Here is a 57,671-nt window from a genome sequence, read left to right on the forward strand (position 1 = left end):
CCATCCACCAGTACGTCGACGAGGCCGACGGCAGCTACAGCGACGCTAACTATACGAGCAACAACAGCACCATCAGCATCGAGCACGAGGGCGGCATGGCCCAGGGCGCCGTGTGCACCAGCGCATGCGTGGAGGCCAGCGCCCGCCTGTGCGCGGACATCGCCCGCCGATACGGGTGGGACCACCTGTGGCACGACGGCACCAACGGCAACGTATGGCTCCACCGGGAGATACCCGGCACCGACCACGCCGGATGCCCGGACCTCACGCCCAACGGCCTGCCCTACCAGCAGGTCATCGACAAAGCAAACGCCATCCTGGAAGGAGACGACATGGCAATCAGCGACGACGACATCATGCGCATCTGGACCCACGTGCTGCCCAACGGGCGGCACGCCCGGGACATCATCAGCGACGCGACCAGCGACATCATCCGCATGCACGACTCGGGCATCACCGAGGGCCAGTGGGTCCACACCCTGCCCAACGGGCGCAAGGCGCGAGACATCATCAGCGACGCCACCAGCGACGTGATCCGCATACACGACACCATGATCCCGCAGCTGTCCGCGCAGGTCACCGCGCTCACCGCCGCCGTCGAGGCCCTCAGCAAGGCCATGGGAGCCGACCCCGACCAGATCGCCCAGACAGTCCAGCAGGCCGTCAAGGACAAGCTGGACAGCCTCCAGATCACCATCACCGCCACCGACGAGGACGATTAGACCGCCAGTCTGACCGCATCCATGCCCGCCCGCAGCCGCGAGTCGGGCATGGCCACGTAGATCTGCGTGGTCTCGACAGACGCATGGCCCAGCAGCCTGGACACCAGCAGCAGGTCATGCGTCGCCTCGTACACCGTCGTCGCGTACCTGTGCCGCAACGTATGCGGCCCCCACCCGTCTGGCAATACCCGGCGCAGGTGGCGGGACACGTAGGATTTTTCGACATGTCCCGACCACCTGCCGGGGAACAGCCAGCCGCCGGCGGCGATTATCGTGTCGGCCAGGTCTCCGTCGATTGGCACGATACGTTGTTTGTCGCCTTTGCCACGCACGACCAGCATGGCACCGTCCGGCATGGCCAGCACGTCGTCTGATCTGACCGACGCTATCTCGGACAACCGCAGCCCCGCCTCCGCTCCCAGCCGCAGCATGAGCCGTTCGACTGGCGTCGCGTCATGCAGCGCCTGCCGGATGTGTCTGTCAGGGCACGGGCGCGGATGCGGTTTGGGCCGGCGTACCCTGGGCAGTATCGACGCGGGATTGTCGTCGCGCCTACCTGCTTGCTGCATCCAGGAGAAAAAGCTGTTGGCCGTGTTGCGATACCCCTTGCGTGTCTCGGGCCGCCAGTCCTGCGCGGCCATCCACCGCACCAGTTGCTCGCCGGTCACCTCGCCTGGCGGCGTATCCAGGCCGCGGGCGATATGCGTCATCTTGCACCGCCGGCATCGTATCGTCTCAACGCTTAGGCCCGCCGCCTTCAATGAGCCGAGCCAATCGGTGATGTCTTCCCTCCACTGCGCAGGAGGCTGCGTTTGCTTCATAGCCATGGCCGGCATCCTTGACGGCCGCCGCAGCCTTTACGCCGCTAGAATAAACTTCAATAATGAGGCTTCATGGATTTGAACCGTGGACCTCTGGCCAACTATGTTGCCAGAGGTCCACGGTTCAAATCCATGCCCCGCTACCACATATATAAAGGCCGGGAACCACAGGTTCCCGGCCTTTGTCGTTTCATGCCCGCCGACGGGCCGGTTCCGCCGGCGGGCACGGGCCTCACCTGCCGCTGCGGCGGGCTATCGACACGACCATCGCCGCCGCGGTCGCCAGGGCCGCCAGCGCCACCAGGGCGACCACGCCGACCGACACGCCGGTCCGCGGCAGCGTCACCGGCTCCGGCGCCTCCGGGCGGACGGTCACGACCTCGCTCTCCACGCCCAGCTCATGGGTGGCCAGCACGTCGCCCGACGGCGAGAACAGCGTGGCCCGCCAGTGCACCAGACCCGGCTCCGGCGAGCGCGTCTGCGGACTCGACACCGTCTGGTCCCGCAGCGTGTGGTCCACCGCCACCCGCTCGGGCCCCATGAGCAGTCCCCGCGCGTCCGGGGCCTGATCCTCGCCGACCGCGCGATAGGCCTCGAACTCCATGTACGCCCCTTCCGGCACCGTGCCGCGGATCCGCGCGGCGTCATGGAACGGCTCGCCGACCGCCACCTCCGCCGGATCGACCTGCGTGACGATCGTCGGCCCGTCCGGACGCGCGAACTCCTCGACGCGGGTGCGCTCCCAGGCGTCGTCGTAGGCGCTGGCGGCGGGCATCACCCTGTCGTCGCCCTTGAAGCTCCATATGAACACGTACCAGCCGTGGCGCTCCGCCGTGATGTGCACCGGGTCGCCGTGGGCGTCCGGCGCGCCGGCGCCGACGCGCAGCGTGCCGTCGACCGCCGGGTAGTCCCAGGTGCCGACGAGCCTGTGGTGCTCGTCCTGCGCGGGCGGCCGCGCGCCGTCCGGCCGGTACGCCCCGTCGTTCGCCGGGTCGTCCGGATCGCCGGCCCACCACACGCTGACCTGCGCGTACGGCTCGTCCGGCCCGATGCCGTAGGTCTCGTCGCCGGCGAACGCGCCGTGGTCCTCCGGGAACCCGCGGACCGTGATCGTGTCGCTCAGCTCGGCCCCGACCGCGGCCGAATGGTCGGTCACGACGGAGGACACGGCCACCCTCGCGCGGTTGGCGTTGGTCTCGGGCGCCTCCAGGAACGGGCTGACGACGTCGCGCAGCACGTAGGCGCGGGCCCGGTCGCTCTGCCGCGCCGTCTCGAACGCCCACACCCAGGTGCCGAACCCGCCGGATCGAGGCGCCTGATACGGGCGGTCGCCGCCGGGCTCGGTCACGGCGCGGACGGCCCGCGTCTGCCCCGGGGCGTCGAACGTCGCCTCGCCGTAGGCGGCGGGCTCGTACCCCATACCGGCCAGCCGCTCCAGGAACCGCTCCGCCGCGCCGGGCTCCCCCGCCGCGCCGCCGTCCGCGGAGGCCTGCGCGTCGGGGGTCACCATCCCCTGTTCGAGGTCCCCGGCGTCCAGGCCGTCGAAGTACCAGCCGCTGGCGGTCAGCTCCAGCCCCTCGGGCCAATGGCTGTCCTCGCCCCGCACGCCCGAGGTCACATGGTCGACGACCGGCCGCCCGGCGTCGACGACCCGCCGCTCCGCCCGTGTGGCGATCGACGGGGTGAAGTCCTTGCGCACCGCGAACCGCACGCCGTCGCCACGGCTGCGCTCGGCGCCCGCGAACCTCACGTAGTCCTGGTTGCTGACCAGCTGCTGCAGCGCGGGACGGTCGTACTCGACGTCCGCCCGCACCTCGCCGGCCCCGTCGGCCCGCCAGGCGTGGCGGATGGGCCGGGTCCCGGACACCCCTTCGATCCAGGACCCGCCGTCCTCGAAGCGCGCCGGGCCGCTCAGCGTCACGCGGTACGGCACCCCGGCGACCAGGCCGCCGGATCCGTCGACCACCGCCACGTCCACCGCGCCGGAGCGCAGCCCCTCCTCGTAGGCGTAGGTCGCCCGGGCGCCCGCGGGCATGCCGGCGCCGGCCTCGTCCCACAGCCGGCCGGCCACGCCCTCCAGGTCGGGGTGCTGCGCGCGGATGCTGCCCCAGTGCAGCTCCCACTGCGCCGGATCCAGGTCGAAGTGGCGGTGCGCGAGCACGCCGATGCCGGCGTGGATCATCGGGTCGCGCGAACCGGCGTACCGGTCGGCCAGCCAGGCAACCCGGCGCGCCGCGTCGCCGTCCGGGATCGGACGCTCCTCGCCGTAGGTCATGTCCGCCGGCTTGCCCGCCTCGATGCAGTAGACGTGGCCGCGGTCCGACGTGCCGATCGCCCCGATATACAAGGTCTGCCCGTCGTGCCGGTAGGTCAGGAACGTGCCCGGGTGGGGCGGGGCGAGCCCGGCGGCCCGCGCGACCCCCAGCGGCGCGGCCGCCGCCACGGCGAGCGCCACGAGCGCCGCCACCGCCAGCAGGCACAGGCGCAATGCTCTGTTCATCTGTGGTCCTTTCGATCAGGTCCCGCATCCCCTCGATACGGGCCGTGCTCCGAGCCTGCCGCACACGGGGGCTCCCTGTACAGCGCCCCCGGGCGTTGTGGTCGAAGGCCTGCCGGTTCCGGCGTGTTGTGGACAACCCGGCGGCGGCCTCCATCCACATTCCGGGCGTCGCCGGGCGCCGGGCAAAAAGTTGTCCACATCCCCACGCCCCTGCCTCGTTTGCGCGGCGCCGCCTCTACAATGGGCACTATGACAGCAAACAACAGCGCGAGCACGCGCACCACCGAAAAGAAACCCACCACCGCGGGCAGGACCCGTCGCTCCGCCAAGGCCTCGTCGGCCGCCGCGTCGAGGGCGACCGCCAAGAAGGCCATGCCCGGCGAGGCTCCCGCGCCGTCCATCCCCGTGACCTCCCCCGAGCAGTTCGGGCGCATCGTGGTCATGGACATCACCCCGAGCGCCGAGCAGGGGGTCTTCCCCGCGCGCGTCGAGCTCGGCGAGCCCTTCGAGGTCACCGCCCAGGTGTTCATCGAGGGCCGCACCAAGGTCGGCGCCACCGCCGTGCTGCGCAACCCGCGCGGCCGCGAGATGCAGCGCGTCGCGATGACCTGCGTGAACCCGGGCCTCGACCGCTGGACCGCCACGCTCAAGGCCGGCGAGCACAGCGACCTCAAGCCGTGGGACGAGGACTACCCGGCCGTCCGCCGCCAGCTCGGCGAGTGGACCGTCACCATCGAGGGCTGGGAGGACACCTACGCCTCCTGGCTGCACGACGCGCGGATCAAGGTCCAGGTCGGCGACGACGTCGAGAACGCGCTGACCAGCGGCGCCGAGCTGCTCAGCCGTTGGGCGCACACCGAGGACGCCCATCTGAGCGCGCGCGACCGCAAGCACCTCGAGCAGGCCGCCGAGCGCATGTCGGACCGCGAGCGCCCGGCCGAGGCGCGCCTGGCCGAGGCCGACAACCCGCGCATCGAGGCGCTGCACGGGACGCACCCGCTGCGCGACGGCATCGCCCCCAGCCGCCCGCGGACCTTCAAGGTCGAACGCCCGAAGTCGAGCTTCGCCGCGTGGTACCAGTTCTTCCCGCGCTCCGAGGGCGCCTACTACGACGAGGAGCACGGCCGCATCGTCCAGGGCAACTTCCGCACCGCGATGACCGGCCTCGAGCGCGCCGCCGAGGAGGGCTTCGACATCGTCTACCTGCCGCCGATCTTCCCGATCGGCGTGACCAACCGCAAGGGCCGCAACAACTCGCTGGTCGCCGGCCCGAACGACCCGGGCTCGCCGTTCGGCATCGGCTCCGAGCTGGGCGGCCACGACACGGTCGACCCGCTGCTGGGCACGATGGACGACTTCAAGGCGTTCGTCGCCCGCGCCCACGAGCTGGGCCTGGAGATCGCCCTCGACTTCGCGCTGCAGTGCTCGCCCGACCACCCGTGGGTCAGGCAGCATCCGAACTGGTTCCGCACCAAGCCGGACGGCACGATCGCGTTCGCCGAGAACCCGCCGAAGAAGTACCAGGACATCTACCCGATCGACTTCAACGCCGACATGCCCGGCATTGAGCGCGAGGTCGAGCGCGTCATGAACCTGTGGATCGACGCGGGCGTGACGATCTTCCGCGTCGACAACCCGCACACCAAGCCGGTCCGCTTCTGGCAGGACGTGATCGCCGCGGTGACCAGGAAGCACCCCGAGGTCCTGTTCCTGGCCGAGGCGTTCACCCGCCCGGGCATGATGCGCGCGCTGAGCTACGTCGGCTTCACGCAGTCGCACTGCTACTTCCCGTGGCGCAACACCAAGGAGGAGCTGGCCGAGTACCTCGGCGAGACCAACGGCGACGGCGCCTACTACCAGCACAACACCTTCTGGCCGACCACGCCGGACATCCTCACCGCCTACGTGCGCGACAACGGCATCGCCGGCCATGCGGTGCGCGCCGTGCTCGCCGCGATGGGCTCGCCGTCGTGGGGCATCTACAACGGCTACGAGCTGATCGAGAACCGCCAGCGCCCCGGCTTCGAGGAGCAGATCGACAACGAGAAGTACGAGATCAAGGTGCGCGACTGGAAGGAGGCCGACAAGTACGGCATCGCCGAGCTGCTCGGCGCGCTCAACGAGATCCGCCGCAGGCACCCGGCCACCCGCAGCTACCACAACCTCACGGTGCTGCCGACCTCGGATCCGAGCATCCTCGCGTTCGCCCGCCACACCCCGGCCGAGCTGACCGGCACCGGCCAGGCGGACACGCTGATCGTGGTCGTCAACCTCGACGGCCACAACGCCCACCAGTCGACCGTGCACATCGAGCTGCCCGAGCTCGGCCTGCCGACCGACCGGCCCGTCACCGTGCGCGACGAGCTGACCGGCCGCGAGTTCCAGTGGGGCTGGGACAACTTCGTCTCGCTGGCCCCGTGGGCCGACGTGGCGCACATCCTCAGCGTGCAGGGCTGAGCGCGTCGACGCCGCCGGCTAGACTGACCGCTTGACGCGCATGGCAACATGCATCGGGGGCCGCATCCGCGGCCCCCTTTTTCGTGCCCGCCGGGCCGGCGCCCCGCCGCGGCGCGACGCGGCGCACGCGGTCCGGCCGGGCGCGCGGCGGGTGGGGTATCGTTGGTAGGTGGAATATCCATACGTCTTTTAAGGAGAAGACAATGGCAGAAACCTTCAACGTCGTGGTCGAGATCCCGCGCGGCTCCAAGAACAAGTACGAGGTCGACCACGAGACCGGCCGCGTGTTCCTGGACCGCACCCTGTTCACCTCGATGGGCTACCCGGACGACTACGGCTACATCGACGGCACCCTCGGCGAGGACGGCGACCCGCTCGACGCGCTGGTCATGATCCCGAACTCGGTGTTCCCGGGCTGCGTGGTCGAGTGCCGCGCCGTGGGCCTGTACCACATGGTCGACGAGGCCGGCGGCGACGACAAGGTGCTGTGCGTGCCCGCCGACGTGCGCTTCGACGACATCAAGGACATCGACGACGTCTCGGAGTACCACAAGGCCGAGATCAAGCACTTCTTCGAGCAGTACAAGGCCCTGGAGCCCGGCAAGGAGGTCATGCCCGGCGACTACTGGGCCGGCGTCGCCGAGGCCGAGAGGCAGATCGTCGCCGCCAAGGAGCGCCTCGCAGCCTCCGAGGCCGAGTGAGTCGCCCTTTCCCCCGACATACGCGAAACGGCCGTGCGTCCCCCGATCCGGGGCGCACGGCCGTTTTTGCGTAGGACGTCGCGCTCACGGCGCGGACGCGGCGACCGGACGCAATAGCGTAAACGCGACAGCCCGAGCGCCACAGCCCAGGCGTCACAGCCAGGACGCGACAGCCCGAGCGCCGCCGCCCGGACATCACCGCCAGGACGCGGCCAGCCCGCTCGTCACCGCCCGGGCATCACAGCAGGGCGACGACGAGCGACGAGATCGCGACCACCGGACCGAGCAGCATCACCGGGATCAGCCCGATGCCGATACCCGGACGCCGCGCGCCCTCCGGCGGGTTCGCGTCCCCGGCCCACAGCCGCGAGCACGCGGCCAGCGCCGCCGCCACGACGACGATCACCGCGACGGCCGCCCACACCGCGACGGAGCCGGTGGAGCGTCCGGCCTCGATCAGATCGGGCAGGAAGCACCATCCGGACACCGCGATGCAGGCCACGCCGCCCGTCACCCCGTGCGACAGCGAGCGGATCAGATGCGAGCGCTCCTCGCGCGCCATCTGCCGGGCGAACGAGACGATGACCAGCGCCACCAGCAGGCCGCAGGCGCCGGCGGCCCAGACCTCCTGCGGATGGCCGGCTTCGGCGACGCCCTCGGCGCCGGTCGCCACGGCGGGGAAGATCACGGAGCGGATCGAGGGCACCAGCGCGAACGCCAGCGACGCGACGGCGGCGACGGCGGCGATCACGCGTCCGGCCAGGCCGTCGCGCAGCGGCGAGCAGACCAGGAACGCCGCCAGCGCCAGCAGCACGCCGGCCGCCGTGACCGGCACGCTGACCGCGGCGCCGGGGTCGCGGGCCGGGGTGAGCAGGGAGCACGCCGCCAGCACCGCGTACGCGATGATCTGCGCGGCCGCCGCATCCACCTTGACCGGGGTGCCGGCGCCGCGTTCCGTCAGGGATTGCGCTGCGACCATGATCGCCTCTTTTCTCGACGTTCGACCGACTCGATACTGGTACCAATGTAGTCGCAAGTGCCCACAATGCGTCCCCGCCGCGGCGTTTGTGGGGCGCGGCAAGTACAATCCTTGCAGTACCGTTCTTCACCAACGGTTCACACGGCGTATCCATGGGCGGCGATGGGGTACGGCCGGCGAAGGGAGGCTTATGACGGATCTTACGTTGATGACGCCGGCGGACGACCCCGCCTCCGTCCTGCCCTCGCTGGCGCTGCTGTCCCACCGCGTCCGCGTGCTGCCGCTCGACGCCGCCAGCCTGGTGCGCATGCCCGAGGACACGATCCTGTTCGTCGACGCGCGCGACGACCTGGCCAGCGCCAAGACGATCTGCCGCATGGTCCACGCCACGGGGCTGAGCACGCCCATCATCCTGGTGCTCACGGACGGCGGGTTCCCGGTGGTCAACGCGCAGTGGGGCATCGCCGACATGGTGCTCTCCTCCGCCTCGCCGGCCGAGGTCGAGGGCCGGCTGCGGCTGGTCTCCGAGCGCGGGGCGATGGCGCCGGCCGCGGCCTCGCCGGACGCGCTGGACGCCGACGCCCAGGCGAGCAGCGGCCAGCTGCGCTGCGGCGACCTGGTCGTCGACACGAACGGCTACACCGCCAGCCTGCGCGGCCATCCGATCGACCTGGCGTACAAGGAGTTCGAGCTGCTCAAATACCTGGTGCAGCACCCGGGCCGCGTGTTCACCCGCGCGCAGCTGCTGCAGGAGGTGTGGGGCTACGACTACTACGGCGGCACCCGCACGGTCGACGTGCACATCCGCCGCCTGCGCGCCAAGCTGGGCGGCGAGTACGAGCATCTCATCGGCACGGTGCGCAACGTCGGCTACCGCTTCGACCCGCCCGAGGCCGACGCGTCGGCGGCCGACGCGCGGCGCGACGCCTGAGGGGCGTGCCGGCCATGCCGAGGGAATCGAAGCGGGCGCGCCTGGCGCGCATGCACGACGAGTACGCCATCCTGTGCGAGGTCTTCCCCGAGCCGCGCTGCGCGCTGGACTTCGAGACGCCGCTGCAGCTGCTGGTGGCCACCGTGCTCAGCGCGCAGACCACGGACCGGCGGGTCAACACCGTCACCCCCACGCTGTTCGCCGAGTACCCCGACGTCGAGGCGCTGGCCGCGGCCGACCCCGAGCGGGTCGAGGACATCATCCACCCGATCGGCTTCCACCACGCCAAGGCGCGCAACGTCATCGGGCTCGCGCGGCGGATCGTCGAGCGCTTCGGCGGCGAGGTGCCCTCCACGATGCAGGAGCTGGTCACGCTGCCGGGCGTGGGGCGCAAAACCGCCAACGTGGTGCTCGGCAACGCGTTCGGCGTCCCGGGATTCCCGGTGGACACGCACGTCATGCGCGTGACCGGGCGCCTGCGCTGGCGCGAGGACTGGGCCGCGGACCCGCCCGACCCGGTGCGCATCGAGCGCGAGATCACGGCGTGCTTCCCGCCCGGGGAGTGGACCGACCTGTCGCACCGGCTGATCCTGCACGGGCGCGCCACCTGCCATGCGCGCAGGCCGGCGTGCGGCGGCTGCCCGCTGAGAGCGACCTGTCCAAGCGCCGAAAGCGGCATGGGCGTCTCCTAAGAATTCATCGGTTTCTCCCCGGCGGCTCCCCGAACGCGTCCCCAGGACCCGGCATCTGCGGCTAGACTCGGAACCATGCACGGAAACAGGAACGGTTCGCTGCGCAGGTGGGCGGTGTTCGTGGCGATCACGGCGGCGCTGGGGCTGCTGGTATGGCTCGGCTGGTCGGTGCTGCGGCACCGCGACCTGCTGCCAGACGTCACCTCGGTGACCTCCGACTCGTCGGTCACCGTCGGTCTGGTCGGCGCGCCGTCGTCGCTCGACATCCGCACCGACGCGGACACGGCCGTCGAGCAGGCGCTGCTGGGCAACGTCTACGAGACGCTGGTCGCGCGCCAGCAGGACAACACGCTCTCCCCCGGGCTCGCCGAGCGCTGGGAGGTCTCCGAGGACGGGCTGACCTACACGTTCACGATCCGCGACGGCGTGCGCTTCTCGAACGGGGACGCGCTGGACGCCTCGGACGTGGTCTGGTCGCTGCAGCAGATCGTGCAGCACGCCTACCAGGGCGCCGACGACCTGACGCGGCTCAGCGAGGTGAGCAACCCGGACGGCTCGACCGTCGTCGTCACGCTCAGCCGGCCCGATCCCAGGCTGCTGCGGTCGCTGGCCGGGCGGGCCGGCATCGTGTACGACGCCGAGGCCGACATCGACTACGGGCGGCAGGCCGTGGGCTCCGGCCCGTTCACCGTCGGGGACTTCCGCACCGGCGTGAGCATCGGGCTGCGGCGCAACGACGCGTACTGGGGCGACCAGGCGGCGACCGCGACGATCACGCTGCGCTACTACGCCGACGAGGACGACATGGTGACGGCGCTGCACGACGGCGACGCGACGATGGCGGTGGCGCTGAGCGCGTCCACCGCGCAGACGCTGAGCGAGGACCCGACGCTGAACGTCGCGGCCGGGCAGAGCCTGTCCAAGACGGTGCTCGCGTTCAACAACGACGCCGACTCCATCCTCTCCGACTCGCGCATGCGCCAGGCGCTGCGCTATCTGGTCGACAACGAGACGCTGGCCAACACCCAGCCCGGCGCCGCCGAGGCGCTGGGAGGCCCGATCGGCCCGCTCGACCCGGGCTACGAGGACCTGACCGGCCTGTTCCCGCACGACGTGGACCAGGGCGCGGCGCTCGCCTCGTACTTCGGCACCGGCTACTACAACAACGGCCTGCGCCTGGTCGTGCAGGAGCGCCACCAGGACCTCGCCGAGGCGATCGAGACGCAGATCGAGCAGGGCGGCGTGCCGGTCACGGTGCAGGTGCTCGACGAGGCCGACTACCGGACGACCATCGACGCGCGGCAGTTCGACATGACGATCATGACGGTGACCGGCGACGACACCGCCGACGCGTACGCCGACCCCTCGTCGTTCTCCCACTACACCGACGCCGTCGCCCAGGAGCAGTACGACGCGGCGACCTCCGCCGCCAACGAGGCGGACTACATCAGCGGCATGGCGGCGTTCGCGCGGACCGTCAGCCAGGACGCGGCCAGCGACTGGCTGTACTCCTGCAACTCGTACGTGGCGGCCAAGCCCCGGCTGACCGGATACCCGACCAACATGGTCGAGTCCTGGCTGCCGCTGTCCGGCGTGACGCTCGGCTAGCCCGCCGGGGCCGTTGTCACAACGGATTTCTAGACTAGCCCTTATGACTGAGAGCCAAGACAACATCATCAACGCGCATCTGACGCCCCTGCCCGACAAGGTGGGCGTCGACGGCCTCGAGGACAAGTGGCGCGGCGTCTGGGACGGCACCGGCGTCTACAGGTTCCGGGGCACCCGCGACCGCAAGGCCGTGTACTCCATCGACACCCCGCCGCCCACGGTGTCCGGGTCGCTGCATGTGGGCCATGTGTTCTCCTACACGCACACCGACGTGGTGGCCCGCTACAAGCGCATGCGCGGCTACGACGTGTTCTACCCGATGGGCTGGGACGACAACGGCCTGCCCACCGAGCGCCGCGTGCAGAACTACTACGGCGTGCGCGTGGACACGTCGCTGAAGTACGATCCCGACTTCAAGCCCCCGTTCGAGGGCACCGACGGCAAGAAGATCGACGCCAAGGACCAGGTGCCGATCAGCCGCAAGAACTTCATCGAGCTGTGCGAGCGGCTGACCGCCCAGGACGAGCGGCAGTTCGAGGCGCTGTGGCGCAAGCTCGGCCTGTCGATCGACTGGTCGCAGACCTACCACACCATCGGCGAGCACCCGCAGCGCGTCGCGCAGAAGGCGTTCCTGCGCAACCTGGCGCGCGGCGAGGCCTACCAGCAGGAGGCCCCGGGTCTGTGGGACGTGACGTTCCAGACCGCGGTGGCCCAGGCCGAGCTCGAGTCGCGCGAGTACCCCGGCTTCTACCACAAGGTGGCGTTCCACTTCGAGGACGGCACCCCGATCTACATCGAGACGACCCGCCCCGAGCTGCTCGCGGCCTGCACCTCGCTGATCGCGAACCCGGACGACGAGCGCTACCGGCCGTACTTCGGCCAGTACGTCTACTCCCCGCTGTTCAAGGTCAGGGTGCCGATCCTCGCGCACCCGGCCGCCGAGATGGACAAGGGCGCCGGCATCGCCATGTGCTGCACCTTCGGCGACGTGACCGACGTGCAGTGGTGGCGCGACCTGAACCTGCCGCTGCGTTCGATCATCCAGCGCAACGGCCGCATCGTCATGGACGTCCCGGACTGGATCGAGGACGAGGCCGGCCGCGAGCTGTTCGCGCGGACCGCCGGCAAGACCACGTTCTCGGCGCGCAAGATCGTCGTCGACGCGCTGCGCGAGTCCGGCGACCTGGACGGCGAGCCGACCCCGACCACGCGTATGACGAACTTCTACGAGAAGGGCGACAAGCCGCTCGAGATCGTCACCTCGCGCCAGTGGTACCTGAAGAACGGCGGCACCGACGCCAAGCTGAACGCCGAGCTCATCGAGCGCGGCCGCGAGCTCGAGTTCCACCCCGACTTCATGCGCGTGCGCTACGAGAACTGGGTGAACGGCCTGAACGGCGACTGGCTGATCTCCCGCCAGCGCTTCTTCGGCGTGCCGTTCCCGCTGTGGTACCCGGTCAAGGCCGACGGCACCCCGGACTACGACCACCCGATCACGCCGGGCGAGGACCGCCTGCCGATCGACCCGACGACCGACGTGCCGGAGGGCTACGACGAGTCGCAGCGCGACGTGCCCGGCGGCTTCACCGCCGAGCCGGACATCATGGACACCTGGGCGACCTCCTCGCTCACCCCGCAGATCGTGACCCGCTGGGAGGAGCCCGGCGAGGAGAACCAGGCGCTGTTCCGCGCCACGTTCCCGATGGACCTGCGCCCGCAGGGCCAGGACATCATCCGCACCTGGCTGTTCTCGACCGTCGACCGCGCGCATCTGGAGAACGGCTGCCTGCCGTGGGCGCACGCGACGCTGTCGGGCTGGATCCTCGACCCCGACCACAAGAAGATGTCGAAGTCGAAGGGCAACGTGGTCGTGCCGAACGAGCCGATCGACAAGTTCGGCGCCGACGCGGTGCGCTACTGGGCCGCCTCCGCCAAGCTCGGCCTCGACGCCACCTACGACGAGGGGCAGATGAAGATCGGCCGCCGCCTGGCCATCAAGCTGCTCAACGCCACCAAGTTCGCGCTGGCGATCGGCCGCGAGGACGAGAGCCACCACGTCGGCGAGGCCGCCTCGGCCGCGTGGGACCCGGCCGACGTGACCAACCCGCTCGACCGCGCGATGATGGCCAAGATGACCCTGGTGGTGCGCCAGGCCACCAAGGCGCTCGACGAGTACGAGCACGCCAAGGCGCTGGAGACCATCGAGAGCTTCTTCTGGCAGTTCTGCGACGACTACATCGAGCTGGTGAAGAACCGCGCCTACGGCACCCCGGACGCCTCCGGAGCCGCGCCGGCCGAGGCCGACGTGCGTTCGGCCCGCACCACGCTGGGCCTGGCGCTCGACGCGTTCGCCCGCCTGTTCGCGCCGTACCTGCCCTACGCCGCCGAGGAGGTGTGGAGCTGGATGCACGAGGGCGAGGGCTCGGTGCACCGCGCCGCATGGCCCGACGCGGCCGTCTACGCGCAGGCCGCCGGCGACGCCGCTCCGGACACGCTCGATTGGGCCGGCAAGGCTCTGGCCGAGCTGCGCCGCATCAAGTCGGAGGCGAAGGTCTCGATGAAGACCCCGATCCTCGGCGCGACGCTGGCCGCCGGCGCCGACGGCGTGCGGGCGATCCGCTCCGTGATCGACGACGTCGCGCAGGCCGGCCGCGTGACGGGCCGCATCGACCTGGTGGAGAGGGAGGTCGCCGACGACGCCTCCGCCGAGGAGGCCGGGCGCGTGACCGTCGAGAGCAGCGAGCTCGGCGAGCCGCCCGCCAGGAAGCCGAAGCGCTGACGCCGGCGCAGGCCGTATAACGAGCAAGGCCGTACGCCCCGGGACGCCCGGGCGTACGGCCTTGCTCGCATATACGGGGGATCAGGTCATGCGGGAATCAGGCGAAGACGTCGAGGACGCCGGGGTCGCCGCCGGCGTCGGCGATGCGCTGGTGGCGCTTCTTCGCCTCGGTCACCACGAACTCCCGGTAGATCTCGGCGATCTCCGGGTCGAGGCCGGCCTCGACGGCGAGGCGGCGCAGACGCTCGATCTGGTACGCCTCGCGCTGGTGGTCGGCCGGCGCGAACCCGGCGCGCGCCTTGAGCACCCCCACCTGCGACGTGTACTTGAACCGCTCGGCCAGCAGCGCCACGACCGCCATGTCGACGTTGTCGATGGACTGGCGTAGCTGCCTGATCCTCGCGACCTCCGAGGCCACCTCGGGGTGGGCCGCGGCCTCGGCCGCGTCGATGGTCGTGTCCTTCCAGTCACCGCTGTCGTTATCGCTCATGCCACCAGACTACCGCACCACCCCCGCGGCCCGCGGCAGCGGCCGGTCAGCGCGTGAAGTACGTCTGCAGGATCATCGTGGTCTCGGTGCTCACCGGGACCGTGCGGTGGATCAGGTTGAGCAGCTCCTCGAGCTTGGTCGGCGAGGCCACGCGGACCACCAGCATGAAGCTCGGCGCCCCGGCGATCGAATAGCATGACAGGATGCCGGGGATGCCCTCGAGCTTCTCCGGGATCGAGGCCTCCTCGCTGTAGTCGAGCGGCGTGACCGCCACGAACGCGCCGATCGGCAGGCCGCGCATCTCCTGGTCCACCACGGCCCGGTACCCCTTGATCGCCCCGCGTCGCTCCAGCTTCTGCACGCGCGACTGCACGGCGGACACGGACAGCCCGGCCGCCTCGGACAGCTCCGAGAGCGTGGCCCGCCCGTCGGCCTCCAGCAGGTCGAGGATCAGGACGTCGGTGGCGTCGATGGACGCGCCCCCGCGACCGCCGCCCTCGCCGCCGGCGCCGTTGTTCGATGCGCTCATTGGTTCCTCCCCTTCCGATGTTCGGCGCAATCATACGCCGCACCGCATATGTCGTTCCCATCCATCAGCTTACCCGATTGCCGCGGACCGTCGTGGACGTCGCGGCGCCGCCGCGCGCGGCACATGGGGCCGATGGGGCGCGGAGTGTCCCCCATTGACGCACTATGCAATATTTTTTATGATAATTTTTGGTTTAATCGAATATTTTACTTTTCGGAGGTGGATTGTGCAGAAATTATCAACAAGCGCGCTGAACATTCCCCGGTCCGGCATCCGCGACGTCTTCGACCGCGTGGACGCGGTGCCCGACGTCATCTCGCTGTGCGTCGGCGAGCCGAGCGTCACCGCGGCACCGCACATCGTCGAGGCGGCCTGCCGGTCCATCCGCGAGGGCATGACCACCTACACCAACGTGCTCGGCATCCCGGAGTTCCGCGCCGCGGCCGCCGACTACACCCGGCGCGTCAAGGGGCTGCGCTACGACCCGGACGCCGAGGTCCAGGCCGTCGACGGCGCGACCATCGGGCTGTACCTGGCGCTCAAGGCCGTCGTCGACCCCGGCGACGAGGTCGTCATCCCCGCGCCGTACTTCACCTCGTACGCGGCGGAGGTCATGCTGTGCGGCGGCGTGCCGGTGCCCGTGGCGCTGCGCCCCGAGCACGGCATGCGCGTGAACGCCGACGACATTGCAAGCGCGGTCACGCCGCGCACGCGCGCCGTCATCATCAACTCGCCGGGCAACCCGACCGGCGCGGTCACCACGGCGGCCGAACTGGCCCGGATCGGCGAGGTCTGCCGCCGGCACGGCCTGTGGGCCGTCTCGGACGAGGTGTACCACCCGTTCGTGTTCGACGAGGACGCCGCGGCCCCGGCCGCCGGCGGCACGGACGGCGCGGACGGCGCGTGGCGCCCGGCAATCCCGGCGGCGCCGTCGATCGCGGCCGTCCCCGGCATGCGCGAGCGCACGATCATCGTCGAAAGCCTGTCGAAGACCTTCGCGATGACCGGCTGGCGCATCGGCTACCTGCTCGCCCCCGCCGCGGTCATCGAGCAGACCAGCAAGATCGCCGAGCTCATGCACTCCTCGGTGAACTCGACCGCCCAGTACGGCGGCGCGGCCGCGCTCGCCGGGCCGCTCGACCCGATCGTCGCGATGCGCGAGGACTACCGCGCCAAACGCGGCATCGTCCTGGACGGGCTGGAGGGCTGCGAGGCGCTGCGCCCGACCGCGCCGCAGGGCGCGTTCTACGTGTTCGCGGACGTGCGCCCGACCGGGCTGGACGACGAGACGTTCGCCGAGCGCCTGCTGCGCGAGGAGCGCGTCGCCGTGGTGCCGGGCCGCGCGTTCGGCGACGAGGGCGCGGGGTTCGTGCGGCTGTCGTACGCGGGCGACGCCGCCGAGCTGCGCGAGGGCGTGCGCCGCATGCGCGCGTTCGCCGAGCGCGCCGCGGCCCGCCGCACCACACGCCGCGACCTGGCGCCGGTCGCCTGAGCCGACCAAGCCTCTCGGTATCCGTCTGCGACCCGTCCGAGCCCGGCTGAGCTCGTCCGAGCCAGCCTGAGCCTACCGGTATCCATCCGAACCCGCTTGAGCCCGTCCGAGCCCGTCTGTGACCCGCGACGGGGCCGAGAGACGGGACGCCCCGCCGCGGCCGTCCCGTCTCGGTCGCACCGGCTGGGCTGCTTCGTCTCGACCGCGGCATATCCGGCCACGTCGCCCCGGCCGCACCATCTCGACTACACCACATCCGGCCACATCACCTCCGGCCACGTCGCCCCGGCGCGCCGTCCCCGGCCATCCCGAAAAACGGAACGACCCGTGCCCCACAATCGTGGGGCACGGGTCGTTCCGTCGCCGGCCGGCGCTTCCGCCGGCGGACGGGTCAGTTGCCGTTGATGGCGCTGGAGTTGCTCTGCTGGACGATCGCGGCCAGGAAGTCGCGGTTCGTCGGCGTCTTCTTCAGGCGCGGCACCAGCGTCTGGTAGGCCTGCTCGGGCTCCAGGCCGCCGAGCAGACGGCGCAGCCGGTAGACCACCGACAGCTCGTCGGGCGGCGTGATGAGCTCCTCGCGGCGGGTGCCGGACGAGTTGACGTCGATGGCCGGGAACAGGCGCTTGTCGGCCAGCTCGCGGCTGAGCTTGAGCTCCATGTTGCCGGTGCCCTTGAACTCCTCGAAGATGACCTCGTCCATCTTCGAGCCGGTCTCGACCAGCGCGGACGAGATGATCGTCAGCGAGCCGCCGTTCTCGATGTTGCGGGCGGCGCCGAAGAACTTCTTCGGCGGGTACAGCGCCTGCGCGTCCACGCCGCCGGACAGGATGCGCCCGGAGGCCGGCGCGGCGATGTTGTAGGCGCGGGCGAGGCGGGTCATCGAGTCGAGCAGCACGACCACGTCCTGGCCCAGCTCGACCAGGCGCTTGGCGCGCTCGATCGCCAGCTCGGCGACGGTCGTGTGGTCGGAGGCCGGGCGGTCGAAGGTCGAGGAGATGACCTCGCCCTGCACGGTGCGCTCCATGTCGGTGACCTCTTCGGGGCGCTCGTCCACCAGCACCACCATGAGGTGGACCTCGGGGTTGTTCGTGGCGATGGCGTTGGCGATGTTCTGCAGCGTGATCGTCTTGCCGGCCTTCGGCGGGGAGACGATCAGGCCGCGCTGGCCCTTGCCGATCGGCGCGACGATGTCGATGAGACGGCCGGTGAGCTTGTTCGGCGTCGTCTCCTGCTTGAGGCGCTCCTGCGGGTACAGCGGGGTGAGCTTGGCGAACTGCGGGCGGTTCGCCGCCTCCTCCACGCTCATGCCGTTGATCGAGTCGATGGCCTGCAGCGGCACGAACTTCTGGCGCTGGTTGCGGCGCTCGCCCTCGCGCGGCGGGCGGATCGTGCCGTGCACGGCGTCGCCCTTGCGCAGGCCGTACTTCTTGACCTGGCCCATCGAGACGTACACGTCGTTCGGTCCGGGCAGGTAGCCGGAGGTGCGGATGAACGCGTAGGAATCCAGCACGTCGACGATGCCGGCGACCGGCACCAGGTCCTCCTGCGGCTCCTCGCGCTCCTCGAGATCGCGGTCGCGGCCGCGGCGGCGCTGCTGGCGGCGGTCGTTGCCGCGGTCGCGGCCGCGGCTGCGGCGCGAGAACTCATGCTCCTCGCCCGCGCCGGACTCGGCGGGCTCGTCGCCCTTCTGGCCGGGCAGCGAGGCGAGGATGTCGTCGAGATCGTGCACGTTGCCGTTGCCCTCGCCGGCTGACTTGCCGCCCTCGCGGCGCTCGCCGCGGGACTGCTCGCCGCCGCGGCGGCGACGACGCATCGGCTGCCCCTCGTCCTGCCGGTCGTCGTCCTGGCGGCGGCGCTCCTGGGCCTCGTCGCGCTTCGATTCGGCGGGCTTGAGGTCCAGCTCGTCCAGCAGCGTGGCGGCGATGTCGTCGGAGCGGCGGCCGTGCGAGGCGCGGCGGGAGCCACGCTCCTCGCCCTTGCGGTCGCGCTCGCGGCGCTGGCCGCGGGCGGACTCGCCGTCACGCCCGGCCTCCTGGACGGCGCGCATCGCCGCCTCGTCGACGGCGTCGGCGGCCGGAGCGGCCTGCTCGGCCGGGGCCGGCTCGGGGCGTCCGGCCGGGGCCTGGACCTGCGGGGTCTCCTGCGACGGCGCGGCCTCGGACGGCGCGGTCTTCACCGGCGCGTCCGGCACGCGGACGGTCACGCCCTCGGGCGCCTCGCCGCCGCTCCGGGCGGCCTGCAGGGTGGCCAGCAATTCCGGCTTACGCATCGTCGACGTGCCGCGAAGCCCCATCTGCTTGGCGAGCTCCTTGAGCTCTGGCAGTCTCATATCTTCAAGATTCTGGCTATTTGCCACTGCTAATACCTTTCCTTCGCCGTACCGGGCATGCCGAGGACGGCTGGTAAAAGATTGCGGAAGAACCGCTGTCGAATGTTCTGCATCTCAACACGACGCGAAAGAACTCTGAATACCATACAACGCCGCCGCGACCAACGCAACACCGCGCACCCGTTCGCCCAACGGGAAACGGGCGTGCGGCGCCCCGGTATGCGAACGCCCGCCGACGGGCCGGGCGGACCGGCGGATCGGCGGGCGGGCGCGGGGCGGCGTGCGGGACGCCGCTACTTCTCCTCGTGGTAGGACTTCTCGGTGTTCACGCTCCACACGTTCCTCTTCGAGGTCCTGCCGGACTTGATGTTGCCGACGGCCTCGATCGCGGTCGCCATCGAGTGGTCCATGTTGTTGTAGCGATGCTGGCCGTTGCGGCCCACGCAGTACAGGTTGCCGAACGAGTCGAGGTACTCGACCAGCTCGTCCATGCGGTCGTAGGTGTCGAAGTAGGCCGGGTAGGCCTTCCTGACGCGCTCGCGGTGCGAGTCGATCACGTCCTGCGGGCCGTTGATCACGCGCATGCGGGTCAGCTCCTGGATCGCGAAGCGCGTCGTCTCCTCGTCGCTCATGCTCCAGAAGGAGTCGCCCTCCTCGCAGAAGTACTCCAGGCCGATCCACACGGTGTCGTCCACGTCCTTGACCAGGTACGGGCTCCAGTTGTTGAACACCTGGATGCGGCCGACCTTGTAGCCCGGATCCTGCACGTAGATCCAGCAGTCCGGCACGATCGGCGGGTTGCCGAGCGTGGGGATGTCGGTGGTGTTCTTCAGCCGCAGGTGCTTGACCAGCAGGCCGACCGTCACGAAGTCGCGGTACGGCAGGCCGTTGGCGATCTCGGTCATGTCGCCGGGGACGGGCCTGTCGCCGTCCTTCGCGCCCTCGCCGAGCGCGTTCACCAGGTCCTTGACCGGCATCGACGAGATGAACTCGTCGGCGGGCAGCTCGACGCGGTTGCCCTCGGAGTCCTCGTACACGACGGCGACGATGTGGCCGCCCTCCTGGCGCACCTCGACGACGTTCGCGTCGGTGACCACCCTGACGCCCGCCTTCTCGCAGCGCTCCTCGACGGTCTCCCACAGCTGGCCGGGGCCGAGCTTGGGGTACCAGAACTCCTCGATCAGGCTGGTCTCGACCTTCGAGGCGTCCTGCTTCTTCGGCAGCAGCTTGGCGAAGGCGTTCTTGAGCACCTCGACCACGCTCAGGCCCTTGACGCGCTGCGCGCCCCAGTCGGCGGAGATCTGCGAGGGATGGCGGCCCCACAGCTTCTCGGTGTAGCCCTCGAAGAACATCGAGTACAGCTTGCGGCCGAAGCGGTTGATGTAGAAGTTCTCCAGATTGTCCTCGGGCAGCTTGTGCACCATCGACTTGAGGTACGAGAAGCCGGCCTGCAGCGTCAGCTTCGGGCCCATGGCCTTGAGCGTGTTCGGCGACAGGCTGATCGGGTAGTCGAAGAAATGGCGGTTCCAGTAGATGCGGGAGACGCGGTGGCGCTTGAGCATCACCGCATCGGTCGTCTCCGGGTCGGGGCCGCCGGGCTCGAGGTCGTGGTGGCGGCCGAGCTTCCTGTCGTCGTAGCTGGGAGCGCCCTGCAGCGGCAGGACGTCGCGCCACCAGTCCATGATGCGCTCGTCCTTGGAGAAGAAGCGGTGGCCGCCGATGTCCATGCGGTTGCCGTTATGTTTGACGGTGCGCGAGATGCCGCCGAATTCGCGGGTCGCCTCGAGCACGGTCACGTCGTATCGCTCCGCGCCGCCGTCCTTGATGAGTTCCCAAGCGGCGGTCAGACCGGCGGGGCCGCCGCCGATGATCACCACGGTCTGCTTGTTCGTCACGGTTCTTCTCCTTGTAGTACTCCGAAATCACGCATAGTTTACCCAAAACGCAGGCTCCCCACACCTGCGGTCGGGGAATCATCACCATGTGGCCACGCATCGCGCGGACGCGGCCGGTTCCGGCCGCGCCGATCGCGGGTCGACGGCCGTCGATGCGGGATGCGGATCCCGGCGGCCCCGCCGCCGTGCGGGACCGCCGTCAGTGGATGTCGTCGGGGATGTCGATGTCGGTCTTCTGGACCTCCTCGACGTTGACGTCCTTGAAGGTCACGATGCGCACGTTCTTCACGAACCGCGAGGAGCGGTACACGTCCCACACCCAGGCGTCGGTCAGCTGCACGTCGAAGTAGACGTCCTGGCCGGCAGAACGCACGTTAAAGTCCACCTTGTTGGCCAGGTAGAACCGGCGTTCGGTCTCCACCACGTAGGTGAACAGCTTGATGACGTCGCGGTATTCGCGGTACAGCGCGAGTTCGGCATCGGTTTCGTAGTTGTCGAGGTCCTCGGCACTCATCACATACCTTCCGTATTGCGTTTGCGTCCGCGTCCAAGGATACGCCACCAGGCGTTCTTCGACGGCTTGCGCTCGGACGCGCCATACGGCCAGTTGCTCTCCTCGTCCGCGTCCGCGGACGCCTCGGGGCCCGCATCGATGCGCTCCGGCTCGCGGTAGCCGGCCGACGCGGCCGGTGCGCCGCCGGTCTCGCCGGTCGCATCGGCCGTGGCGACGGCCTCGGGGGCCGCGGCGTCATCCGCGTCCACGCCACGCCGCGCCGGGGCCGGGGCCGGGGACGCCTCGGGCGCCGCCTCCTGAGGACGGCCCGCGTCGGCCTGCGCCTTGTCCACGACGACCGAATGCTTGCGGATCGACACCGAGTGCTCGCGCATGCTCAGCGCCTCCTTGACGCCCGGGTTGTCCTCCAGCACGTGCATGCCGAAGGCGTCGAGCGAGCGGATCGGATCGTACTCGTCGGCGAGCGTGTCCATGACGATGAGGTCCTGGTACTTGCCGTTCTCCGCGTCCCACAGGGCGTCCCGGGAGGTGCCGGACGGCACGAAGCCGAGCGACTGGTAGACGGAGATCGAGCGCGTGTTCTTCTCCGGCACGCCCACCCAGATGCGGTGCAGGCCCAGGCCGGCGGGCTCGGGGGCGAATCCGAAGGTCATGACGCGCGGCATCGCGTCGCGCGAGTAGCCGCGGCCGCGGTAGTCCTTGCCCAGCACCACCTGGATGCGGGCGGAGCGCGACCAGCCGTCGATGTCGATCAGGAAGATCATGCCGATGACGTTGTCGGTCGAACCGGCGTCGACCACGCCGTCGTCGTCATGGCCGGCGTCGGTGAGCAGCGCCCAGGCGATGGTGCGCCGCTCCTCGGGGTCGCCCACGCCGAGCTCGCTCGAGGGGCGCCCCTCCGACCACGCCACCGAGCGCCTGACCCAGGCGTGCACGACGGCGCGCTCGGCCTGGCCGTCCTTGCCGGTGATGCGCGAAGCGCCGCAGTATGCCCCCAGTTCATCCATACGCGGCAGGTCCTCCACGGCCGCCGGACGCAGATGCACCATCTCGCCCCTGATCGGGGGGATCGTGATCCGCTCCGGCAGCTCGCGTGAGACCGGTTCGTCCAATGGAGGTTCAGCATTCTGGCACATTGCTTACATTCCTTGTCCGTGTGCTGTCAACAGTGCTTTCGACGGTATTCTACCTATCTCAAGACTTGCTGAAAGCATTGTGTGCTAGGCGTGAAGCTTCTCCATGACGATCTTGTTGACCGCCTTGGCGTCGGCCTGCCCCTTGGTGGCACGCATCACCGCGCCGATGATCGCGCCCATCGGCTTCATGTTGCCGGCCTTGAGCTTCTCGACCACGTCGGGGTTGGCCGCCATGGCCTCCTCCACGGCGGCGACCAGCGCGCCGTCGTCGGAGACGACCTGGTAGCCGTGCTTGGCGACGACCTCGGATGGGGTGCCCTCGCCGGCCAGCACGCCGGCCACGGTCTGCTTGGCCAGCTTGTCGTTGAGCTTGCCGTCGGCGATCAGCTTCTCGACCTCGGCCACGTCGGCCGCGGTGATCGGCAGCTCCTCCAGCGAGACGCCCTTGGCGTTCGCCTCGCGCGACAGCTCGCCCAGCCACCACTTCTTGGCGCCCGAGGCGCTCGCGCCGGCGGCGACGGTCGCCTCGATGAGGTCGAGCGCGTCGGCGTTCACCACGTCGCGCATCTCCAGGTCGGAGAAGCCCCACTCGCCCTGCAGGCGGTTGCGGCGCTCGCGCGGCATCTCCGGCATCTCGGCGGCCAGACGCTCGATATGCTCCTTGGTGATGTGCAGCATCACCAGGTCCGGATCGGGGAAGTAGCGGTAGTCGTCGGCGTCCGACTTGACGCGGCCGCCGGCGGTGGTCTGCGAGGCCTCGTCCCAGTGGCGGGTCTCCTGCAGGATCTCGCCGCCCTCGCTCAGGATCGCGGCCTGGCGGCGGATCTCGTACTGGATCGTCTTCTCGATGCCGCGGAACGAGTTCACGTTCTTGGTCTCGGAGCGGGTGCCGTACGGGTCGGTGGGCTTGCGGCGCAGCGACACGTTGACGTCGGCGCGCATGTTGCCCTGCTCCATGCGGGCGTGCGAGATGTTCAGCGCGCGCACGATGTCGCGCAGCGTGCGCATGTAGGCGCCGGCGATCTCCGGGCCGCGCTCGCCCACGCCCTCGATCGGCTTGGTGACGATCTCGATCAGCGGCACGCCGGCGCGGTTGTAGTCGACCAGCGAGTGGTCGGCGCCCTCGATGCGGCCGTCGGCGCCGCCGACGTGCGTGTTCTTGCCGGCGTCGTCCTCGATGTGGGCGCGCTCGATCGGCACGCGGAAGATCGTGCCGTCGTCCAGCTCGACGTCGAGGTAGCCGTTGCCGTTGGTCGGCTTGTCGTACTGGGAGATCTGGTAGTTGCGCGGCATGTCCGGGTAGAAGTAGTTCTTGCGGGCGAACTGGCTCCACTCGGCGATCTCGCAGTGCAGGGCCAGGCCCAGCTTGATCGCGTAGTCCACGGCGGCCTCGTTGAGCACCGGCAGCGAGCCGGGCAGGCCCAGCGAGACCGGGGTCAGCTGCGTGTTCGGCTCGCCGCCGAACTCCACGTGCGCCGGGCAGAACAGCTTGGTGTTCGTGCTCAGCTCGACGTGCGTCTCCAGGCCGATGACCGGGTCGAACTGCTTGACGGCATCGGCGTACTTCATGAGTTTCTCAGCCATAATGTCTTGCTCCTCCGATGCTTACTTGTCCAGGCCCTCGAGCCACGGCGTGCCCAGCGACCGCCAGATCGGGCCGCCCCACTGCTCGTTCAGCGCGGCCTCGAGCGCCGCGGCGGGCTTGTACATCACCTCGTCGCGCTGCTGCGGCGCGATGAACTGGATGCCGGCGGGCAGGCCGTCGTCGGACAGGCCGGACGGGATGCTCATGGCCGGGGTGCCGGCCAGGTTCGCCGGGATCGTGGCGATGTCGTTCATGTACATGGCCAGCGGGTCGTCCATCTTCTCGCCGAACCTGAACGCGGTGGACGGGCTCGTCGGGGAGACCAGCACGTCGGCCTGCTCGAAGGCGCGCTCGAAGTCGCGGATGATCAGCGTGCGGACCTTCTGCGCGGAGCCGTACCAGGCGTCGTAGTAGCCGGCGGACAGCGCGTAGGTGCCCAGGATGATGCGGCGCTTGACCTCGTCGCCGAAGCCGGCCTCGCGGGTGTAGGCCATCATGTTGGCGGCGGTCTGCGGCACGCCCTCCGGGGGCATGACGCGCAGGCCGTAGCGCATGCCGTCGTAGCGGGCCAGGTTCGAGCTGACCTCGGAGGGCATGATGATGTAGTACGCGCCGAGCGAATACGGGAAGTGCGGGCAGGAGACCTCGACGATCTCGGCGCCCATCTCCTCGAGCTTCTTGACGGACTCCTCGAAGCGGGCCTGCACGCCGGGCTGGAAGCCCTCGCCGCCCAGCTCCTTGACCAGGCCGATGCGCATGCCGGTCAGGTCGCGCCTCATGCCCTCGCGGGCCGCGGCGGCCATCGGGCGCACCGGGGCCGGGATGGAGGTCGAGTCGCGGCGGTCATGGCCGCCGATGATCTCCTGCAGCAGCGCGGAGTCGAGCACGGTGCGGCTCACCGGACCGATCTGGTCGAGCGAGCTGGCCATCGCGATCGCGCCGAAACGGCTCACGCCGCCGTAGGTCGGCTTGACGCCGACCGTGCCGGTCAGCGCGCCCGGCTGGCGGATCGAGCCGCCGGTGTCGGTGCCCAGGGCCAGCGGGGCCTCGAACGCGGCCACCGCGGAGGCCGAGCCGCCGCCCGAGCCGCCCGGCACGCGGTCGGTGTCCCACGGGTTGCGGGTCGGGCCGAACGCGGAGTGCTCGGTCGAGGAGCCCTGCGCGAACTCGTCGAGGTTCGTCTTGCCCAGCAGCGGCATGCCCGCGGCCTTGAGCTTCTCGATCACCGTGGCGTCGTACGGCGGCACCCAGCCCTCGAGGATCTTCGAGGCGGCGGTGGTCACGATGCCCTTGGTGACGATCATGTCCTTGATGGCGATCGGCACGCCGGCGAGCTCCGGCAGCCCCTCCGCGTCGCCCTTGGCGTTGCGCTCGTCGAAGGCGTCGGCCTGGGCGCGCGCCTCGTCGGCGGACACCGCCAGGAACGCGTTGATGCTCGGCTCGGCGGCCTCGATCACCTGCAGATGGGCCTCGACCAGTTCGCGGCTGGAGACCTCCTTGGCTCGGATCTTCGCGGCCATCTCGGCCGCGGACAGCTTCACGAGTTCTTCGGTCATCTCACTCCTCCCCCAGGATGCGCGGCGCGACGAACATACCGCTCTCGGACACCGGGGCGCCGGAGACGGCCTCCTCCTGGGTCAGCGGGGTCTCGGCGACGTCGGGGCGCAGGTACGCCTCCAGCGGGACCGGGTTCGCGGTCGGCGGCACGTCGTCGCCGGCGACCTCCTGCACGGTGTTGATGGCGTCGGCGATGACGTTCAGCTCGCCCTGCAGGCGGCCGATCTCCTCGTCGGTCAGCGCGATTCGGGCCAGATCGCCCAAATGCATAATCTCTTCGCGTGTGAAAGTTGGCATGCCCTCAACTATATGTGCGCCGTGTGACACGCGAATTACCACGCCGGATCGCCGGAAAGGCCGGTTATTTCACGTCGCTGCGGCGCACGACGAGTACGCCGATGGCGTAAATCAGCGCGGTCCACGCCAGGACGATGAGCCCGCCCTGCCACCAGGTCGGCTCGAACACGGTCGAGGCCGCGGCCTCGACGGGCGCCGACGCCGACGCTCCCGCGCCCGCCGCCTCCGCCGAGACCGACACGCTCGCCGCCGACGAGGACACCGCCGTGTCCACCCCGGCCGTCAGGAAGGTCGCGGCCGCGCGGTCGGGCAGGCACTGCGCCACCGACTGCACCCAGGCGAAGCCGTCGCCGGCCAGCGACGCCATCGACAGCGCGGACGGCACGATCATCAGCAGCCCCACGACCGAGAACACGCCGCCCATCGTGGAACGGCAGATGCCGCCGAAGCCCAGCGCCATCACCGTCATCAGCGTCAGCAGCAGCGCGCCGCCGAGCACGCTGACCCACGGCAGCGCGCGCTGCGAGTCGTCCAGCGGCGTGAGCCCGCCCGCGGAGAACAGCGCGGCCGATGCCCACCACGCCAGCAGCAGGCCGGCCAGCGATGAGACGAAGGTGATGGCCGCGGCCACCAGCGCCTTGGCGTTCATGAACATCACGCGGCGCGGATCGACGACCAGCGAGGCCTGGATCGACGAGGTCGTGTACTCGGTGGCCACCGCCATGACGCCGAAGATGCCGGTCACGATCATGCAGGTGGGCACGAACGCCGAGACGCACGACCACATGAACCCGGCCGAGACCGGCTGAGGGTCGGCGACGGTCCGGCCGGTCTCCGGGTCGATCGTCGAGACGAACGAGATGGCCCAGGCCATGATCGCGGCGCCTGCCGGCAGCAGCAGCGCGGTCAGCAGCGACAGGACGGCCGTGGACTTCAGGCTCAGCATCTTGCACAGCTCGCCGCGCACCGCGCCGGCGAAGGTCAGCCGGCTGCGGACGGCGACGGCGCGCGGCGCGGGCGTGCGGCCGGTCCTGGCATGTGCGGCGTGCGATCCCCTGGTCATCGCTGTCCCTCCTTGGTGTCCTCGACGATGAAGCTCGGCCGGTCGACCGGGCGCGGGGCCAGGTCGTGACGCACCGGGGCCGGGCCCTGCCGTGTCGGGGCCGGCTGCGACGGCGGCGCCGGGTCGTGACGGCGCCGCGGCGCCGTCGGTTGCTGGAGCGCAGACCGCGACGCCGTCGACTGCGGATCCGCCGGTTGCGTGATCGCAGGCCGCGGATCCATCGGCTGCGAATCCATCGGTTGCGGGACCGCCGGCTGCGACGGAGTCGCCGGTCCGCCCAGCGAGCGGCCCAGGTACTCGGCGCGCGCATGGGTGAGCGTCATGTAGGCGTCCTCCAGCGAGGCGTGCTCCTGCACGAACAGGTAGGTGACGAGCTGCGCGGCGGCGAACACGCGGGCCGCGGCCCGCAGGTCGGCGCCGACGATGCGGAACGCGGCGCCGTCCTGCGGGTCGCCGGCCTCACGCTCGATCGGCGTGAGCGTGACCTCCGGCGAGCGCGCGAAGATGGCGCGGAGCTTCTCCGGCTCCGGGGTGATGACGCGCAACGAGCGCGACGAGTGCTCGGCGACGAAGTCGGCGACGGTCGTGGTCTCCAGGATGCGGCCGCGGCCGATGATGACCAGGTTGTCGGCGGTGAGCGCCACCTCGCTCATCAGGTGGGAGCTGAGCAGCACGGCGCGGCCCTGGCCCGCGTAGTAGCGGCACAGGTCACGCACCCACTTCACGCCTTCGGGGTCGAGACCGTTGATCGGCTCGTCCAGCACCAGGTTGTGCGGGTCGCCGAGCAGCGCCGCGGCGATCGAGAGCCGCTGGCTCATGCCCAGTGAGAACGAGCCGGCGCGGCGCCTGCGCACGCTCGCGATGCCGGTCAGGTCCATCACCTCGTCCACGCGGCTGGACGGGATGCCGTTCGACAGGGCCAGGCTGCGCAGGTGCGCGTAGGCGGTGCGCCCCCGGTGCGCGGACTTGGCGTCGAGCACCGCGCCGACCGAGGCCATCGGGGCGGGATGCTCGCGGAACGGCCTGCCGTCGATGAGCGCGCGGCCGGAATCCGGCTCGATGAGCCCGAGCGCGGCGCGCATCGTCGTCGATTTGCCGGCGCCGTTCGGGCCGAGGAATCCGGTCACCTTGCCGTCCTCGGCGGTGAAGCTGACATCGTCCAGCACCAGCCTGCCGCCGAAGCGCTTGGACAGCCCCTCAATCTCTATCATGGCTTCCGAGCCTACACGACATCGGACAGATGACGGGGCGTCCGTCCGTTTTCGGCGCGGCGCGGGGGGTGGCGCGGGGTGGCGATGCAGGGTCAAGCATGGTGCGGAACGACGACACGACAGTGCTGCGGGGCAAGCGTGGCTCGCGCGTGATGATGCGGCGGCGCGAAGCGGGGCGCGGCGCGGGGTGGCGCGGGGTACATGAGGTGACGCTGGGTACACGAGGTGACGCGGATGCGTGGCGCAGGGGATGCGGACCAAGCGCGAAAACCGGCAGCACGAGGCGACGCGGGGCGACGCGGATGCGTGGGGCAACACGGATGCGAGGCGGGTACCGCATCGCGGGTAATGCGAACGCGACATGCCGGCGGATCACAGCAGGCCTCCGGGTCTCGGCACACCGGCGTCCAGCAGCTTGCGCACCAACGGCGCACGAGCCCGCACCTCGTCCCAATCCGTGCGGATGATCGCCGTCACGCCGGCGCGCAGCAGCTGATCCTCGCGGGCGCGCTCGTCCGCCACGACCTGCCGGATGGCATCGCCTCCCGTCATCGCGGGATCGACGTATTTGCGCGTCCCATCGAACTCGAGCGCGATGACCGCCCCGTCGCAGCGCCACAGGTAGTCGACCCGTCTGGTGCCCGTCTCGCAGTCGAACGCCACCTGCAGTTCGGGTGGCGCGAACCCCTCTTCGAGCATCACGCCACGGCATTCCGACTCCCCTCCGTTCTCGCTGCGCGCATCCGCATGGGCCACGGCGCTGAGCACGGGCCCGACGTCGCGGGTCATCACGCCGCACGCCGCCAGTATGGCCCTGCTTTCGGTCAGCCCTTTGCGCAACGCGGAATCGAACATCGGCAGGGTCTGGGCGAACGGATACGTCAGCGCGCAGTCGATCAGGGTCCGTTCCACGCCGGTCACCCGGATGCCGGACCTTATGCACGGCGCGACATTCGGCGCGTAGACGCGGCGCAGCCGCCCCGAGCTGCACGCCCCCGACGCCGAACCGACCATGATAACGATGGTGCCGTCATGGATGTTCCACGGATGCTCCAGGCCATGCGCGGCGACCGCGACATGGCCGCCGAACACCCAGGTCCTGTGCCGCACGCCCAAGCTCCGCGCGGTGTAGAGCACACGCTGCGGCGGCGTGAGCTCGTTCCACCGGCATGTGGTCATGTAGGTGTTGCAGTAGACGCGCTTCAGCTCCCCCGCGACGGCGCGGCGGCGCAGCGCCCGACGGTCCGCCCGCGTCTCCCCGTGGCAGCAGCGCCGGTCACGTTCCGACTCGGCGATCAGTCGCCGGATCGTGGCATTGGTTCTCATGCCCGATACGCTATCCGCTCCGGCGCGCGGCGTGCATGCTATAGGGGCGTTGTGGACGCAGAGAAACGGTTCCGGCGTGTTGGGGATGACTCAGGCGGAGGATGACGGGGAGACGCCATGCCGCATCCGGCCGGAATTCCGACCGGGGCACGGGCGCGAGCGACGTCATGGCATCGCTCGGGGCTGCGTCCTGATCCGGGTCGGGCACACGGACGCATGGCCGGTATACGCACGGAACGCACCGGTCTGCGAGGGCGGGGCACCATGGGGGTGGGCAGCAGCGACAAGGTACGGGGCATGTCCGGGCACGGGAACATGCCGGCCCGCGAGGGCTGGGGCATGATGGCGGGCCGTAGGGCACGGGACATGAGTCACGAAGCACAGGTCACGGGACACGATGCACGAGACACGGATCTGGGACACGAGGCACGATGGGAGGCATGAGACACAAATCATGAGGCATGAGGAACAAGTCACGAAGCATGCAGCATGAGGCCCGAGACACTGGTCGTGAGGAATGAGGAACAAGGCGCGAGGCACAGCTCTGAGACACGAAGCACAATGAGGCATGAATCACAAATCATGAGACATGAGGCATACGGCATGAGACGTGAGCCACAAGACATGAAGCACGAGTCATAAGGCGCATGACATAAGACATGAGGCATGCCGAGAGCACATTCGTTACAGCGACTTACACTCTTGTACCGACTGGCGGCATCCCCATGGCACCTATGTCGCAGACGCGGTAACGAATGTGCACCGACGCATGATCGGCGCGACCGCGTCTCCGGGATACGTGCGTATGCGATTCCGCCTGCATGACGGCGTGGGAGGCAGGTGCGGGGATGTTGTTTCATGCATGTGATTCGTTGTCGGAACACGGTTCCACGTGTACGACTCGTCACCGGTAGCCGCGGGCACGGGGACACCATCCCCGGTTTCGCATGGTCCCCGCACACGACTTGTCGCCGAACGGTTTGTCAGTCCAGTCCCGCATGGTCCCCACACACGCCTTGTCATAGGACAGATTGCCGACCCGTCCGTGTGATTCCCACATGGGACTGTCGACTGACGGTTCATCGGCCCGGTCCGCATGATTCCCGCACGATTGTCGTCCGACGGTTCATCAGCACCGGTCCCGCGGATTCCCACACGCGACTTGTCGCAGGACGGTTCGCCGACGCGCCCGCGTAATTCCCACGCACGATTATCATCAGGCTGCTCGCCGACCCGGCCCGCGCGACTCACGCACGAGATTGTCACCCGACGGTTCGTCGGCCCCGACCCCGCATGATCCCCACACACGACTCGTCACCGCGCGAATCATCAACGAGATGCCGGCCCGGAATCCGACGGACGCGGACGACGGCCGTGATGCCGTCCCGCCCCGGCACCGGTCGGGTGTGAACGGCATTCCGATGATGTTGAACCGATGACCGCCCGGGGTCGGCGCTCTCGGTCAGGGGCGGACGGCGTGCTGGGCGATCCAGCAGTGCATCGAGACGGCCGCGGCCGCGCCGGCGTTGATGGAACGCACGGAGCCGAACTGCGAGATGTACACCACGTCGTCGGCCATCGACACGGCCTTCTCGGACAGGCCGGGCCCCTCGGCGCCGAACAGCATCAGGCAGCGTTCCGGGAACCGGTAGGTCTCGATGGGCACGGCGCCGGGGATGATGTCCAGCGCGACGACCCGGGCGCGGCGCAACACGTTCAGCCGGTCCCGGAGCTCGACCTGTTCCATCGCGGCGTCGCCGACGACATGCTCCATGCCGCCGGCGCGCGCGCCGGCCCACAACGCGTCGCGGTCCGGCGCCGAGGCGGCCAGCCGCGCCTCCAGCTCGGCGGTCTCGTCGGCGATGCCGGCGCGCCACTGCGTGATGAGGTCCTCGATGGTGGCGCGGTGCTCGACGTGCTGGTACAGCTCGGTCATCAGCGCGCCCTTGCGGTTCCACTTGTGGGGGCCGACGATGTAGACGTGCGAGGCCGCGAAGGCGTTGGCGGTGCGCACCATCGAGCCGATGTTGAAATCGTGCGTCCAGTTCTCCACCGCGACGTCGAACCCGTGACGGCCGCGGGCGTCGAGGTCCGCCTTGATCGCCTCGACCGTCCAGTACCGGTAGCGGTCGAGCACGTTGCGACGGTCGCCCTCGTCCAGCAGCGCGGTGTCGTACCGCGCGTCATAGCACGGAGACGCCGGGTCGTCCGGACGGGGCTCGCCCGGGTGGGTCTGGCTCCACGGGCCGACGCCGACCTCGCGGAAGGTCGGCTCGTCGGAGGCCTTGGCGGCCAGCGAGATCGGATTGGGCTCGTGCATGGCGTCGCGCTTCGGTCAGTCGCGGGGCTCGGACCCGCCGTGCGCAGGCTCGTCCGCCCCGGACCCGCCGGGCACGGGCCCGCGGAGCTCGGACTCGCGGAACACCTCGACGAACGGCAGCTCGCGAGATTCGCCGTTCACCGGGTTGATCACGGTGATGGTCGGGTCGGTCATGTCCACGCCGCCGATCAGCGAGGCGACCGCGACCACCTCCGCGCCCTGCGCGTCGACGACGCCGAAGTCCAGGCTCAGCTCGTTGCCGTTGCGCAGCGTGACCAGCGAGGAGGTCTGCACATACGATTTCTCGGACAGCCACGAATCCAGCAGGATGACGCGCCTGCCGGCGATGCTCGGCCCCTTGATCGAGGGGTAGACGAAGTCCATGACGAAGCCGTCGAGATCCTCGCCGCGCGAGGCGGCCGCCTGGATCATCGCGCCGACCAGCGGCACCGCGGCCGCGGTCAGGGCGCCGACCGCGTCGAAGTCGTCGACCGAATACCCCTGCTCCTCCAGCGTGTCGAGCAGGATGTGCCCGACGATCGAGGCGCCCCGATGGTCGAACAGGACGGAGGACAGTTCGCTGAACGGCTTGCCCTGCATGTCGGCGCGCAGCAGGGCCGCCAGCTGCTCGCGGGGTTCCATCATCGCGAAATCCGCGTCGGCGATGGCGGGCATGGCGCTTGTGGGCTTGTTCTCTTCGGTCATGGTTCCAGAGTATCGCCATGCGCCGCCAAAGCGGATTGTGGCGCGGGCGGATCAGGCGCGCCCCGGAGCCGCGCCCGCCCATAGCCGACGGCGAATCCCGGTACGGATGGACCAAGCCGAGCACGACCGACTGGCCGGCCACGCCCAGACAGCGAATCCCGATACGGATGGATCAGGCCCGGCGCATCGCTGCCTCCGGGAATCATTCTTTCGCCATGAGCCCGTCCGGCAGGCCAAGGGATGCGCATCGCCACCGCTGAATCAAGACCATCGCATCGCCGCCGGGACCGCCCCAGAAGATAGATATCGCCATGGCCGACATCCTGCCCATCGCGCCGACGTCGGGACCGCCCGCCTTCGCCCGCCTACGGGCGATAGGCACGCAGGCGCGCCGCCGCCGGACCGCACGCCGCCGGACCGCACGCCGCCGGACCGCACGCCGCCGGACCGTTACTGCTGGGACTCGAACACCTCGGGGGCGGTCAGCTCCTTGACGTCGCCCTTGCCGGAGTCGATCATCTCCACCGGCGCGATGACCTTGTTCTGGTCGATCTTCTGGAGCTTGCGGGCGGTGACCAGTACACGCGACTCCAACGAGGAGACGAACTGGTTGTAGGCCCCCACGGTTTTGGTGATCGCCGACCCCAGCTTGCCCGCGTAGCCGCCAAGCACCGCGAAGCGCTCGTACAGCTCGCGCGACAGGTCGAACAGCTCCTTCGCGTCGTCCGTCAGGCTCTGCTGCTGCCAGGCGTAGGCCACCGACTTGAGCACGGCCCACAGCGTGACCGGCGAGGTCAGCGCGACCTTGCGCGAGAACGCGTCGTCCATCAGCGTCGGGTCGGTCTCCAGCGCCGCCTGCAGCAGCGATTCGTTGGGGATGAACGCCACCACGAAGTCCGGCGCCGTGTCGAACGCCTTCCAGTAGGCTTTGTCTCCCAGAGCCCTGACGTGCTCGCGCAGCGCCTTGGCGTGGGCGCGCAGCAGCTCGTCTCGGCGGGCCAGCTCCTCCGGCGAGGCCGTCTCGGGGATCGCGCACGCACGCTGGTAGTCCGCATACGGCACCTTGGCGTCGATCGGGATCGTCTTGCCGCCCGGCAGGTGGATGATCATGTCCGGGCGCTGGGTGCGCCCGTCCCCGTCGGCGACGACGACCTGCGTGTCGAAGTCCACATGCTCCAGCAGACCCGCGGACTCGACGATGTTGCGCAGCTGGGCCTCACCCCACGCCCCACGCACCTTGTTGTTGCGCAATGCGGCCGACAGCGAGCTGGTCTCCTTGTCGAGCCGGGCCTGCTGCTCGCCCAGCCCCTTGAGCTGCTCGCTCAGCGCGCCCATCTCCTGCTTGCGCCCCTCCTCGATCTGCGCCACCTTCTGCTGGAGCGCGTCGAGGTTCTTCTGGACCGGCGCCAGCGCGGACAGCACCTTGCTCTGCTCGTCGAGACTCTGCTTCTGCTTCCGGCGCTTCGACTCCTCGTCGGCGAGCATGCGCTCGCGCTCGTGCTGGAGACGCACCTGCTCGGCCTGCTGGGCCTGCGCCAGCTGGGACTTGACGAACGACAGCTGCTGGGTCAGCCCGTCGATCTGGGCGCGGTACTCCGACACCTGCGCGTTCAGCGCGGCGTTCTCGTGGCGCACCGTGTCGTTCTCGGTCTTCGCCGCGTCCAGCTCATACGACTTGACCGCACGCGCCGCCTCCTGGCCGCGCGCCTTGCCCACGGCGAAGCCCGCGAGCGCCCCCACCGCCGCGCCGATCAGCACCATCACCGCCAACAGCAGCGGCATCACCACAGAATCGAACATATGTTCTATTGAAGCGGGAGGCATGGACGCGACGCGCCGACGACCCGCCAGGCGGTCGGGCGGCGGCCGGATGGCAAGCAGGCCGCCCGCGCCCCGACGCGAATCGCCCAGCCACGCACCGGACCGGCGCCGCACCGCCGACGCCCGGACCGCCGCGGCAAGCAGACGAACATACGGACAGGCCAATGCACGGCGGACAGACGGACAGGCAAACAAACAGACGGGACGGTTCGCACGCCCGCGCGAATCGCCCCGCCACGCACCGGACCGACGTCACGCCCACGACGCGCACGCCGCCGACGCACGGCGGACAGGCGGACAAAACAGGCGGGGCGACCCGCACCCAGCGCGAACCGCCACGCCACATCCGAATCGACCGAACCATCAGCCGACCCGGCGCCCAGCCGGCACCGACCGACGGGCCGCCAACCGCCCACCGGTCGCCGACAGGGCGCCGGCCGCCGATCACTCGTCCTCGGTCACGTCGTCGATCGTGACGTCGTCGTCGACCAGCCTGTCGCTCGCCCATGCGGACAGCTCCAGATGTTCGCCGCCCGTATGGTCGACGAGCACCGTATCGCCGTCGTGGACCTGCCCCGCCAACAGCATGCGGGCCAGCTGGTCGCCGACCTCGCTCTGCACCAGACGGCGCAGCGGACGGGCGCCGTACGCCGGATCGTAGCCGGTGTTGGCCAGCCACTCGCGCGCCGAATCGGTCACGTCCAGCGCGATGCGCCGCTCGGTCAGGCGCGCGGCGACCTGCGCGACCTGGATGTCGACGATGCCGCCGAGCTCCTCGCGGGTGAGCGGATGGAAGATCACCAGCTCGTCCAGACGGTTGATGAACTCGGGCTTGAACTGCATGTGCACGGCGTCCATCACGGCCTTGCGCTTCGCCTCGTCATCCAGGTCGGGCTGGACCAGGAACTGCGAGCCGAGGTTCGAGGTCATGATCAGGATCGTGTTCTTGAAGTCCACGGTCCGGCCCTGGCCGTCGGTCAGGCGGCCGTCGTCGAGCACCTGCAGCAGCACGTCGAACACCTCGGGGTTCGCCTTCTCGACCTCGTCGAACAGCACCACCGAATACGGACGGCGACGCACGGCCTCGGTGAGCTGGCCGCCCTCCTCGTAGCCGACGTAGCCCGGGGCCGCGCCGATCAGGCGGGACACGGAGGACTTCTCCATGTACTCGCTCATGTCGATGCGCACCATGGCCTTCTCGTCGTCGAACAGGAAGTCGGCGAGCGCCTTGGCGAGCTCGGTCTTGCCCACGCCGGTCGGCCCGAGGAACAGGAACGAGCCGGTCGGGCGGTTCGGGTCGGAGATGCCGGCACGCGAGCGCCGCACCGCGTCGGACACCGCCTGGATGGCCTCCTTCTGCCCGATGACGCGCTTGCCGAGGTACTCCTCCATGTGGAGCAGCTTCTCGTTCTCGCCCTGCATCAGGCGGCCGACGGGGATGCCGGTCCAGTCCGAGACGATCTCGGCCACCGAATCGGCGTCGACGTGGTCCGGGACCATCGGTTCGATGGTCTCGCCGTTCGCATCGGCTTCGTCGGCCGCGCGCTCCGCCGCCGCGAGCTCCTTCTGGATCGCCGGGATCTCGCCGTACAGGATGCGGCTGGCCTTCTCGAGGTCGCCCTCGCGCGCGGCCTTGTCGGCCTCGACGCGCTTGGCGTCGAGCTGGGCGCGCAGGTCGCCGACCTTGTTGTGGCCGGCCTTCTCGGCGTCCCAGCGGGCGGTCAGGCCGCCCAGCTTCTCGCGGGTGTCCGCCAGATCGGCCTGCAGCTTCTCCAGGCGCTCACGGGACGCGGGGTCCTCGGCCTTCTTCAGCTGCATCTCCTCCATCTCCAGACGCGTGACCTTGCGCTGCAGCTCGTCGATCTCCTCGGGCTGCGAGTCGAGCTCCATGCGCAGATGCGCGGCCGCCTCGTCGACCAGGTCGATCGCCTTGTCCGGCAGCTGACGGCCGGAGATGTACCGGTTCGACAGCGTCGCCGCCGCGACCAGCGCGTCGTCGCCGATCGTGACCTTGTGGTGGGCCTCGTAGCGCTGCTTCAGACCGCGCAGGATCGCGATCGTGTCCTCCACGGACGGCTCGCCCACGTACACCTGCTGGAAGCGACGCTCCAGCGCCGGGTCCTTCTCGACGTTCTCGCGGTACTCGTCCAGCGTGGTCGCGCCGATCAGGCGCAGCTCGCCGCGGGCCAGCATCGGCTTGAGCATGTTGCCCGCGTCCATCGAGCCCTCGGCGGCGCCCGCGCCGACGATCGTGTGGATCTCGTCGATGAACGTGATGATCTGGCCGTTCGCGTTCTTGATCTCGTTGAGCACGCTCTTGAGGCGCTCCTCGAACTCGCCGCGGTACTTCGAGCCGGCGACCATCGAGCCGAGGTCCAGCGAGATCAGGCGCTTGTTCTGCAGCGTGCTCGGCACGTCGCCGGCCACGATGCGCTGCGCCAGCCCCTCCACGACGGCGGTCTTGCCGACGCCGGGCTCGCCGATCAGCACCGGGTTGTTCTTGGTGCGCCGGCTCAGGATCTGGATGACGCGGCGAATCTCCTGGTCGCGGCCGATCACCGGGTCGAGCTTGCCGTCGCGCGCCTGGGCGGTCAGATCGGTGGAGTACTTCTCCAGCGCCTTGTAGTTGCCCTCGGCGTCCGGGCTGGTGACCTTCGCGCCGCCGCGCACGCCGGGCACGGCCTTGCGCAGCGCCTCGGGGGTGACCCCGTTGCGCTTGAGGATATCCGCGCTCTGGTTCGGCGCGCTGGCCGCGATGCCGATCAGCAGGTGCTCGGTGGAGACGTACTCGTCCCCCATCGACTGCATCTCCTTCTCGGCCTGGGCGATGGCGGCCGTCAGCTGGCGGCTCGCCTGCGGCTGCGACGTGGTGGACCCGCTTGCGCTCGGCAGCGCCACCAGGGCGTTGCGCACCTCGGCGCCGATGCGCTGCCGGTCGCCGCCGGCGGCCTGGATCAGGCCGGGGACCACGCCGTTCTCCTGGCGGAGCAGCGCGTCCATGACATGGAGCGTCTCGACCTGGGCGTTGCCCGCGGCCGCCGCGCTCTGGATCGCATCGCCGATCGCCTCCTGGGCCATCGTCGTGAATTTCTGTTCCATATCATCCTCCTGCGTCGCGCCCCGCCGCGGCGCTGTACCGGGCAGACATGGGCGCGACCCTCACTGTCTGATATGGTCAACCGGCATTCGATGCCATCTATTCCCAAAAGTTGAGTGTTTTTGACTCAAGTTTTGATTTTGGTGTGAAATCGTGTCATCGCCGCGCAACACGCGCCCTCGGACGCCTTTCGACACGGCTCTTGGACTAGCTGTAGCAGATTTGCGGCCTTGCAGACATCCATCTGCGTTAGGTGAGGCATCCGGCCGGGAACACCCCGGGTATGGATGGCGCCATTCCGCCGCTCATACCCGGGGCATCCGCGCCAGGCTGCCTCACATAAGCCATTTGGATGTCCGCAGGTCCCGAAATCCGCTACACCTAAGACGAATACCTCCTCCCGCGGGCCGAAACACACACCGAACACCCATCCCACCTCAGCCGCCCACCCGCCACGGCCGCCCCGCTACGGCCGGCCACCCAACGCCCAATACCGCGACGCACGCCGACGCCGCCATCGCCATCACCCGCCAGGCGAACGGCGCCCGATCGCCCCGATTCCGCACACGACAACCCCGGACCATCGCGTTCCCCAACGAACGGCCAATCCCCGCCTTCACCCCGAAATCCATTCAAGACAGATACCGGCACAGGCACCGAAACAGCCCCTCGCCCATCACGCATACATACATATAGACGGGGGCCGCCTCCGGTCCACCCGGAGACGGCCCCATGCACCGATGCCGTCCACGTCGCCGCGCGGCGCGGGTTCACCTGCCGCCCACGACCACGTTGCGCAGGTCGCCGATGCCCTCGACATGCACGACGGCCTCGTCGCCGGGACGCAGCGTGCCCGACGCATACGGCGTGCCGGTCAGGATCACGTCGCCCGGCAGCAGCGTCGCGAAGCTGGAGATCGTGGCGATCTGCTCGGGGATGCCGTGAATCAGATCGGCCGTGGTGCCGCTCGCCTCGGGCACGTCCTGGCCGTTGAGCGTGAACGAGATCTTCGCGTCGCGCCAGTCCAGCTCGGTCTGGATCCACGGGCCGAGCGGGCAGGAGGTGTCGAACCCCTTGGCGCGCGTCCACATCGGGTCGAGCGCCTGCAGGTCGCGCAGCGTCACGTCGTTGACGCAGGTGTAGCCGAGCACGTAGTCCATGGCCTTGTCGACCGGCACGTTCCTGGCGATGCGCCCGATGACGACCGCGACCTCCGGCTCGAAGTTCATGTCATGCGACGCCGGCGGGATGACGATGGGGTCGTCCGGCCCGATGACCGCGGTGGACGGCTTCATGAAGATCATCATCTCCTCGGGCGCGTGGGCGATGTCCGAATGCCCGGCGTCGTTCATGAACCGCGCGTGGGCCTCGTAGTTCTTGGCCAGCCCGTAGATCTTCGACGGGATGATCGGCGCCAGCAGGCGCACGCCGTCCTCGTCGAGCGCGTGGCGTTCGCCGGTCGGCCGGACCTGCGCGCCGCCCAGCGGGTAGCCGTCCAGCGCGACGAGATAGTCCTTGCCGTCGTTTTCGTCGGTCTGCACGAAGGCGTACTGCGGAACATCGTTATGCGAAAAACGTGCGATTCTCATGGTTCCCCAGTCTACGCCCGGCGGCCCTCCGGCGCGATGGCGGCGAACACACGACGGACGGCCGGCGGACGGAGGACGCAGATCCGCCCCTACCGCTCGGAGAACGGACGGAACCGGTCGGGCCAGCCGTCGGATACGGCGGCGGCCGCGGGCATCGGCTCGACCTCGACCCGCGCGACCCGCGACCACGGCGACCCGGCCTTCAGCGCGGAGACCAGCTGCGCGACGGCGGCGCGGGAGCCCTGCGCCTCCACCTCGACCGTGCCGTCGGGGCGGTTGCGCACCCATCCGGCCACGCCGATGCGCCGCGCGGCGACCACGGTGGCGTAGCGGTAGCCGACGCCCTGCACCCGTCCGGACACGATGGCGTGGATGCGGATGTCCCCGTTCGAAGTCGCCATGCCGCATGCTCCTTGCCGCTCGCCCGATCCGGCGTGGGGCGTGCCCTCCGGCATGCCCCACGCGCCACGGATACTATATATGTATTGAGTCACGGCGCCATGCCCCGCGACGGCGCCAGACGCCGTCACTTGTACGCGCGTTCGCCGAAGATCGCCGTGCCGACGCGCACGATGGTGGCCCCTTCGGCGATGGCGAGCTCCATGTCCTGCGTCATGCCCATCGACAGCTCGCGGCAATCGCAGGTGCCGGGCGCGCCGGAGGCGAGGATCTGGTCTCGGGTGCGGCGCAGGTGCGCGAACCCGGCGCGGATCGTGCGCTCGTCGTCCACGTGGGCGCCGACGGTCATCAGCCCCTGCAGGCGCAGTCCGCCCAGCGTGCCGATGCGCCGGGCCAGCGCGACCGCGACGGACGGGTCGCACCCCGATTTGGAGGCCTCGCCGGACTCGTTGACCTCCAACAGCACGCCGACCTCGATGCCGCGCGCGACCGCGCGCCGGGCGATCTTCTCGGCGAGGTCGATCGAGTCGACCGATTCGATGGCGTCCACCGCCGGGAGGACCTTGCCGATCTTGTTGGACTGCAGCTGCCCGATGAGGTGGAACGGGATGTGCGGACGCGCGGAATCGGCCACGGCGCCGTCGCCCCCGTCCGCGGCCGCCGCACCGAGTAAGAACCCGCGTTCCGCGCATCCGGCGCGCAGCCCGTCGGCCTTGGCGACGACCTCCTGCGGGCGGTTCTCGCCGATCATGCGCACGCCGGCGTCGATCGCGGCCATGATCTCGCCGACGTCGCGCGTCTTCGTCGCAGCGAGCAGCCGGACCGATCCGGCGTCGCGGCCGGCGGCGGATTCGGCGGCGGCGATACGGTCGAGCACGCGGCGCACGCCGTCCGCGATCTCGCGCGCACGCGCGGCATCGATGATGGTGTTCGACAAATCCTTGCGGTCCATGTATGCAGTCATGTCACTCCAGACGCGGTCTCCAGGCTCCCCGTCCATCGTAGTCGCCCCGGCGACGCGGTTCGGCCGGCGGCCGAACGGCGGGCGCACGACCCTCAGGAGCGTTCGACGCTGTACCGACGCCTACGGCCGCCGCGCTGCAATCGCTCCAGTTCCAGCTCCAGCTCGTGGATGCGCCGCGCCTGCTGGGCTATGACGATCTGGGAGATGTCGTCGAAGATGTTGACATGCGGCGTCAACGGCGGGTACGCCGAGTCGTCGAGGTACAGGCTTTTGAGGCTCTCCGGGGCGGAGCGCGCGAACGCGATCGCAGTCGCGTAGCTCGAACCGGAGGCGGAGGCGTCCGCCGAGGACTCCGCGTTCGACTCGTTCTCGAACCGCTCGCCGTCGGCCGGCTCGCCGGAGTCGGGAACGGAACGCTTCCAGCGGGCGACGCAGCGCTCGATGCGCTTGCTGCCGATCAGATCCGGGTCAAGGCCGGCGTCGCGGAAAATCCGCGAGGGCGACTCCCCGTTGCGGTAGCGGCGCACGCATTCACGCTTGAACGCGCCGTCGTAGATGATCCGGCCGTTGATCACGCGCTTGACGGCCGGCAGCGACTGGAGGTACTCGACCTCGCGTACGCTGAACACGCCCCCTCCCAGCGAACCTGCACTACTCCCCATCGGCACACCCCATACCTGCCATGCCCCGAACTATGCGCGACCCCGCGTGCGGCCGGACCCGGCAACGCCGCCCTCATACCAACCGCTCGTGGCAACAAGCATAAACGACCACTCTGAGGACCCCGACACACCTACTGCCATCACGCCCCCGCATGTGCCGGACTGCGTCGACAACCGAAGGACGGGCGGCCGTGAGGCGCAATGGAGAGCGTCATACCCCCTTCGACCACGGTTCTGCGCCCGGCGAGGACCGCCGGATCCGAAGGCGAATCGGAATCACGCAGCAACGCGGCGAAAACCCCTCCCGCCACACGGCCCGGTCCCGCGAGCGGGCACGCCCGGTGGGCCAACGCCGCGCCGAACGCGGCAACGCCACGCGCACCACCTGACTCAATGGCCTGCATGCCCAGCTCCTTTCCGCGCGGGGCAGATGCCCCGCGTAGTACGATCAGAACCGGGGCGGCGGCGATGCGAAGGGATAGAAAAAGCGCCGCCCGCCGCCACCGGCCCTGACCGATGGAAGCCATGCTAAAGAGGTCGGCGGAGCCGAGCCACCCCCGAGAATTCGCCCTATCCCCCGACATATGGGGTGCAGCCGACGGCGGCGAGACAATCCCGCGGTTCCATAATCCGGAAATCATCCCCCGACATTGCGGCAGCGCCGGCGGTTCGGAAGGACACGCCGGCGCCCGGCGTCACCAGTGGCGCGGCCAGGTCGTGCCGTGGCGCATGATCTTCCACGGCGAGCGCCGCCACCACGAGACCAGCAGCCAGCCGACCGCCAGCGTCGCGCCGGCCGCGATGATCGCCGCTGTGCGCGCGTCGCCGGGCGCGTCGTCCAGGTAGGGGGCCGGGTCGGGCATCGTGGCGCGCACGCCGGAAACCAGCAGCCGGTGCGTGTTCACGCCGTACGGGGTGCAGGTCATCAGCGTGACGCGGTCCTCGCCGGGCACGATCTTGAGCTGCGAGGTGTCGGTCGGCTCGATCACGGTGATGCGGTCGACGGTGTAGGCGAGCGTCTCGCCCATGACCTCGATGTAGAAGATGTCGCCGACCTCCATCTCGTCGAGTCGGGTGAACATCATCGCCTCGACCAGGCCGCGGTGGCCGGTGATCACCGAATGGGTGCTCTCGCCGCCGACCGGCAGCGACGAGCCGTACAGGTGGCCGGCGCCCGAGGCGAGCGCGCTTTCCGAGGTGCCGTGGTAGATCGGCAGCTCGATGGAGACCTTCGGCACGCGGATCGTGCCCATGACGCCGCCGCCCGCGTCGAGCAGCGACTGGTACTCCTCGTCGTTGGCGGAGGCGGAGTCCTCGCCGGAGGCGTGCGAGCCGCCGGAGTCGCTGGAGAACGGGTCGCTGGCCTCGCCCAGAATCGGCTGGCCGGACTGCGCGAGCCGCTCGTTGTAGGCGCGGGCCGCGGCGAGCGCGTTCTCGGCCTCCGGGTAGGGCCAGCCGGCGACCGTCTGGGCGGCGACGTTGGAGGTCTCGGCCAGGCGCTGGCTGGACTGGTATTGCAGGGCCAGCGGGTAGCCGATCACGCATGCGGCGAGCACGAGCAGCAGGATGGAGATGATGCGTAGCGTCCACATGCTGCGGCGGAGCTTGCGGTAGCGCTGCCGCAGGTCGGTGACGTCGACGAGCTCGTCGAAGGGTTCGGGGACGAAGTCGGTGCCGGCGAAGCCCGCGGTTGCGGTTGCCGTTGCCGTTGCTGTTGCCGCGGTGGACGTGGGTGATGCGGGTGATGCCGATGCCGACGTCACCGCCGGCGCTGCCGAAGCCGCGGCAGCTATCCCCCCGTCGGCGGCGGCGTTTTCCGATAATCCTTGCGTAGTCTTCACGAATGCGGCGGACTCATGGCCGCTGCTGTGCCTGCCGCGGGCGCGGCGCACGGGCCTGCCGGCCTCGGGGGCGTCCCCGTCGGGGGCGACGTCCGCCACGTCCGCAAGGTCCATCGATTCCCGCTCGTCGCCAGCGGACCCCCTCGAGCGTTGTTTGCGCTTGCCGAACATACCACTTCCCTCCCCGGGCACGGATGCGACCCGACGCGTACCGCTCGCGGGCCGCGCATGTCGTCAGACCGCCTGCAGCGCGCGTTGGGCGCCGTCCGCGGCCGAATCGCCATCATGATATACCGGCGCGCACATACCCCCGATACCCCCGAGATGCCCCTCTATGGCCCGGATGCGGTCCTCCAGTTCGCGGATGCGGTGCGCCTGCTGGGCGATGATCAGGTCGCGGGTGTCGTCGTCGACATGCAGCGTCGTCTCGCGGACGGCGGGGGCGGCGGAACCGGCGGACATGGCGGAGGCGGCGGGGATCGCGGGGACGGCGCCGCCGAGATCGTCGGTGTCGTCGATGTAGTAGCGGCGACGGCCGTCGCTGCTGCGGGCCTCGCGGCGCAGCGACGCCGGCGGCACCCAGCGGCGGTCGGGGTCGACCACGAAGCGGGACTGAGGCGGCTTGGCGACGGCCGCAGGGCTGGTGGCGGCGTCCGACGAGGCGGCTGCGTTGGTGTCGGCATCGGCATCGAGGTCGACGGTCTGCTTCCAGCGGGCGATGCAGCGTTCGATGCGCTTGTAGCCGATCAGCGAGGAGTCGAGGCCGGCCTTGCGGAAGACCTCGGCCGGGGATTCGCCGGCCTGGTAGCGGCGGATGCAGTCGCGCTTGAAGTCCTCGGCATAGATGATGCGGCCGCTGCGCACGCGTTCGACCGCGGGCAGCGATTCGAGGTATTCGACCTCGCGGATGCTGAATGCGCCGCCGCCGAACGACGACGATTTCTGTGGCATATGCGCTCCTTACCTGTGGTATGCGTGACGGCACAATGTGTGGGTGCGCGGAAGGGGTGATGATGGATGGTGGCGGATGGTGGGATTGGAGAAGCTGAAGGGGCGGCAACAGTTGATGTCGTGGCGGGATTGCGGCTTGATGTTGGTCTCGCGCCGATTGCGTATGAGGACCGCAGGGTGGTCGCCGGGGATTGCGCATGGACCAACAGCGGTGGACGCATTGCCGCCGAGCCACCGATGGCCGAGATGCGCGGAATGGTCGGCATCCTCCCGAAGGAGGGTGCCGACCATTCTGGTCAGCCGGTCACGGGGTCAGCCCCGGACCGCTGTGGCGTGCGATGCACCGGTTCTCGGACCGCCCGCACTCAGGCGCGCATGGCGTTGCGCACGCCGCGCGACTTCATGTACACGGTCACGCCCGCGCCCGCAATCAGCAGGCCGAGGACGATGAACATGGTGATGCCCGCGGCACCGGTCAGAGGCAGCTGGGTGATGTTGCGGATGTTCAGCACCTCAACAACCGCGTCCTTATCCTCATTGGTGGCGAAACCCCAGGAGTCGGGCGTGCTGATTTCGACCTTGCCGTCGCTCGTGATGTGCACGGTGAAAACAGTGTCGGTCATGATGTACTCGCTATGCGGGTTCGTTTTCTCCGTAACCTGATAATAGCCCTCACCAAGGCCTTCGAGGGTGATGTAACCTTCGTCATCCGTCGTTACGACGGTCGACTCGTCCTCGACCGCGTCAACATCGTAGACCTTCATATAGGCGCCATCATCCTGCTTCACGAAATTAATCGCACTGCCAGTTGCGGTACCTTCCTTATTCGCGGGCTTAATCTCGAACGTGACGTTGTTCAGCGGCTTGTTATCCTTGTTGGTTTTGTGGATGCCGAATCCGTAGAGGTCCTTGGTCACCGTCTCGGACACCGAATCACCGTAGTTATCAAGGCTGTTAACCAGTCCGGTTACGGTATCGGCGCTCGCCTGATCATTGACCACGGCCTGGTAGATCACGGTAATCTTCTTGCCTGCATAATCGGACGGATTATTGATCATGATTTCGAACGAAACATCATCACCGCCCATCACGTCGCTCTCCGGAACCGTCACGGCACCGTCAACTTCAGTAATGTCGTCCTTATCAGCATACACATGAATCGAGTCCGCCAACACGGTCAGACCCGTCCCCGGACGGTCCACAAACTTATAGGTCGACGGCGCCGGGCTGGTAATCGAACCCGTCAGCGTATAGCCAATGGTGTCACCGATCGAATGGACGGCATCAACGTCTGCGTTCTTGGTCTGATCCTCGGTAGCGAAGTTCTTCACATCGATGCTCGGCTCTTCGGTCACGGAAGTGAGCTTGTTCCCGTCCGTCTTGCCGCTCGACACGATCATCGGAACCGCCTGGGTGACCGCACCATCGGACGAGCTGTCAAAGAACACGTACACACCAGGCTCCAGATCCACGGTGATGGTCGCCGGGTCGCCGGTTGTGTTCTTGTTGAACACAACGTCTCTCACGGGCCTCAGAGCGTCTTCGTCAAGATTGTCGGCGAACACGCGCACGGCGCTGTCGGCCACGCCGCCCACATAGCCCCAACTCGTATCGTCGGCGCCGAGAATCGCACCGGTCTGAGACTGGGCCCACGCCAACGGATCGAGGCCTCCCGGGCCATCCGGAACATATGTATTCTCAGCCTCCGCGGTAGCCGCCACAAGCGCAGCCTCCACAGCGGTTTCATTGGTCGTGGTAGTCTCAAGAGCCCACATATCACCGTACTCGACAAAATCACCGATCTTGTAAGCAGTCAGATTCGCGTGATTCAGACGATCGGCAGAACCGGTGAACGTGAACGTCACCGTCGGCGTAGTGACAACATCACCATTCGCGGCGTTGGCGGTGCCTGAGAGGGCGGCCATGCCGGTCACGGCCATGGCCGCGGCGGCGACAACCCCAAGGGCCCGCTTGAACATGCCCTTCATCATTTGTCTTTTCTCCTTAACCCCCACCCCGTAAAAGGGCGGGACACTTAATTGGAAAATGGGTTTTCAGTTATCTCCGTCTCCCCTCAAACACCCCCACCCATCCGGGAAGACGGAAGATGAGCGGGAAATCTCAATAATTCGGTAAGGGGACAGGGGCCGGCCGGGACAGGCCGGCCCCGGGACCAGGCGGCATAGGCCGCCCGGCCAAGCAATTCAGATCAGACTCGCCTACGACGCGCCAGCAGCCACGCGACACCGGCCAACAGCAGCACACATCCACCGGCGAGCACGATGGTTCGCGCGGTCGTGTCACCACCGGTCAACGGGAGCGAGGACACCGGGACGATATTGGTCCACGTCAGATACTCCGCAACATCCTCATCGGTCGCGGTAGATCCGATAGCAATGAGGTGCCACATAGTTCCCTGGTTCTCCTCCGTCAGCACCGGCACGGGAACAGTATCGTTGTCCGCGCGGTGCACCCATCGGCCAGTCACCTTGAGGACATGGGACCCCTCAGACTCGTAACCGACCTGATAGCAGACGTACAGCACCGATTCGTCATACACGACAGCGGAACCTGCAGGCGTCTCCTCCTCAGAAACCGCCACGTAATACGTGCCGGGCTTATCGAATTCAATCTCACCGAAATCGAACTCGCCGCCAGCCGTTTCCCCGTCGTCCAACTGGCCATCGCCATTGCCGTCACCATTTATGACACTATGATCGACTGGCAGAGTCAAACCAGTGTCAGCTCCAGAATCAGCCCCGGTCAAGAAGCCATTGTCATCCGCCACCATTTCAACGATGTTGAAGTGATACTTGCCGAGTTCAGGCGCACCGCCATCGGACATCGCCTTATGCAGACCCAGGTGATCATCAGTGCCATACTCCGCAGGAATGTCCGGCACATCCGCCACCCGAATGACCGGCTTCGGGAAGTTCTCGGAACCGGACTCACCGTTGGCGGTGTAGGTCACCTTGGCATTCTCGTTGTCGTTCGACCAGAAGCCCGTCTCACCCCTGTCGGCGTGAGTACCGGTACCCGTATTCGGCGTCTGCTTCGCGACATCGGAATTCATACCAGCATTAATGGCCGCCTGGCTCGGGGTGATTACCGTGCTGATGGAATAGCGGTAACCGGGAGCGAGCTCGTAGGAGGTGCCATCCAGGCCCGACAGCGAGGCAGTAATCGTCTTCGTATCCTCGTCATAGCTCGGTGTAATCGTGAAGTTGGTTTGCTTCTCCGCGCCGCCCTCGGTCGTCGCCGTGGTCGTGAACTGCGCTGACTCGTCGCTTGTCACCGTTTGGACGTCTCCGACCTGCGCATAGCTGCCATCCGCGTTTTGTTTTTCGAGCTTCACCGAGAACATCACCTGGCCGTCTTCGCCAGCAACGATGTCCGCGTAGTCGCTCAACGGGTCGCTCATGACCACGTCCTCCGCCGCGAAGAAGGTGATGCTCGCGGTGATATCGCCGAACGCACCGCTCAAATCCTCGTCATCGGCCGAGTAGACATTATCGTCGCCCGCATACGTGGCATCCACGGCATTGGCAAGCTGCTTCAGATTCGCCGTACCCTTTTTATCAACATAGCCACCAGGCACCCATGGCCAATCACCATCTTGCCACTCCTGGCCGAAGTCATCTCCCATGCCGATCGCATAGAAGTAATCACAATTCATGCTGCTGATTTCGTTCACAGCTGCGGCAATGTTTTTCCCATCGTTATCATTGCTGCCATTACCGTTCGCTGAATACCTGTTTTCAGTACCATTGGTGACGTCCACGCCGCGGTACGTGGGGATACCATCTGAAATGAATATCACGAAGGTCGTGGCGTTCTCCTTGCGGCTATTGTCACGATTCGCAAGCATCTCCTTGCCAGTATAAATAGCCTGCTGATAGTTGGTTCCGCCTTCGAAGTCTAAATCTTTAATGTACCGAAGAGTATTGGAGCCGCTGCTGGTCCACCCATATGAATCAGTACCATAATCATGGTAGCCGTTACCGTAATGCTCGGTAGATCCGGCAAATGCCACGACGCCATACCGCGCGTCGATGCTGTCCTTGTACCGGTCGCTCTGCAACGTGGAGATTAGAGTATCAACAGCTTTGTCAACCGCATTCTGCCGGCTTGGAGTCATGCTGCCGGAACGGTCCACGATGAATAGAACGTCAATGGCCGCCTTCTGCGTCGACGAACCACGATCACCAGAAACCGACAGAGTCAAATCATAGTCACCATTGTCACGAAGCACGGCAGTCTTACCCGTCGTCACCGTCACATCTGTCGAGCTGGGAGTGTCAGGATCCTCCGTGCCGGTTTCTTCAACTTGGCATACAAAGTAGATGTCAACCTTTTGAGCCTGCCCAGTCCGGTATGTCAGGGGCTGCCCCACCTGTTCATTATCGTTAAAGAACGTAAGCGTACGCGTCACGCTCTCGGTATTCCAACGTCCCCACCCGTAAATGTTTTGCCACACATATGTCCCACTGATTGTGGCCGTCATGCTGGTTACTTCGGGGCCTTCGATACTGCCATAATGAATGCTGGAACCAGTGCACCCTTCAACCAAATCGCACCCATCCCGATAGGCCGTAAGGTCAGAAGATTTATCATCAGACATAGAAACACGCTGCCCGTTGTAGCCGTCGTAGTTCGGCTTACTCGGCAGTGACGGGAATTGAAGGTCTACGTCCTCCTGTTGAACGTTCACATCTTCGCCGTTCTGGTCAACATAGTGCATGGTCACGTTGAAATATTCAGTGCCGCCATATTGACCATATTGGCGCCATGTGATGGTGAAGCTGGAGAAGGAGTCGACGGTGAATTCGGCCGACACCGTCGCATCATCAGCATCAGCGTCGGCGGTCTCGTCGGCGCTCAGGGCGGCGACGCCGTCCACGCTCACCGTGCCGTCGGACTGGTCGCCCGCGTCGGCGACCATGTCCACCGACTCCACGGCACCATCCGCATCCTCCGCCAGGTGACGCACCGCGATCGACGAGGCATCCACATCACCGCCCAGCACGCTTTGGGTCGTGTCGAACCGCACCGACACCGGTTCGGACGGCTCCACCTCGTTGCCGTCCGTGTCCTCGAAGCGCACGTCCACGGTCAGCAGACCGTCATACTCCACGCCCGCACCAGCCAGCGCGGAGGACACCGCATCCGCATCCGCGACCGCGCCCGCGACCAACGCCACACCATCCGGCAGCGCGCCGGACGGCACCGTCACCTCGACACCCAACGAACCGGCCTCATCCCCCTGACCAACCGGCACATCCACCGCATACAGCACACTGCCATCATCCTGCGCCACCGCATCGGCAGAACGCACATCATCATCCGACGACGGCTCCACCACATCCGCAACCGACACCGCATCATCCGACGCGTCCGCGCCGTTCTGCGTATCCTGTTCCGCGGTCTGCGCGGTCGTCGGCGTCTGCGCGTCGTCAGCGGTCAGTTCGCTGGCGACCGCGGTGCCGGCGGCGACCGACGTGCCCAGCATCGCCAGGGCCGCCACGGCGGCGACCAGCCGGGAACGGATACCCCCCCCCCATGCCTTCTTCATGTCATGCTTCATTCCGCGCATAACCGTTCTCCTTGTTGAGTCTCTGTCTCCAGAAACGTGGCCTTCTCTGCACTCGTCGTATTCACCCGTTTCTGGGTATCAAGTGACCCAATACAGCCACTCTGAGCAGAGACACTAGGAGAACGAACCACCCAACACACACCCCCATTTCAACCCCCATACCCCCGATTAATTTCACAAAACCGCAGAAAACAACTATTATTCCCCCGTTATATACCCCCCTTCATACATTAACCCTGTGAGTACCCCTATCGCGGCCGCATCGCAGCGCCGCACACGCCGCATATGCCGGCATGCACGCAGCCCCGCACCCATGCCGCGCCCAACGGCGCCACACGGCGTCGCGTGCGCCGGGAATCAGGCGAACAGCCCCTCCACGTCCACCACGCGATCGGCATGGTCGCCCGCCAGACCATCCCACGAGAACCCCGGCACCAGCTCGGCCGGCGTCACCGGACGCGGCTCGTCGATCACGCGCAGCAGCCACGCGCAGTAGCCGACGACCTCGCGCGGGTCCACCCCGCGATCCCGCAGCGTCCCCAGATCCAGCGAGTTCAGCCGCTTGGCCATGCGCCGCCCGTCCGCCGCGTCGATCAGCGGCAGGTGCGCGAACTGCGGAGTCCGCATAGCCACGCACGCCGCGACCCACCGCCGGATCCACAGCTGGATCGCGGTCGAACGCAGCAGGTCGCGCCCGCGCACCACCTGCGTCACCCCCATGAGCAAGTCATCCACGCTCGCCGCCAGCTGGTAGGCGAACAGCCCGTCCGACCGGCGCACCACCACATCGCCGAGCTGCCGCGCCAGGTCGAAGCGCTGCGGCCCGAACACGCGGTCCGCGAACGTCACGACCCGCGCCGACTCCGGCGCATCAGGCCCCGGCACGGCGATCCGCCACGAATGCCGGTCGCCGCGCTCCAGCCGCGCCGCGCGTTCCGACTCCCCCAGCCGCTGGCACGTCCCCGGATACACCAGGAATCCGTCGCCCTCGTTCGGCGCGGACGCGGCGCGGATGTCGGCGCGCGAGCAGAAGCACGGGTAGACCAGCGGCGTCGCGCTCCGCGGGTCCGCGCCACGCGGCATCGCACCCCGCAGCTCCGCATCCCGCGACGAACCGCCCCGCAACGCCGCATCCCGCGATACCCCAGCCCCCAACGCCGCATCCGACGGCAACGCATCCCGCAGCGCTCCGACCGCCAACGGCATATCCTGCGGCGTACCGCCCTGCAGCACGCCGCCATCCAGCGCCACGCTCCGCAGCCGGCGCAGCACGTCCTCATACAGGTCCAGCCGCCGCGACTGGTACACCGGTTCGCCGTCCCAGTCCAAACCGAGCCACGCCAGATCGTCCATGATCCAGCGGTCCGCATCGCGAACCACGCGCGGCGCGTCGATGTCCTCGATCCGCAGCAGCACCCGACCGCCGGCCGCCCGCGCGCCCAGCCAGGCCGCCAGCGCCGCGTACGCGTTGCCCAGGTGCATCCGGCCGGTCGGTGAGGGCGCAATGCGGCCCGTCACACCGCCCGCCGCACGCGACCGAACGGCAGACGCGCCCGACGCGGCAAAGGCCACGGCGTCGGCAGAACCAGCGGATGCGACGGCGTTCACGCTCATTCGCTCACCCACAGTTCGTCGTCCAGTGGCCACTCGTTCGGCACGCAGCCCTGCAGCCCCATCGACTGCTGCTGCATCAGCGGGGCCGGCTGCCCCTCGCCGCCGCAGACGGTCTCGTTGTCGAAATGGCCGAGACGGTGGCCCACCTCGTGGTTGACGACCATCACGCGGTACCGGTCGACCGTGCCGCCGGCCGCGAGCCACTCGTCGGTCGCCCCGTTCCAGCGGGTCACGTTGATGACGACGCTGTCGCCGACGCGGCAGCTGTACTCCTCGCTGCACTCCTCGGAGAACGTGGTCATCTGGTCGGGCGAGGCAAGAATCAGCGTCATGCCGCACACGCCGTCCGAGCCCGGCACGAACGTGGCGCCCGCGCGCGGCCAGCCCTGCGGGTCGTTGAGCGCGGTGTAGACGATGGTTTCGAAATCCGAGGCCTCGCCGACATCGCCCTGCGTGGCGATGCAGTACGTATATTCGATCTGCGGGTTGCCGCTCGCAGCGGCGGCGGACTGCGCCCGGGCGAGGATGTCGGCGCGCTCCGCGTCGGAAAGGGGCGTCACGGGTGTGGGGACGGACGGGTCGGCGGCATTCGCGTCGTCGCCGCTGTCGGTGCCGTCTCCGTCGGTACCGTCGCTGTCGCCGTCGCTACCGTCATCGCCGGTATCGGCGCCACCGACTCCGTCGGCGCTATCGCCGCCGCCGTTCGTTCCGGACGCGCCGGTCTGCGCCGCGACGCCGGCGTTCGCATTGCCGGACAGCGCGCGCACCCCGCACACCACGGCCACGACGAGCGCGACGACCGCAAGCGCGGCGACGGCAAGCACCACGATCCGACGCACCAGGAACACGCGACGGGCGCCGCCGGCGGGTTCGCCGGCCGAGGAGGCCCCGGAGGCCTGCGACTCGGCGCCGGGCCGCATGTCGGCGAGCAGACGGCCCCACGCAGCCCGCAGCGAGCGCGCCGCGGCTGATGCGGCCGCGGCAAGAATCGCGGCGATGCGGCGGGCGACGCGCTCCAGCACCGGCCGCGCACGGTCCGCGCACGCGCGCGCCGCCGTCAGCGCGTCGGACGCCGCCGAGCGCAACGCGGCGGCGATGCGCCCGACAACGTCATCCGGACACCGCGAATCCGCCATGTCACACCCCGCATCATTCCGCTGTCGTCTTGTTGTCTGCGAAGTCAAGTATAGATGTCGGGCCGCCGGCGACGCTTAAGAAAACATAAAGAAAGGGGCCTTCCGCTCCACGGGACGGAACGGAAGACCCCTTGCAGGCGGACGGTCAGGCGAACAGCGTGACGAACAGCCAGGCGCCGACGATCGCGCCCAGGATCGGGGCGACGACCGGGATCCAGGCCTCGCCCCAGCGCGACGAGCCCTTGTGCGGGATCGGCAGAATCTGGTGCAGCAGGCGCGGCATCAGGTCGCGGGCCGGGTTCAGGCCGGGGCCGGTCGGGCCGCCCATCGAGGTGACCAGGCCCCACACGATGAAGCCGACCACGATCGACGCGGCCGCCTGATTCGAGGCGCCCCACGGCAGGCTCAGGCAGCTCAGCGCGCCCAGCACCAGCATCAGGGTGCCGAAGAACTCGTTGACGAAGTAGTTGACGCGGGAGTTGTAGGCGTCGGTGGTGCTGAAGGTGCCGAAGATCGCCTCCGGCTCCTCAGTCTCGCGATAGTGCGGGTAGTACGTGACGTACACGATGAGCTGGCCGACGATGGCGCCGAGCAGCTGCGCGACGACGTACGGCAGCACCTCGCCCCACGGGAACAGGCCGTTGACGGCCTGCGCGATGGTCATGGCCGGGTTGATGTGCGCGCCGGAGACGCCGCCGAACATGAGCACCGGGAACATGACGCCGAAGCCGTAGCCCATGGCGATGGTCAGCCAGCCGGCGTGATGGCCCTTGGTGTTCTTCAGCTCCACGTTGGCCACGGCGCCGTTGCCGAACACCATGAGGATGGCGGTACCGATGAACTCGGCGGCAAGGCGCGTGATGAGAGGATAATCCATGAGAATTCCTTCTATCTCTCTTACTTGATGTTGTTGGTCGCGGTAGTGTCGCTCGGTGATTACCTTACAACCCGCGGTACCCGCGGCGTTCGCGGTGTCCGCGGCGGCGTGGGGCGACGGCGGCGGAAGGCGGCGAGGTCGTGATGGGGACGGCGAGGAAGTGGTGGGTGATGGCGCGAAGAACGGCACGAGGGGGAATGAAGGTGGCGGCCGGTCACGATGCGCGGCGATGCGGGCCGGGCAGGCGAACGGCCGGTTTCCAGCGCGACACGCCGTAGTTGCACGTCGGGAATTTCCGAGTATAGTAACTACTCGGCTCAAGGAATTGACCAACGCCCCTTTAGCTCAGTTGGTTAGAGCAGCTGACTCTTAATCAGCGTGTCCAGGGTTCGAGTCCCTGAGGGGGCACCGACAGAAACCCGGCTGGAAACAGCCGGGTTTTTCGTTGTTTATCGCGCCGCGCCGCAAACCGCGGGTTCCGCCGCCCGAATCGTGGGGTTAAGGATCGAAATGTTGGCATCATCTGGCGTGTCATGTGCGCTACGTGGTCGTCTTCTGTTCTGGCGTCGGTTCGGTAGCACTTGCGGCGGCACCTGTGCTACCAAACCGACACTAGGGAATCGCCCAGCGTCGGGTAAAACGCAGTCACCTCGTTGTTTATCAACCAAAACCGACGCCGACGGCCGCCACCGGGTCCGCAAACGAGCCGAGAGCCCCCCTTGACCGCCGGACGGGCGCCGGACGCATCCGCCATCGCGCGATTGCCGTCTGACCGCACAACGCCCAGTCACCCACTCAAGACCGCCGTCTGCCCCATAACTCGACTATGTGTAGCGGATTCCCGGGTCTGCAGACACCCAACTGGATTAGCTGAGGCAGCCGATCCCGGCGCCGCCGAGTATCAATGGCGCCATTCCGCGGGTGCTACTCCGGGTTGGGCGGTCAGAGTGCCTCACGTAGCGCAGATGGGTGTCTGCAGACCCGCAAATCCGCTACATCTAATGCAGATACATCGTTTCCCCGGCGGCCAATGCACGCATGCCTCGCACACACGCCGTCGCGGTCGAACGCACGCGCCGCACATCTGCTCCACCGCACGCACACGCCGCACGTTTGCCCCATCACCCATTCGCCCCACGCTGCACACTCGTTCCGCGCCGCGCACCCATCACGCCTGCACACATGTCGCACACGGGATGGTCGGCACCGCCACGTTCAACCAATCGCGCCACACCGCGCATACGCCAGGCACGTCGCGTATGTCTGGCAGACGCCACGCGCACCGGCCGACGCCTCCGCACAACAACGTGCCTCACACCCCGATGCGAGACAGAGTCGAGGCACAGGCAAGACACCAGCGCGCCCGCGCGCGACGCCGTAGCACATCAACGCGCCCGCGCCGCCCACGATCCGGACGGCGCCGCGTCTCGCGACGCCTCACAACAGCGGGGCCTGCACCATCCGGGGCTCGATCAGCCGCGGCCCATCGCCCCGCAACGGCGCGACCTCATGCTCGGCAAGGCGCCCCGACAGCTGCGCGCCACGCTTGCATGCGGCGCGCAGCAGCGTGTGCGGGTCGCCCGTCCACGTCAGCCATGGCGCCGCGTCCGCGGCGTCGAACAGCACCGGCATGCGATCATGCACACGGGCGCACATCCCGATGGCGTCGCGCGTGAGGATCGTCGCGGTGCGCCTTCCGCGCCAGACCGAGCACAATCCGGCCGCCAGCAGCGGGCCGCCGTCCCTGCCCTGGAACCAATGGGGCCGATGCGACGCGTCCCATTCGTAATACCCGAGCATCGGCACGAGGACGCGCCCGGAAACGGCGGCGTCGCGGAACGTCGGCTTGTCCGCGGCGGTTTCGATGCGCGCGTTGAAGGTCGGGTACGGCAGACGGTCGGTCGCCGACCACGAGGGCACGAGGTTCCATGTCGCGGTCGCGAGCCTGCGCGTGCCGTCGCCGTCCATGCCCAGCGTGGTGATCTCGGAGCCGGGCGCGATGTTCCACGAGGGCCGCGCCTCCCAGTCGTCGTCGCCCTCGGCGTCGAACATCAGCTCGAGCTGCTCGGCGTCCCACGGCATCGCGAATCGTCCGCACATGGCTCTGCTCCTTCGATTGTCGATCCGGCAACGCGAAAACCCCGCCGCGCTCCTGGAGGAACGCGACGGGGCTCCCGTATGTGCTTAAGCTCAGACCTTATTCAGCCTGATGGCATCGGCGCATGCGCACCGGCGCGCGTGCGCCGGACGCCATGCGACCGATGGGGACCGGTCCTACTCGGCCACGACCTTCACGGTGAAGGACGCGGTGATCTCCGGGTGCAGGGCCACGGTGGCGGGGAACTCGCCGGTGGTCTTGATGACCTCGACGGTGATCGCCTTCGGGTCGACGGCCGCGGTGGGGGCCATGGCCTTGGCGATGGCGTCGGCGGAGATGCCGCCGAACAGCTTGCCGGACTCGGACACCTTGGCGGCGATCTCGACGGTCGTGCCCTCGATGGCGGCCTTGGCGGCGACGGCATCCTCGCGGGTGGCGACGGCCTTGGCCAGGCGGGCGCGGCGCATCGACTCGATCTGGGCGGCGGCGCCCTTGGTCCACGCGAAGGCCATGCCCTGCGGGATCAGGTAGTTGCGCGCGTAGCCGGTCTTGACGGTGACGACGTCACCGGACTGGCCCAGGTTGGACACGGTCTGGGTGAGAATAACCTTGGTTTCAGCCATGATGAATCCTCCTATCCGGATCAGCGACCCGAGGTGGCGTACGGCAGCAGGGCCATCTCGCGGGCGTTCTTGATCGCCTTCGAGATCTCGCGCTGCTCCTGCACGGTGACACCGGTGATACGACGGGAACGGATCTTGCCGCGATCGGAGATGAACTTGCGCAGCAGCGCGACGTCCTTGTAATCGATCTCGGTGACCTTGGCGGCCTTCAGCGGGTTCGGCTTCTTCTTGAACGGCTTGACCGGCGGTTGCGGCCTCTTGCGTGACATCTGATGTTCTCCTTATGACTGGTTTGAATACGTTTCAAGCGCGGCATCGGCCGGCGATGCGCCGGCGGATCAGAACTCGGGCTCGTCGGCGTCCCCGCCGAAATCGCTGGTGGCGCCGAACGACGAGAACCCGGAGCCGGCACCGGAACCGGTGTCGCCCCACGGATCGACCGGAGCGGCGTTGTTCGCGGGAGCGGCGGATGCGCCGCCCTGGTAGCCCGCGCCGCCGGAGTACCCGGCACCGCCCTGGTAGCCGCCGTTGTTGCCGCCAAAGCCGCCATTGCCGCCGAATCCGCCGTTGTTGCCGGCGAATCCGCCGCGGTTGCCGCCCGAGAAGCCGGACGACTGGCGGGTGACCTGGGCGGTGGCGTAGCGCAGCGACGGGCCGATCTCGTCGACCGTCATCTCCACGACGGTACGCTGGGTGCCGTCGTTCGCCTGGTACGAGCGCTGGGACAGACGCCCCTGCGCGATCACGCGCATGCCCTTGGACAGGCTCGCCGCGCAATGCTCGGCAAGATCACGCCACGCCGAGCAGCGCATGAACAGGGCCTGCCCGTCCTCCCACTGCTGGGTCTGGCGGTTGAACGTGCGCGGGGTCGACGCGATCGTGAAGCTCGCGACGTTCGCGCCGCCGCCGGTGGTGCGCAGCTCGGGGTCCGCGGTGAGGTTGCCCACCACGGTGATGACCGTCTCGCCTGCCATGTTGTACCTTCTTACCTTGTACCGCAGCTTGATGCGTTATGAACGGCTTACTTGGCGTCCTTACGAAGGATCTTCGTACGGATCACGGACTCGTTGAGGTTGAGGACACGGTCGAGCTCGTTGCTCGTGGCCGGCTCGCAGGTGTAGTTCACGACGACGTAGTTGCCCTCGGTCTTACCGGCGATCTCATAGGCGAGCTTGCGGCGGCCCCAGTAATCGGTGCCGTCGATGGTGCCGCCTTCCTTGGTGACGAGCTCCAGATACTGCTCGGTCAGCTTCTTCAGACCGCGCTCATCCAGCTCAGGATCAGCAATGAACATCAGTTCGTACTTATGCGCAGACATCACCCACCTCCTTCGGACTATCGGCCGCGGACCTTCCGCGGCAGGAGTGTGCTTGCGTGCCGCCCGCGGATGCACCGCGGGCAACCCCAGTAGGTTAACCCGCGGGCTGGACGGCCCGGCGGCGCGTCGCGCCGGCCGCGAGGCGGCCGAAACCAATGCGGCGCCGCCGACGCCGCCGCGGTTGATGACGCCGTCCCGAACGCGACAGCACCACGACACGCCCGGGCCGGACACCGGCCGGATACCAACGAACGACCGGCCTGAGGCGGGACGCGTGCCGCCAAGTCTCGTTCGGGCGCCGGAGTCACGGCGATCACGAGAACGAACTCACACGCGTCCCGGGCCCCGTCCGCCGGAATATGAGACCTATTCCAGAACACCGACGCCCCCCCACACACAGATTCCCGACGACGGCGCGGTATAGACGCGTCTCGCGCACACGAGGAACG

42 protein-coding genes, 1 tRNA gene and 1 pseudogene are annotated in these 57,671 nt (G+C 68.5%); 9 read left to right on the forward strand and 35 right to left on the reverse strand.

The features are described from left to right. Positions 1 to 722 (forward strand): peptidoglycan recognition protein family protein (locus tag KIH73_RS07810; protein WP_219082259.1); only part of this gene is annotated, 722 nt, incomplete at its 5' end. Here the strand turns inward: KIH73_RS07810 and KIH73_RS07815 are convergent. Together KIH73_RS07815 and KIH73_RS07820 are read right to left on the reverse strand one after the other, a co-directional pair. Beyond that, positions 719 to 1,549 carry a tyrosine-type recombinase/integrase gene (locus tag KIH73_RS07815; RefSeq protein ID WP_219082261.1) on the reverse strand — a complete coding sequence of 277 codons (831 nt, stop codon included), beginning with the start codon at positions 1,547 to 1,549 and terminating at the stop codon, positions 719 to 721. The genes KIH73_RS07810 and KIH73_RS07815 overlap by 4 nt on opposite strands. A gap of 226 nt (positions 1,550 to 1,775) precedes the next feature. Continuing rightward, positions 1,776 to 4,043 carry a peptidase gene (locus KIH73_RS07820; protein ID WP_219082263.1) on the reverse strand — a complete coding sequence of 756 codons (2,268 nt, stop codon included), beginning with the start codon at positions 4,041 to 4,043 and terminating at the stop codon, positions 1,776 to 1,778. A gap of 240 nt (positions 4,044 to 4,283) precedes the next feature. Here KIH73_RS07820 and KIH73_RS07825 point away from each other — a divergent pair, with 240 nt between their 5' ends. Both KIH73_RS07825 and KIH73_RS07830 read left to right on the forward strand, forming a co-directional pair. Beyond that, on the forward strand, positions 4,284 to 6,500 hold the full coding sequence (locus KIH73_RS07825; RefSeq protein ID WP_219082265.1) for an alpha-1,4-glucan--maltose-1-phosphate maltosyltransferase: 2,217 nt from the start codon (positions 4,284 to 4,286) through the stop codon (positions 6,498 to 6,500). A 203-nt stretch (positions 6,501 to 6,703) separates the two neighbouring features. Continuing rightward, positions 6,704 to 7,201 carry an inorganic diphosphatase gene (locus tag KIH73_RS07830; protein ID WP_219082267.1) on the forward strand — a complete coding sequence of 166 codons (498 nt, stop codon included), beginning with the start codon at positions 6,704 to 6,706 and terminating at the stop codon, positions 7,199 to 7,201. Between the two features lie 238 nt (positions 7,202 to 7,439). On the opposite strand, the gene KIH73_RS07835 is transcribed toward KIH73_RS07830, so the two are convergent. Beyond that, a complete protein-coding gene (locus KIH73_RS07835) occupies positions 7,440 to 8,180 on the reverse strand; it encodes a hypothetical protein (protein WP_219082269.1) in 741 nt (246 codons plus the stop codon). A gap of 190 nt (positions 8,181 to 8,370) precedes the next feature. Here KIH73_RS07835 and KIH73_RS07840 point away from each other — a divergent pair, with 190 nt between their 5' ends. From KIH73_RS07840 to valS, 4 genes are all read left to right on the forward strand, one after another. Next, on the forward strand, positions 8,371 to 9,111 hold the full coding sequence (locus KIH73_RS07840) for a winged helix-turn-helix transcriptional regulator (RefSeq protein WP_219082271.1): 741 nt from the start codon (positions 8,371 to 8,373) through the stop codon (positions 9,109 to 9,111). Between the two features lie 14 nt (positions 9,112 to 9,125). Then, complete coding sequence (gene nth, locus KIH73_RS07845; RefSeq protein ID WP_219082273.1) at positions 9,126 to 9,803, forward strand: endonuclease III; 678 nt, start codon at positions 9,126 to 9,128, stop codon at positions 9,801 to 9,803. A gap of 75 nt (positions 9,804 to 9,878) precedes the next feature. Beyond that, on the forward strand, positions 9,879 to 11,411 hold the full coding sequence (locus tag KIH73_RS07850; RefSeq protein WP_219082276.1) for an ABC transporter substrate-binding protein: 1,533 nt from the start codon (positions 9,879 to 9,881) through the stop codon (positions 11,409 to 11,411). A gap of 43 nt (positions 11,412 to 11,454) precedes the next feature. Beyond that, positions 11,455 to 14,190 (forward strand): valine--tRNA ligase, encoded by a 2,736-nt coding sequence (gene valS / locus KIH73_RS07855; protein ID WP_219082278.1) that lies wholly within the window; start codon positions 11,455 to 11,457, stop codon positions 14,188 to 14,190. Between the two features lie 97 nt (positions 14,191 to 14,287). Here the strand turns inward: valS and KIH73_RS07860 are convergent, their stop codons facing one another. Both KIH73_RS07860 and KIH73_RS07865 read right to left on the reverse strand, forming a co-directional pair. Further along, positions 14,288 to 14,680, reverse strand: a complete 393-nt coding sequence (locus KIH73_RS07860) for a chorismate mutase (protein WP_219082280.1) — start codon at positions 14,678 to 14,680, stop codon at positions 14,288 to 14,290. A 46-nt stretch (positions 14,681 to 14,726) separates the two neighbouring features. Continuing rightward, positions 14,727 to 15,209 (reverse strand): Lrp/AsnC family transcriptional regulator, encoded by a 483-nt coding sequence (locus KIH73_RS07865; protein ID WP_219082282.1) that lies wholly within the window; start codon positions 15,207 to 15,209, stop codon positions 14,727 to 14,729. Between the two features lie 226 nt (positions 15,210 to 15,435). On the opposite strand from KIH73_RS07865, the gene KIH73_RS07870 reads away from it, so the two are divergent. Then, positions 15,436 to 16,701 carry a pyridoxal phosphate-dependent aminotransferase gene (locus tag KIH73_RS07870; RefSeq protein ID WP_338023980.1) on the forward strand — a complete coding sequence of 422 codons (1,266 nt, stop codon included), beginning with the start codon at positions 15,436 to 15,438 and terminating at the stop codon, positions 16,699 to 16,701. Between the two features lie 391 nt (positions 16,702 to 17,092). Here KIH73_RS07870 and rho read toward each other — a convergent pair whose 3' ends face one another. From rho to KIH73_RS07995, 25 genes and pseudogenes are all read right to left on the reverse strand, one after another. After that, positions 17,093 to 19,057 (reverse strand): transcription termination factor Rho, encoded by a 1,965-nt coding sequence (rho, locus tag KIH73_RS07875; RefSeq protein ID WP_219082286.1) that lies wholly within the window; start codon positions 19,055 to 19,057, stop codon positions 17,093 to 17,095. 266 nt (positions 19,058 to 19,323) lie between these two features. Beyond that, positions 19,324 to 20,925, reverse strand: coding sequence for an NAD(P)/FAD-dependent oxidoreductase (locus KIH73_RS07880; RefSeq protein ID WP_219082288.1), 1,602 nt, complete (start codon positions 20,923 to 20,925; stop codon positions 19,324 to 19,326). Positions 20,926 to 21,124: 199 nt separating this feature from the next. Then, complete coding sequence (locus KIH73_RS07885) at positions 21,125 to 21,439, reverse strand: DUF2469 domain-containing protein (RefSeq protein WP_219082290.1); 315 nt, start codon at positions 21,437 to 21,439, stop codon at positions 21,125 to 21,127. Beyond that, positions 21,439 to 22,575: a GNAT family N-acetyltransferase gene (locus KIH73_RS07890; protein WP_219082292.1), complete on the reverse strand. Its 1,137-nt coding sequence runs from the start codon at positions 22,573 to 22,575 to the stop codon at positions 21,439 to 21,441. Before KIH73_RS07890 ends, KIH73_RS07885 begins: the two co-directional genes overlap by 1 nt. Before the next feature lie 84 nt (positions 22,576 to 22,659). Continuing rightward, positions 22,660 to 24,159, reverse strand: coding sequence for an Asp-tRNA(Asn)/Glu-tRNA(Gln) amidotransferase subunit GatB (gatB, locus tag KIH73_RS07895; protein ID WP_219082294.1), 1,500 nt, complete (start codon positions 24,157 to 24,159; stop codon positions 22,660 to 22,662). 21 nt (positions 24,160 to 24,180) lie between these two features. Beyond that, positions 24,181 to 25,716 (reverse strand): Asp-tRNA(Asn)/Glu-tRNA(Gln) amidotransferase subunit GatA, encoded by a 1,536-nt coding sequence (gatA, locus tag KIH73_RS07900; protein ID WP_219082296.1) that lies wholly within the window; start codon positions 25,714 to 25,716, stop codon positions 24,181 to 24,183. Position 25,717: 1 nt separating this feature from the next. Continuing rightward, complete coding sequence (gene gatC, locus KIH73_RS07905) at positions 25,718 to 26,014, reverse strand: Asp-tRNA(Asn)/Glu-tRNA(Gln) amidotransferase subunit GatC (RefSeq protein ID WP_219082299.1); 297 nt, start codon at positions 26,012 to 26,014, stop codon at positions 25,718 to 25,720. A 64-nt stretch (positions 26,015 to 26,078) separates the two neighbouring features. Beyond that, positions 26,079 to 27,077, reverse strand: a complete 999-nt coding sequence (locus tag KIH73_RS07910; protein ID WP_219082301.1) for an ABC transporter permease — start codon at positions 27,075 to 27,077, stop codon at positions 26,079 to 26,081. Between the two features lie 251 nt (positions 27,078 to 27,328). Beyond that, positions 27,329 to 28,288: pseudogene (locus KIH73_RS07915) on the reverse strand (ABC transporter ATP-binding protein); the annotation flags it as partial. Positions 28,289 to 28,660: 372 nt separating this feature from the next. After that, positions 28,661 to 29,614: a hypothetical protein gene (locus tag KIH73_RS07920; RefSeq protein ID WP_219082305.1), complete on the reverse strand. Its 954-nt coding sequence runs from the start codon at positions 29,612 to 29,614 to the stop codon at positions 28,661 to 28,663. Between the two features lie 1,462 nt (positions 29,615 to 31,076). After that, positions 31,077 to 31,934, reverse strand: a complete 858-nt coding sequence (locus tag KIH73_RS07925) for a TrmH family RNA methyltransferase (protein WP_219082307.1) — start codon at positions 31,932 to 31,934, stop codon at positions 31,077 to 31,079. 15 nt (positions 31,935 to 31,949) lie between these two features. Further along, the gene (locus KIH73_RS07930; protein ID WP_236022666.1) at positions 31,950 to 32,639 is read right to left on the reverse strand and encodes a type I phosphoribosyltransferase; all 690 of its coding nucleotides are present in this window, start codon (positions 32,637 to 32,639) and stop codon (positions 31,950 to 31,952) included. 450 nt (positions 32,640 to 33,089) lie between these two features. Beyond that, complete coding sequence (locus KIH73_RS07935) at positions 33,090 to 34,439, reverse strand: DNA recombination protein RmuC (protein ID WP_219082309.1); 1,350 nt, start codon at positions 34,437 to 34,439, stop codon at positions 33,090 to 33,092. A 465-nt stretch (positions 34,440 to 34,904) separates the two neighbouring features. Beyond that, a complete protein-coding gene (clpB, locus tag KIH73_RS07940; protein ID WP_219082311.1) occupies positions 34,905 to 37,559 on the reverse strand; it encodes an ATP-dependent chaperone ClpB in 2,655 nt (884 codons plus the stop codon). 768 nt (positions 37,560 to 38,327) lie between these two features. Next, positions 38,328 to 39,146 carry a fumarylacetoacetate hydrolase family protein gene (locus tag KIH73_RS07945; protein WP_219082314.1) on the reverse strand — a complete coding sequence of 273 codons (819 nt, stop codon included), beginning with the start codon at positions 39,144 to 39,146 and terminating at the stop codon, positions 38,328 to 38,330. Positions 39,147 to 39,235: 89 nt separating this feature from the next. Beyond that, complete coding sequence (locus tag KIH73_RS07950; RefSeq protein WP_219082316.1) at positions 39,236 to 39,547, reverse strand: acylphosphatase; 312 nt, start codon at positions 39,545 to 39,547, stop codon at positions 39,236 to 39,238. 125 nt (positions 39,548 to 39,672) lie between these two features. Beyond that, positions 39,673 to 40,509, reverse strand: a complete 837-nt coding sequence (locus tag KIH73_RS07955) for a YggS family pyridoxal phosphate-dependent enzyme (protein WP_219082318.1) — start codon at positions 40,507 to 40,509, stop codon at positions 39,673 to 39,675. A 92-nt stretch (positions 40,510 to 40,601) separates the two neighbouring features. Next, a complete protein-coding gene (locus KIH73_RS07960; protein WP_219082320.1) occupies positions 40,602 to 41,171 on the reverse strand; it encodes a hypothetical protein in 570 nt (189 codons plus the stop codon). 695 nt (positions 41,172 to 41,866) lie between these two features. Further along, positions 41,867 to 42,934, reverse strand: coding sequence for a class C sortase (locus tag KIH73_RS07965; RefSeq protein ID WP_338023982.1), 1,068 nt, complete (start codon positions 42,932 to 42,934; stop codon positions 41,867 to 41,869). A gap of 312 nt (positions 42,935 to 43,246) precedes the next feature. Beyond that, positions 43,247 to 43,963 carry a hypothetical protein gene (locus KIH73_RS07970; protein ID WP_219082322.1) on the reverse strand — a complete coding sequence of 239 codons (717 nt, stop codon included), beginning with the start codon at positions 43,961 to 43,963 and terminating at the stop codon, positions 43,247 to 43,249. 365 nt (positions 43,964 to 44,328) lie between these two features. Continuing rightward, a complete protein-coding gene (locus KIH73_RS07975; protein WP_219082324.1) occupies positions 44,329 to 45,954 on the reverse strand; it encodes an isopeptide-forming domain-containing fimbrial protein in 1,626 nt (541 codons plus the stop codon). 218 nt (positions 45,955 to 46,172) lie between these two features. After that, positions 46,173 to 49,556, reverse strand: a complete 3,384-nt coding sequence (locus KIH73_RS07980) for a DUF7604 domain-containing protein (RefSeq protein WP_219082326.1) — start codon at positions 49,554 to 49,556, stop codon at positions 46,173 to 46,175. Between the two features lie 357 nt (positions 49,557 to 49,913). Next, entirely contained in the window at positions 49,914 to 51,074 is a 1,161-nt protein-coding gene (locus KIH73_RS07985) for a glutamate--tRNA ligase family protein (protein ID WP_338023983.1), read from the reverse strand. A 92-nt stretch (positions 51,075 to 51,166) separates the two neighbouring features. Next, positions 51,167 to 52,306 (reverse strand): DUF3152 domain-containing protein, encoded by a 1,140-nt coding sequence (locus tag KIH73_RS07990; protein WP_236022668.1) that lies wholly within the window; start codon positions 52,304 to 52,306, stop codon positions 51,167 to 51,169. A gap of 145 nt (positions 52,307 to 52,451) precedes the next feature. Then, positions 52,452 to 53,183 carry an MIP/aquaporin family protein gene (locus KIH73_RS07995; RefSeq protein ID WP_219082331.1) on the reverse strand — a complete coding sequence of 244 codons (732 nt, stop codon included), beginning with the start codon at positions 53,181 to 53,183 and terminating at the stop codon, positions 52,452 to 52,454. A gap of 334 nt (positions 53,184 to 53,517) precedes the next feature. Between KIH73_RS07995 and KIH73_RS08000 the strand changes: the two genes are divergently transcribed. Next, positions 53,518 to 53,591 (forward strand) — tRNA-Lys (locus tag KIH73_RS08000). A 1,029-nt stretch (positions 53,592 to 54,620) separates the two neighbouring features. Here KIH73_RS08000 and KIH73_RS08005 read toward each other — a convergent pair. From KIH73_RS08005 to rpsF, 5 genes are all read right to left on the reverse strand, one after another. Beyond that, positions 54,621 to 55,283 carry an SOS response-associated peptidase gene (locus KIH73_RS08005; RefSeq protein ID WP_219082333.1) on the reverse strand — a complete coding sequence of 221 codons (663 nt, stop codon included), beginning with the start codon at positions 55,281 to 55,283 and terminating at the stop codon, positions 54,621 to 54,623. A gap of 174 nt (positions 55,284 to 55,457) precedes the next feature. Next, positions 55,458 to 55,904 (reverse strand): 50S ribosomal protein L9, encoded by a 447-nt coding sequence (rplI, locus tag KIH73_RS08010; RefSeq protein WP_219082335.1) that lies wholly within the window; start codon positions 55,902 to 55,904, stop codon positions 55,458 to 55,460. Positions 55,905 to 55,924: 20 nt separating this feature from the next. Beyond that, the gene (gene rpsR, locus KIH73_RS08015) at positions 55,925 to 56,173 is read right to left on the reverse strand and encodes a 30S ribosomal protein S18 (RefSeq protein ID WP_003810112.1); all 249 of its coding nucleotides are present in this window, start codon (positions 56,171 to 56,173) and stop codon (positions 55,925 to 55,927) included. 69 nt (positions 56,174 to 56,242) lie between these two features. Continuing rightward, entirely contained in the window at positions 56,243 to 56,878 is a 636-nt protein-coding gene (locus tag KIH73_RS08020; protein ID WP_219082337.1) for a single-stranded DNA-binding protein, read from the reverse strand. Positions 56,879 to 56,925: 47 nt separating this feature from the next. Then, entirely contained in the window at positions 56,926 to 57,222 is a 297-nt protein-coding gene (rpsF, locus tag KIH73_RS08025; RefSeq protein ID WP_219082339.1) for a 30S ribosomal protein S6, read from the reverse strand. Between the last annotated feature and the right edge of the window lie 449 nt (positions 57,223 to 57,671).

Source organism: Bifidobacterium phasiani (genome assembly GCF_019331775.1).
Classification (GTDB): Bacteria; Actinomycetota; Actinomycetes; order Actinomycetales; family Bifidobacteriaceae; genus Bifidobacterium; species Bifidobacterium phasiani.

Bases quoted from the DNA above. Each gene is read 5' to 3' on its own strand.
- gatA (WP_219082296.1), bottom strand. From the start codon at position 25,716: ATGACCGAAGAACTCGTGAAGCTGTCCGCGGCCGAGATGGCCGCGAAG.
- KIH73_RS07885 (WP_219082290.1), bottom strand. From the start codon at position 21,439: ATGAGTGCCGAGGACCTCGACAACTACGAAACCGATGCCGAACTCGCG.
- KIH73_RS07995 (WP_219082331.1), bottom strand. From the start codon at position 53,183: ATGGATTATCCTCTCATCACGCGCCTTGCCGCCGAGTTCATCGGTACC.
- gatB (WP_219082294.1), bottom strand. From the start codon at position 24,159: ATGGCTGAGAAACTCATGAAGTACGCCGATGCCGTCAAGCAGTTCGAC.
- rpsF (WP_219082339.1), bottom strand. From the start codon at position 57,222: ATGTCTGCGCATAAGTACGAACTGATGTTCATTGCTGATCCTGAGCTG.
- KIH73_RS07860 (WP_219082280.1), bottom strand. From the start codon at position 14,680: ATGAGCGATAACGACAGCGGTGACTGGAAGGACACGACCATCGACGCG.
- KIH73_RS07925 (WP_219082307.1), bottom strand. From the start codon at position 31,934: ATGCACGAGCCCAATCCGATCTCGCTGGCCGCCAAGGCCTCCGACGAG.
- KIH73_RS07840 (WP_219082271.1), top strand. From the start codon at position 8,371: ATGACGGATCTTACGTTGATGACGCCGGCGGACGACCCCGCCTCCGTC.
- KIH73_RS08020 (WP_219082337.1), bottom strand. From the start codon at position 56,878: ATGGCAGGCGAGACGGTCATCACCGTGGTGGGCAACCTCACCGCGGAC.
- nth (WP_219082273.1), top strand. From the start codon at position 9,126: ATGCCGAGGGAATCGAAGCGGGCGCGCCTGGCGCGCATGCACGACGAG.
- KIH73_RS07960 (WP_219082320.1), bottom strand. From the start codon at position 41,171: ATGGGGAGTAGTGCAGGTTCGCTGGGAGGGGGCGTGTTCAGCGTACGC.
- KIH73_RS07835 (WP_219082269.1), bottom strand. From the start codon at position 8,180: ATGGTCGCAGCGCAATCCCTGACGGAACGCGGCGCCGGCACCCCGGTC.
- KIH73_RS07980 (WP_219082326.1), bottom strand. From the start codon at position 49,556: ATGCGCGGAATGAAGCATGACATGAAGAAGGCATGGGGGGGGGGTATC.
- KIH73_RS07950 (WP_219082316.1), bottom strand. From the start codon at position 39,547: ATGGCGACTTCGAACGGGGACATCCGCATCCACGCCATCGTGTCCGGA.
- gatC (WP_219082299.1), bottom strand. From the start codon at position 26,014: ATGCCAACTTTCACACGCGAAGAGATTATGCATTTGGGCGATCTGGCC.
- KIH73_RS08005 (WP_219082333.1), bottom strand. From the start codon at position 55,283: ATGTGCGGACGATTCGCGATGCCGTGGGACGCCGAGCAGCTCGAGCTG.
- KIH73_RS07850 (WP_219082276.1), top strand. From the start codon at position 9,879: ATGCACGGAAACAGGAACGGTTCGCTGCGCAGGTGGGCGGTGTTCGTG.
- KIH73_RS07935 (WP_219082309.1), bottom strand. From the start codon at position 34,439: ATGTTCGATTCTGTGGTGATGCCGCTGCTGTTGGCGGTGATGGTGCTG.
- clpB (WP_219082311.1), bottom strand. From the start codon at position 37,559: ATGGAACAGAAATTCACGACGATGGCCCAGGAGGCGATCGGCGATGCG.
- rplI (WP_219082335.1), bottom strand. From the start codon at position 55,904: ATGGCTGAAACCAAGGTTATTCTCACCCAGACCGTGTCCAACCTGGGC.
- KIH73_RS07830 (WP_219082267.1), top strand. From the start codon at position 6,704: ATGGCAGAAACCTTCAACGTCGTGGTCGAGATCCCGCGCGGCTCCAAG.
- valS (WP_219082278.1), top strand. From the start codon at position 11,455: ATGACTGAGAGCCAAGACAACATCATCAACGCGCATCTGACGCCCCTG.
- KIH73_RS07970 (WP_219082322.1), bottom strand. From the start codon at position 43,963: ATGCCACAGAAATCGTCGTCGTTCGGCGGCGGCGCATTCAGCATCCGC.
- KIH73_RS07955 (WP_219082318.1), bottom strand. From the start codon at position 40,509: ATGACTGCATACATGGACCGCAAGGATTTGTCGAACACCATCATCGAT.
- KIH73_RS07865 (WP_219082282.1), bottom strand. From the start codon at position 15,209: ATGAGCGCATCGAACAACGGCGCCGGCGGCGAGGGCGGCGGTCGCGGG.
- KIH73_RS07975 (WP_219082324.1), bottom strand. From the start codon at position 45,954: ATGATGAAGGGCATGTTCAAGCGGGCCCTTGGGGTTGTCGCCGCCGCG.
- KIH73_RS07825 (WP_219082265.1), top strand. From the start codon at position 4,284: ATGGGCACTATGACAGCAAACAACAGCGCGAGCACGCGCACCACCGAA.
- KIH73_RS07945 (WP_219082314.1), bottom strand. From the start codon at position 39,146: ATGAGAATCGCACGTTTTTCGCATAACGATGTTCCGCAGTACGCCTTC.
- KIH73_RS07910 (WP_219082301.1), bottom strand. From the start codon at position 27,077: ATGACCAGGGGATCGCACGCCGCACATGCCAGGACCGGCCGCACGCCC.
- rpsR (WP_003810112.1), bottom strand. From the start codon at position 56,173: ATGTCACGCAAGAGGCCGCAACCGCCGGTCAAGCCGTTCAAGAAGAAG.
- KIH73_RS07990 (WP_236022668.1), bottom strand. From the start codon at position 52,306: ATGGCGGATTCGCGGTGTCCGGATGACGTTGTCGGGCGCATCGCCGCC.
- KIH73_RS07890 (WP_219082292.1), bottom strand. From the start codon at position 22,575: ATGTGCCAGAATGCTGAACCTCCATTGGACGAACCGGTCTCACGCGAG.
- KIH73_RS07815 (WP_219082261.1), bottom strand. From the start codon at position 1,549: ATGGCTATGAAGCAAACGCAGCCTCCTGCGCAGTGGAGGGAAGACATC.
- KIH73_RS07920 (WP_219082305.1), bottom strand. From the start codon at position 29,614: ATGAGAACCAATGCCACGATCCGGCGACTGATCGCCGAGTCGGAACGT.
- KIH73_RS07930 (WP_236022666.1), bottom strand. From the start codon at position 32,639: ATGACCGAAGAGAACAAGCCCACAAGCGCCATGCCCGCCATCGCCGAC.
- KIH73_RS07820 (WP_219082263.1), bottom strand. From the start codon at position 4,043: ATGAACAGAGCATTGCGCCTGTGCCTGCTGGCGGTGGCGGCGCTCGTG.